This is a genomic window from Campylobacter sp. CFSAN093249, assembly GCF_011067895.1.
Taxonomy (GTDB): domain Bacteria; phylum Campylobacterota; class Campylobacteria; order Campylobacterales; family Campylobacteraceae; genus Campylobacter_D; species Campylobacter_D jejuni.
Genome location: NZ_JAAMWM010000004.1, coordinates 172,336 through 230,006, shown reverse-complemented (window position 1 = coordinate 230,006; position 57,671 = coordinate 172,336). Strand labels below are relative to the sequence as shown.

56 protein-coding genes, 1 other RNA gene and 1 pseudogene (2 of these 58 only partly in view) are annotated in these 57,671 nt (G+C 31.0%); 45 read left to right on the top strand and 13 right to left on the bottom strand.

All coding sequences use genetic code 11. The annotated features are described in order from the left end of the window. From trpC to FBF10_RS03460, 4 genes are all read left to right on the top strand, one after another. Window positions 1-312: the 3' portion of an indole-3-glycerol phosphate synthase TrpC gene (gene trpC / locus FBF10_RS03475; RefSeq protein ID WP_002854779.1), read on the top strand. The gene continues 465 nt to the left of window position 1, outside the view; 312 of the gene's 777 nt are visible here — the last part of the coding sequence; its start codon lies off the left edge, out of view; it ends in the stop codon at window positions 310-312. A 9-nt stretch (window positions 313-321) separates the two neighbouring features. After that, the gene (locus FBF10_RS03470) at window positions 322-807 is read left to right on the top strand and encodes an HIT domain-containing protein (protein ID WP_002854919.1); all 486 of its coding nucleotides are present in this window, start codon (window positions 322-324) and stop codon (window positions 805-807) included. Further along, window positions 797-1,795: a tRNA 2-selenouridine(34) synthase MnmH gene (gene mnmH, locus FBF10_RS03465; protein ID WP_024266087.1), complete on the top strand. Its 999-nt coding sequence runs from the start codon at window positions 797-799 to the stop codon at window positions 1,793-1,795. The genes FBF10_RS03470 and mnmH overlap by 11 nt, the downstream gene beginning before the upstream one ends. 286 nt (window positions 1,796-2,081) lie before the next feature. Then, on the top strand, window positions 2,082-3,317 hold the full coding sequence (locus FBF10_RS03460; RefSeq protein ID WP_002875581.1) for an ammonium transporter: 1,236 nt from the start codon (window positions 2,082-2,084) through the stop codon (window positions 3,315-3,317). A 59-nt stretch (window positions 3,318-3,376) separates the two neighbouring features. Here the strand turns inward: FBF10_RS03460 and hemH are convergent, their stop codons facing one another. Genes hemH through FBF10_RS03445 form a run of 3 tightly spaced genes read right to left on the bottom strand, consistent with a single transcriptional unit; the run spans window position 3,377 to window position 6,229 of the window. Then, window positions 3,377-4,288, bottom strand: a complete 912-nt coding sequence (hemH, locus tag FBF10_RS03455; protein WP_002859048.1) for a ferrochelatase — start codon at window positions 4,286-4,288, stop codon at window positions 3,377-3,379. Beyond that, window positions 4,285-5,151: a Gfo/Idh/MocA family oxidoreductase gene (locus FBF10_RS03450; protein WP_002889199.1), complete on the bottom strand. Its 867-nt coding sequence runs from the start codon at window positions 5,149-5,151 to the stop codon at window positions 4,285-4,287. The genes hemH and FBF10_RS03450 overlap by 4 nt, the downstream gene beginning before the upstream one ends. A gap of 4 nt (window positions 5,152-5,155) precedes the next feature. After that, window positions 5,156-6,229: a DegT/DnrJ/EryC1/StrS aminotransferase family protein gene (locus FBF10_RS03445; RefSeq protein ID WP_002868051.1), complete on the bottom strand. Its 1,074-nt coding sequence runs from the start codon at window positions 6,227-6,229 to the stop codon at window positions 5,156-5,158. 114 nt (window positions 6,230-6,343) lie between these two features. Between FBF10_RS03445 and alaS the strand changes: the two genes are divergently transcribed. From alaS to FBF10_RS03430, 3 genes are read left to right on the top strand one after another with little or no spacing between them, the layout of a single operon-like run. Continuing rightward, window positions 6,344-8,872, top strand: coding sequence for an alanine--tRNA ligase (gene alaS / locus FBF10_RS03440; RefSeq protein ID WP_002889202.1), 2,529 nt, complete (start codon window positions 6,344-6,346; stop codon window positions 8,870-8,872). Then, entirely contained in the window at window positions 8,872-9,423 is a 552-nt protein-coding gene (maf, locus tag FBF10_RS03435; protein WP_002855005.1) for a septum formation inhibitor Maf, read from the top strand. Before alaS ends, maf begins: the two co-directional genes overlap by 1 nt. Then, on the top strand, window positions 9,420-11,351 hold the full coding sequence (locus FBF10_RS03430) for a penicillin-binding protein 1A (protein WP_002867666.1): 1,932 nt from the start codon (window positions 9,420-9,422) through the stop codon (window positions 11,349-11,351). Before maf ends, FBF10_RS03430 begins: the two co-directional genes overlap by 4 nt. A 27-nt stretch (window positions 11,352-11,378) precedes the next feature. Here FBF10_RS03430 and FBF10_RS03425 read toward each other — a convergent pair whose 3' ends face one another. Together FBF10_RS03425 and FBF10_RS03420 are read right to left on the bottom strand one after the other, a co-directional pair. Further along, the gene (locus FBF10_RS03425; RefSeq protein ID WP_020246891.1) at window positions 11,379-13,952 is read right to left on the bottom strand and encodes an AAA family ATPase; all 2,574 of its coding nucleotides are present in this window, start codon (window positions 13,950-13,952) and stop codon (window positions 11,379-11,381) included. Between the two features lie 111 nt (window positions 13,953-14,063). Further along, window positions 14,064-14,354: a metal-sensing transcriptional repressor gene (locus tag FBF10_RS03420; protein WP_002859054.1), complete on the bottom strand. Its 291-nt coding sequence runs from the start codon at window positions 14,352-14,354 to the stop codon at window positions 14,064-14,066. Between the two features lie 126 nt (window positions 14,355-14,480). Between FBF10_RS03420 and FBF10_RS03415 the strand changes: the two genes are divergently transcribed. The 11 genes and pseudogenes from FBF10_RS03415 (at window position 14,481) to FBF10_RS03365 (ending at window position 24,078) form a co-directional block, all read left to right on the top strand. Beyond that, window positions 14,481-15,815: a S41 family peptidase gene (locus tag FBF10_RS03415; protein WP_002856815.1), complete on the top strand. Its 1,335-nt coding sequence runs from the start codon at window positions 14,481-14,483 to the stop codon at window positions 15,813-15,815. A gap of 1 nt (window position 15,816) precedes the next feature. After that, window positions 15,817-16,527, top strand: a complete 711-nt coding sequence (purC, locus tag FBF10_RS03410) for a phosphoribosylaminoimidazolesuccinocarboxamide synthase (protein ID WP_002854922.1) — start codon at window positions 15,817-15,819, stop codon at window positions 16,525-16,527. An 8-nt stretch (window positions 16,528-16,535) separates the two neighbouring features. Then, window positions 16,536-16,781: a phosphoribosylformylglycinamidine synthase subunit PurS gene (purS, locus tag FBF10_RS03405; protein WP_002858611.1), complete on the top strand. Its 246-nt coding sequence runs from the start codon at window positions 16,536-16,538 to the stop codon at window positions 16,779-16,781. Between the two features lies 1 nt (window position 16,782). Then, window positions 16,783-17,455: pseudogene (gene purQ, locus FBF10_RS03400) on the top strand (phosphoribosylformylglycinamidine synthase I). Further along, window positions 17,427-18,623: an SH3 domain-containing protein gene (locus tag FBF10_RS03395; protein ID WP_002884539.1), complete on the top strand. Its 1,197-nt coding sequence runs from the start codon at window positions 17,427-17,429 to the stop codon at window positions 18,621-18,623. Before purQ ends, FBF10_RS03395 begins: the two are co-directional and overlap by 29 nt. Then, window positions 18,604-19,296, top strand: a complete 693-nt coding sequence (locus tag FBF10_RS03390; RefSeq protein ID WP_002867672.1) for a lysophospholipid acyltransferase family protein — start codon at window positions 18,604-18,606, stop codon at window positions 19,294-19,296. Before FBF10_RS03395 ends, FBF10_RS03390 begins: the two co-directional genes overlap by 20 nt. After that, window positions 19,290-19,658 carry a fluoride efflux transporter CrcB gene (gene crcB / locus FBF10_RS03385; protein ID WP_002859058.1) on the top strand — a complete coding sequence of 123 codons (369 nt, stop codon included), beginning with the start codon at window positions 19,290-19,292 and terminating at the stop codon, window positions 19,656-19,658. The genes FBF10_RS03390 and crcB overlap by 7 nt, the downstream gene beginning before the upstream one ends. 72 nt (window positions 19,659-19,730) lie before the next feature. Continuing rightward, window positions 19,731-21,557 carry a molecular chaperone HtpG gene (htpG, locus tag FBF10_RS03380; RefSeq protein WP_002866408.1) on the top strand — a complete coding sequence of 609 codons (1,827 nt, stop codon included), beginning with the start codon at window positions 19,731-19,733 and terminating at the stop codon, window positions 21,555-21,557. Beyond that, entirely contained in the window at window positions 21,554-21,871 is a 318-nt protein-coding gene (locus tag FBF10_RS03375) for a rhodanese-like domain-containing protein (RefSeq protein WP_002859060.1), read from the top strand. The genes htpG and FBF10_RS03375 overlap by 4 nt, the downstream gene beginning before the upstream one ends. After that, the gene (locus tag FBF10_RS03370) at window positions 21,871-22,305 is read left to right on the top strand and encodes a hypothetical protein (RefSeq protein WP_002869868.1); all 435 of its coding nucleotides are present in this window, start codon (window positions 21,871-21,873) and stop codon (window positions 22,303-22,305) included. The genes FBF10_RS03375 and FBF10_RS03370 overlap by 1 nt, the downstream gene beginning before the upstream one ends. A 3-nt stretch (window positions 22,306-22,308) precedes the next feature. Further along, the gene (locus FBF10_RS03365) at window positions 22,309-24,078 is read left to right on the top strand and encodes a Na/Pi cotransporter family protein (RefSeq protein WP_052789860.1); all 1,770 of its coding nucleotides are present in this window, start codon (window positions 22,309-22,311) and stop codon (window positions 24,076-24,078) included. 14 nt (window positions 24,079-24,092) lie between these two features. Here the strand turns inward: FBF10_RS03365 and FBF10_RS03360 are convergent, their stop codons facing one another. The 5 genes from FBF10_RS03360 to mltG all read right to left on the bottom strand — a co-directional run bounded on the left by FBF10_RS03360 (window position 24,093) and on the right by mltG (window position 28,209). Continuing rightward, window positions 24,093-25,883, bottom strand: coding sequence for a penicillin-binding protein 2 (locus FBF10_RS03360; RefSeq protein WP_002867674.1), 1,791 nt, complete (start codon window positions 25,881-25,883; stop codon window positions 24,093-24,095). Window positions 25,884-25,889: 6 nt separating this feature from the next. Next, on the bottom strand, window positions 25,890-26,186 hold the full coding sequence (fliE, locus tag FBF10_RS03355) for a flagellar hook-basal body complex protein FliE (protein WP_002856884.1): 297 nt from the start codon (window positions 26,184-26,186) through the stop codon (window positions 25,890-25,892). 6 nt (window positions 26,187-26,192) lie between these two features. Continuing rightward, complete coding sequence (gene flgC / locus FBF10_RS03350; RefSeq protein WP_002867675.1) at window positions 26,193-26,687, bottom strand: flagellar basal body rod protein FlgC; 495 nt, start codon at window positions 26,685-26,687, stop codon at window positions 26,193-26,195. 9 nt (window positions 26,688-26,696) lie between these two features. Beyond that, window positions 26,697-27,128, bottom strand: coding sequence for a flagellar basal body rod protein FlgB (gene flgB, locus FBF10_RS03345; RefSeq protein ID WP_002859066.1), 432 nt, complete (start codon window positions 27,126-27,128; stop codon window positions 26,697-26,699). A gap of 79 nt (window positions 27,129-27,207) precedes the next feature. Then, window positions 27,208-28,209, bottom strand: coding sequence for an endolytic transglycosylase MltG (gene mltG / locus FBF10_RS03340; RefSeq protein WP_002859925.1), 1,002 nt, complete (start codon window positions 28,207-28,209; stop codon window positions 27,208-27,210). Here mltG and FBF10_RS03335 point away from each other — a divergent pair. The 21 genes from FBF10_RS03335 (at window position 28,124) to FBF10_RS03235 (ending at window position 49,847) form a co-directional block, all read left to right on the top strand. Beyond that, the gene (locus FBF10_RS03335) at window positions 28,124-30,694 is read left to right on the top strand and encodes a DUF3971 domain-containing protein (RefSeq protein ID WP_002887685.1); all 2,571 of its coding nucleotides are present in this window, start codon (window positions 28,124-28,126) and stop codon (window positions 30,692-30,694) included. The two genes, mltG and FBF10_RS03335, sit on opposite strands and share 86 nt — an antisense overlap. A 116-nt stretch (window positions 30,695-30,810) precedes the next feature. Continuing rightward, window positions 30,811-33,015 (top strand): NADP-dependent isocitrate dehydrogenase, encoded by a 2,205-nt coding sequence (locus tag FBF10_RS03330; RefSeq protein ID WP_002867678.1) that lies wholly within the window; start codon window positions 30,811-30,813, stop codon window positions 33,013-33,015. After that, on the top strand, window positions 33,012-33,914 hold the full coding sequence (locus tag FBF10_RS03325) for a malate dehydrogenase (protein WP_002887683.1): 903 nt from the start codon (window positions 33,012-33,014) through the stop codon (window positions 33,912-33,914). The genes FBF10_RS03330 and FBF10_RS03325 overlap by 4 nt, the downstream gene beginning before the upstream one ends. After that, window positions 33,915-35,078, top strand: a complete 1,164-nt coding sequence (gene sucC / locus FBF10_RS03320; RefSeq protein ID WP_002887680.1) for an ADP-forming succinate--CoA ligase subunit beta — start codon at window positions 33,915-33,917, stop codon at window positions 35,076-35,078. Between the two features lie 9 nt (window positions 35,079-35,087). Continuing rightward, window positions 35,088-35,957 carry a succinate--CoA ligase subunit alpha gene (sucD, locus tag FBF10_RS03315; RefSeq protein WP_002855278.1) on the top strand — a complete coding sequence of 290 codons (870 nt, stop codon included), beginning with the start codon at window positions 35,088-35,090 and terminating at the stop codon, window positions 35,955-35,957. A gap of 13 nt (window positions 35,958-35,970) precedes the next feature. Beyond that, on the top strand, window positions 35,971-36,282 hold the full coding sequence (locus tag FBF10_RS03310) for a 4Fe-4S binding protein (RefSeq protein WP_002859071.1): 312 nt from the start codon (window positions 35,971-35,973) through the stop codon (window positions 36,280-36,282). Window positions 36,283-36,290: 8 nt separating this feature from the next. Next, window positions 36,291-37,415: a 2-oxoglutarate synthase subunit alpha gene (locus FBF10_RS03305; protein ID WP_002858560.1), complete on the top strand. Its 1,125-nt coding sequence runs from the start codon at window positions 36,291-36,293 to the stop codon at window positions 37,413-37,415. Beyond that, on the top strand, window positions 37,416-38,261 hold the full coding sequence (locus FBF10_RS03300) for a 2-oxoglutarate ferredoxin oxidoreductase subunit beta (protein ID WP_002854895.1): 846 nt from the start codon (window positions 37,416-37,418) through the stop codon (window positions 38,259-38,261). It begins immediately after the preceding gene. Beyond that, a complete protein-coding gene (locus FBF10_RS03295) occupies window positions 38,258-38,815 on the top strand; it encodes a 2-oxoacid:acceptor oxidoreductase family protein (RefSeq protein ID WP_002812564.1) in 558 nt (185 codons plus the stop codon). The genes FBF10_RS03300 and FBF10_RS03295 overlap by 4 nt, the downstream gene beginning before the upstream one ends. 138 nt (window positions 38,816-38,953) lie before the next feature. Then, on the top strand, window positions 38,954-39,217 hold the full coding sequence (locus tag FBF10_RS03290; RefSeq protein ID WP_002854834.1) for a DUF2018 family protein: 264 nt from the start codon (window positions 38,954-38,956) through the stop codon (window positions 39,215-39,217). Between the two features lie 2 nt (window positions 39,218-39,219). Beyond that, window positions 39,220-39,756, top strand: a complete 537-nt coding sequence (locus FBF10_RS03285) for a hypothetical protein (RefSeq protein WP_002858491.1) — start codon at window positions 39,220-39,222, stop codon at window positions 39,754-39,756. A gap of 13 nt (window positions 39,757-39,769) precedes the next feature. Next, window positions 39,770-40,663, top strand: coding sequence for a hexaprenyl-diphosphate synthase (locus FBF10_RS03280; protein WP_002864642.1), 894 nt, complete (start codon window positions 39,770-39,772; stop codon window positions 40,661-40,663). Beyond that, complete coding sequence (gene hemA, locus FBF10_RS03275; protein ID WP_002854989.1) at window positions 40,663-41,961, top strand: glutamyl-tRNA reductase; 1,299 nt, start codon at window positions 40,663-40,665, stop codon at window positions 41,959-41,961. The genes FBF10_RS03280 and hemA overlap by 1 nt, the downstream gene beginning before the upstream one ends. Then, the gene (locus tag FBF10_RS03270; protein WP_011049735.1) at window positions 41,945-43,654 is read left to right on the top strand and encodes a proline--tRNA ligase; all 1,710 of its coding nucleotides are present in this window, start codon (window positions 41,945-41,947) and stop codon (window positions 43,652-43,654) included. The genes hemA and FBF10_RS03270 overlap by 17 nt, the downstream gene beginning before the upstream one ends. Then, window positions 43,651-44,040: an FxsA family membrane protein gene (fxsA, locus tag FBF10_RS03265; RefSeq protein WP_002854991.1), complete on the top strand. Its 390-nt coding sequence runs from the start codon at window positions 43,651-43,653 to the stop codon at window positions 44,038-44,040. Before FBF10_RS03270 ends, fxsA begins: the two co-directional genes overlap by 4 nt. After that, complete coding sequence (hemC, locus tag FBF10_RS03260) at window positions 44,037-44,960, top strand: hydroxymethylbilane synthase (protein ID WP_002820769.1); 924 nt, start codon at window positions 44,037-44,039, stop codon at window positions 44,958-44,960. The genes fxsA and hemC overlap by 4 nt, the downstream gene beginning before the upstream one ends. Continuing rightward, entirely contained in the window at window positions 44,957-46,759 is a 1,803-nt protein-coding gene (locus FBF10_RS03255) for a menaquinone biosynthesis decarboxylase (RefSeq protein WP_165433892.1), read from the top strand. The genes hemC and FBF10_RS03255 overlap by 4 nt, the downstream gene beginning before the upstream one ends. 155 nt (window positions 46,760-46,914) lie before the next feature. After that, window positions 46,915-47,280, top strand: a complete 366-nt coding sequence (locus tag FBF10_RS03250) for a FlaG family protein (protein WP_002776146.1) — start codon at window positions 46,915-46,917, stop codon at window positions 47,278-47,280. A 2-nt stretch (window positions 47,281-47,282) separates the two neighbouring features. Beyond that, a complete protein-coding gene (gene fliD, locus FBF10_RS03245; protein ID WP_002887676.1) occupies window positions 47,283-49,193 on the top strand; it encodes a flagellar filament capping protein FliD in 1,911 nt (636 codons plus the stop codon). A gap of 11 nt (window positions 49,194-49,204) precedes the next feature. Continuing rightward, a complete protein-coding gene (gene fliS, locus FBF10_RS03240) occupies window positions 49,205-49,591 on the top strand; it encodes a flagellar export chaperone FliS (protein ID WP_002776169.1) in 387 nt (128 codons plus the stop codon). Further along, window positions 49,572-49,847, top strand: a complete 276-nt coding sequence (locus FBF10_RS03235; RefSeq protein ID WP_002868068.1) for a hypothetical protein — start codon at window positions 49,572-49,574, stop codon at window positions 49,845-49,847. Before fliS ends, FBF10_RS03235 begins: the two co-directional genes overlap by 20 nt. On the opposite strand, the gene rnpB is transcribed toward FBF10_RS03235, so the two are convergent. After that, an RNA gene (rnpB, locus tag FBF10_RS03230) (RNase P RNA component class A) lies at window positions 49,845-50,165 on the bottom strand. The two genes, FBF10_RS03235 and rnpB, sit on opposite strands and share 3 nt — an antisense overlap. A 113-nt stretch (window positions 50,166-50,278) precedes the next feature. On the opposite strand from rnpB, the gene efp reads away from it, so the two are divergent. From efp to FBF10_RS03200, 6 genes are all read left to right on the top strand, one after another. Beyond that, entirely contained in the window at window positions 50,279-50,848 is a 570-nt protein-coding gene (gene efp, locus FBF10_RS03225; protein WP_002855210.1) for an elongation factor P, read from the top strand. Window positions 50,849-51,007: 159 nt separating this feature from the next. Continuing rightward, window positions 51,008-51,700 (top strand): DUF969 domain-containing protein, encoded by a 693-nt coding sequence (locus FBF10_RS03220; protein WP_002856730.1) that lies wholly within the window; start codon window positions 51,008-51,010, stop codon window positions 51,698-51,700. Further along, window positions 51,687-52,640, top strand: coding sequence for a DUF979 domain-containing protein (locus FBF10_RS03215; protein WP_002859936.1), 954 nt, complete (start codon window positions 51,687-51,689; stop codon window positions 52,638-52,640). The genes FBF10_RS03220 and FBF10_RS03215 overlap by 14 nt, the downstream gene beginning before the upstream one ends. A 9-nt stretch (window positions 52,641-52,649) precedes the next feature. Then, the gene (locus FBF10_RS03210; protein WP_002858603.1) at window positions 52,650-53,654 is read left to right on the top strand and encodes a DUF2891 domain-containing protein; all 1,005 of its coding nucleotides are present in this window, start codon (window positions 52,650-52,652) and stop codon (window positions 53,652-53,654) included. A 118-nt stretch (window positions 53,655-53,772) separates the two neighbouring features. Next, window positions 53,773-55,065, top strand: a complete 1,293-nt coding sequence (locus tag FBF10_RS03205; protein ID WP_079460007.1) for an SLC13 family permease — start codon at window positions 53,773-53,775, stop codon at window positions 55,063-55,065. A 10-nt stretch (window positions 55,066-55,075) separates the two neighbouring features. After that, window positions 55,076-55,873, top strand: coding sequence for an amidohydrolase (locus tag FBF10_RS03200; RefSeq protein WP_002887670.1), 798 nt, complete (start codon window positions 55,076-55,078; stop codon window positions 55,871-55,873). Here FBF10_RS03200 and FBF10_RS03195 read toward each other — a convergent pair. Next, window positions 55,870-56,955 carry an FUSC family protein gene (locus FBF10_RS03195; RefSeq protein ID WP_002859081.1) on the bottom strand — a complete coding sequence of 362 codons (1,086 nt, stop codon included), beginning with the start codon at window positions 56,953-56,955 and terminating at the stop codon, window positions 55,870-55,872. The two genes, FBF10_RS03200 and FBF10_RS03195, sit on opposite strands and share 4 nt — an antisense overlap. Further along, window positions 56,952-57,671: the 3' portion of a glutamate-5-semialdehyde dehydrogenase gene (locus FBF10_RS03190; RefSeq protein ID WP_002887669.1), read on the bottom strand. Its footprint extends 513 nt past the window's final position; the window shows 720 of its 1,233 coding nt (coding positions 514-1,233); the start codon falls outside the window, past its right edge; its stop codon occupies window positions 56,952-56,954. The genes FBF10_RS03195 and FBF10_RS03190 overlap by 4 nt, the downstream gene beginning before the upstream one ends.

The window sequence follows — 57,671 nt, the reverse complement described above, 5'->3', positions numbered from 1 at the left end:
TTTGCAAGACATTTAGGTCTTGAGGCTTTGGTTGAAATTCATGATAAAGAGGATTTGAGTAAGGCTATTTTTGCTGGAGCGGATATCATTGGTATCAATCATCGTAATTTAGAGGATTTTACTATGGATATGAGTTTGTGCGAAAAACTTATCCCACAAATCCCAAATTCAAAAATCATCATCGCAGAAAGTGGTTTAGAAAATAAAGAATTTTTAGAGCATTTGCAAAATTTAGGCGTTGATGCTTTTTTAATCGGCGAATATTTTATGCGCGAAAAAGATGAAGGAAAGGCTTTAAAAGCTTTGCTTTAAGGAGGGAAAATGCAGTATTTGTATGCACCATGGCGGAGTGAGTATTTTGAAAAAGAAAAAAGCATTTGTCCATTTTGTGATTGTGCTAATAAGATCAAAAGCGATGAAGAATTAGGCGTGATTTTTAGAGCAAAGCATTGTTTTGGAGTGATGAACCGCTATCCTTATTCTGCAGGGCATTTTATGGTGATTCCTTATATACATGAAGAGCATATAGAAAATTTAAGTGATGAAATTTGGCAAGAAATGAGTTATTTTGTGCGTTTGGGGGTAAAAATTTTAAAAGAGCAAATTCATGCAAATGGAGTGAATATCGGTATGAATTTAAGCAAGGATGCAGGAGCTGGCATAGCTTTTCATTGTCATTATCATCTAGTGCCACGCTGGTCAGGAGATACAAATTTTATCACAACCATAGGAGAAACTAGGGTTTGTGGCACTAATATAGAGCAAGTTTATCAAAAACTTGTTTTGGCTTTTAAAAATGCTCAGTGAAGTTGAATTTGTAGAGTTTCAAAAAGAAAATTTCTCTTTTTTAATCGATGCAAGAAGCCCTAGAGAATTTTTGCATTCTCACTTGATAGGAGCTTTAAATTTTTATGCACTCAATGATGAAGAATATCAAGAAATAGGAACAATTTATAAGAAAAATCAAGCTTTAGCTAAGGCTATGGGTGCGAGTTATATTTGTCAAAATACCGCTAAGCATATATTAGAAATCACTCAAAATTTTCGCATAGGAGAAAAGGTGGGGATTTATTGTTCTCGTGGGGGTTTGCGTTCAAAGTCTATCGCAGTGATTTTAAGTGAGCTTGGCTTTAGGGTGGTGCGTTTAAAAGGTGGGTTTAAAGCTTATAGAACTTTTGTAACGCATTATTTCGAAAATGAAATAAATTTTGATTTTTTTGCTCTTTGTGGTAATACAGGTTGTGGAAAAACAGAGCTTTTAGAACAACTCCCACAAGCTATAAATTTAGAAAAAATGGCAAATCATTTAGGCTCGTCTTTTGGTGATATTTTAGGAAAACAACCTACGCAAAAAGCTTTTGAAGCAGAACTTTTTCACAATATTCAAAATTTAGAAAATTTTGCTTTCATAGAAAGCGAAAGTCGCAAAATAGGGGATATTATCTTACCTTTGAAATTTTATGAAAAAATGCAAAAGGCTTTTAAAATTTATTGTTTTTGTTCTTTGGAAAATCGCGTTAGAAGAATACAAAAAATTTATCAAGAAAAAATGACTCCTTTGAAATTTCAACAATGTGTGCAAAAAATCAGTCCTTATATCAGCTTAAATTTACGCCAAGATTTGCTTCAAAGTTATGAGAGAAAAGAATGGCAAAAGCTTATTGTTATGCTTTTGGAGTATTATGATAAAACTTATAAAAAACCAGATAAGATTGATCTTGAGTTAAATACTGATGATATTTTAAAAGCTAAAGAAGAGCTTTTAGGCTATTTTAAAACGCAATTACTTTTTTAATATCAGATAATTTTATTAAATAATCAAATTTTTTCTTCATTATCTTGTAATAATCCTTTTTATCTTTGTTGTTTTTTAACTTGGCTCAAATTTTTATTTTAATGCTAGTAATTTTGAATTATAGAGAAGTAAAATATTTTTTAAAATACCTATTTATAGTAATTTAAGATAAAAAAATAAATTTTGATAAAAAAAATATATAAAATATTTCTTAAATTTATATTTTTTTAAATCATTTTAAATATAATTATCTCGCAATTAAATTTTTGTAAGAAAGGACAGGTAAATGAATGCGATAAATTCAAGTTTTATTGTGTTGTGTACTTTGCTAGTTTTGCTTATGACTCCAGCTTTGGCAATGTTTTATTCAGGTATGGTAAGAAGTAAAAATACTCTTAATACTATAATGAATTGCTTTATTGTTTTTGGTGTTATTACTTTACAATGGGTAGTGCTTGGATTTAGTCTTTCTTTTGGTAAAGATGAAGGACTTGGGCTTGTAGGAAATTTCGAGAATTTCCTCTTAGAGGGTATTAGCGGATACAACGCTTCAGGCGTTCCAAATATTCTTTTTGTGATTTTTCAAATGATGTTTGCACTTATTGCATCTGCCATCATAACAGGCTCTTTGGTGGGAAGAATTAAACTGGGTGTTTTGGTGATATTTCTACTTTTTTGGAGTACTTTAGTTTATGATGTGTTAGCACATATGATTTGGAGCAGTGAGGGATTTTTGCTTAAAAGAGGAAGTCTTGATTTTGCTGGGGGCGGTGTTGTGCATATTAGCTCTGGGGTTGCTGGACTTGTAGGAGCTTTGATGGTAGGCGCTAGAAAAAGTGATGATGAGGATAAAAACGCGCATTCTATTCCTTATGCTTTCTTAGGTGCGATTTTGCTTTTTATAGGATGGTTAGGTTTTAATGCTGGAAGTGCTGGCGAAATGAATGATATTGCTATCAATGCTTTTATAGTAAGTATTATATCAGCAGCTTGCGGCTTTTTATCTTGGGTGGTACTTGAGTGGCTCATCCATAAAAAACCGACTATTTTAGGTGGACTTAGTGGGCTTGTAGCAGGGCTTGTGGGAATTACTCCAGCTTGCGGTTATGTAGATATTTATGCTTCTCTTGTTATAGGGACTTTGTCTTCTGTGTTTTGTTATTTTGGTTTAAGTTTTATTAAATACAAACTCAAATGGGATGATTCTTTAGATGCCTTTTCTTTACATGGAATCGGAGGTATTTGGGGAGGAATTGCCACAGGGTTTTTTGCAAGTGCTAAAGTAAATTCTAATGTGATTGCCCAAAATGCACTCGGCGAGGGATTTTTTATCAGCGGAAGTTTGGAACTTTTAAAAGAGCAAATTTTTGCTATTGTGATTTGTGTGGTTTTGTCAGCTCTTATAAGCTTTGTTATTTTTAAGATTATCTCTTGTTTTACAGACTTAAGAGTAAAAGAAGAAGTAGAGCAAAAAGGCTTAGATGTGAGTTTGCACGGAGAAAAAGCTTATACTTTAGCTTAGTTGGCTAAATTTTTACTAAAAAGTCCTTGTAATCATAAACAAGGACTTCAAAATCATTCTTAATTAAAATCAGACAAATACTTTAAAATAAAGTGGATAAATTCATCACTATCATTTGGGCAAGTGATTAAATCATAATCGCACTTTGCTAAATGTTTATACTCCATACCTAGCTCAAAAATCGTTTCAGAACAATCAATGCAAAAAGAAATAGGGTAAATCAGAGCTTTATCGTTTAAATTTGCCAAAACATCGCTTGTATTTGGTTCAAGCCATTTTACAGGGCCTAGTTTAGACTGATAAGCTAAAATAAATTCATCAAAATGATCTTTTAGCTTTTCTTTTAAAATTTCTACATGATCATTTACATGCTTTTCATATAAATCACCTTTATCAATAATGCTTTGTGGTAAAGAATGCGCTGAAAAAATCAAAATTTTGGCATCAAATTTACTTTTTTTAGCCAAAATGTGCGAAACTATCATCTCGTTATAAAGCTCATTTTTGTAAAAAATATCTATAGTTTTTACTTTTGCTTGAATTTTTTGCTTTGAAATTTCATTTTGCAGAACTTCTAAAGATGAAGTTACTGTGGTGCAAGAATGGTGCGGATAAAGTGGAAAAAGAATGATTTCATCACTTGCATTTAAAGTGTATTTTTGCAAAATTTCTGTGGCAAAAGGAGGAACATAAAGATTTACAAAATCAAATTTAAATTCATCTTGTTTTAAATTAAGCTTGTCACACAGGCTTTGAGTAAGTTCGTTTAAAGGGGATTTTCCGCCCATTTTTTTATAGTTTTCTTGCATGGCTTTAACGCGAGCCTTTGTTATGATCCATGCTACAAATTTTCTTAAAAATCGATTTTTGATTCCTAAAATATAAGGATCATTAAACATATTTTTTAAAAAAACTTCACAATCTTGTAAATTCGTAGCTCCGCCCATATTTAAAAATAAAACTAATTTCACGCAAACCTTTCTAAAATTTCTTGAACTTTGTAAGCATCGCTCGTGCTGGCTAAATGATTGGGTTGATTATCGATAAGTTTTAACAAAGCTTCGTGTTCTGAAAAAAGTGGACTTTGTTGAGTAAGTTCTATAAAATTTCCATCTTTTAATAAAGAAAAGTCATTTAAATTGGCTTCATAAAAATGATTTTTAGTAATAAGATGAATTTTTCTTAGTTTTTGTGTGCTATTCCAACTTTGATGTATGCTAGCAATACATTTTTCAAGCTCACATAGAATAATGCTTTCACTTTCTCTTGTTTGATCTTGGGTGTATTTTTTAAGCAAATTGGTTTTTGTTATTTCTTGTTTGCTTAAAAAACAAAGCAAATCAAGATCATGCACAGCCAAATCTTGCAAAATCCCTACATCGCTGATTCTTTGTGGGTAGGGTGAAAATCTTTGTATGTTAATGCTGATAATTTCTTCATTTTCAAGCTCTTTTTTTAGGGCTAAAACCGCAGGATTAAATCTTTCGCAAAAACCTACACCTACTTTTATGCTGTATTCTTTAGCTAAATTTGAAATTTCGTCTATTTCTTTTAAATTTAGAGCTAAAGGCTTTTCGATTAAAACGCATTTGCATTGTTTAAAAACTTTTTTTGCTATTATTAAATGTGAATTTGTAGGTGTTGCTATGATGATAATATCATTATTTTGATTTAAAAATTTATCCAAATCATCATAAAAAATATCATCAAAAATATTTAGGTTTGGATTTTTGCAAAGATCAAAAAGTGCATTAAGTTTAAAATGAGAATTTTTACTAAGTTCATTTAAGTGGTTTTGCCCCATTTTTCCAAGGCCTATGATACCTATTTTCATGGAATCAATCTTTAAAAATACAAATAACTTGCTCTTGCTCTTCTTCACTTAAAAAAGGTGAAAAAGGCAAAGATAAGATGTGTTCGCTTGCGTATTCTGAATTTTTAAGTTCTAAATTTGAAAACTCACTAAAGCAAGGTTGTTTATGCAAAGGGGTTGGATAGTGTATAGCATAAGGTATATTAGCTTTTTCAAATTTTTGCAATACACTAGCTCTATCTTCAACTAAAACGCTGTATTGTGCATAAGCACTAAAAGCATTTGGATTAATTTGTGGAATTTGGCAGTTTTTTAAATTTGCATTATAAATTTGTGCTAATTTTTGTCTTTTGTCTAATTCTTTTTCTAGGTATTTTAACTTAACATTTAAAATCGCTGCTTGTAAGGTGTCAAGGCGTCCATTTATACCTATAAATTCATGTTTATAACGCTGAGTTTGTCCGTGATTGAGTAAAATTCTTATTTTTTTAGCAATTTCATCATCATGGCAAAAAATAGCCCCGCCATCGCCATAAGCTCCCAAAGGCTTCGAAGGAAAAAAGCTTGTGCATGAAATTTTAGCTATAGAGCAGGATTTTTCTCCTTTGAAACTTGCGCCAAAACTTTGTGCACCATCTTCGATCAAAGTGATATTTTTATCTTTTAAAATTTCTTCTAAAGCCCTTAAATCACTCATTTGTCCAAACATACTCACTGCTATAACAGCTTTAGTTTTTGGAGTTATTGCTTTTTGCACTGCTTTAAAATCAAGATTGTAATTTGATAAATTTATATCTACAAAAACAGGTTTTGCACCTACCAAGGCCACAACTTCAGCTGTTGCTATGAAAGTAAAACTAGGTACTATAACTTCATCATCTTTACCAATATCTAAGACTCTTAAGGCAAGGTATAAAGCACTAGTTCCACTTGAGCAACCTATAGCGTGTTTAACACCTAAGAAATGAGCTAAATTTTGCTCAAATTCGTTAAGCTTTGCACCGCCTATGAAAGAAGAGCTTGATAAAACGCTTTCAATTTCAGCATTGATTTCATCTTTGTATGCGAGATATTGGGCTTGAAGATTGATAAAATTCATAAAAAACCTTAGAGAAATAAAATTAAATAAAAATGTTTATTGTATTTTAGTTTTACTTAATTTAAAGTAATTTTGGTATGATATGTTTTTATAAAAATTTCTTTAGGAAAATTCATGGATATTAGAAAAGCTTATTTGGATTTTTTTGCATCAAAAGGACATGAGATAACCCCGTCAAGTCCTTTAGTTCCTGATGATGCAACTTTACTTTTTGCCAATGCGGGCATGGTGCCTTTTAAAAGTATATTTACAGGAGAAATTCCACGCCCAAACCCTCCACGCAAAACAAGCTGTCAAACTTGTATAAGAGCAGGTGGAAAGCACAATGACTTAGATAATGTTGGCTATACCGCACGCCATCATACTTTTTTTGAAATGCTTGGGAATTTTAGTTTTGGAGATTATTTTAAAGAACAAGCCATAGCTTATGCTTGGGAATTTGTAACTGAAGTTTTAAAACTACCTAAAGATAAACTTTATGTAACCGTGCATGAAAACGATGATGAAGCTTTTAATCTATGGCAAAAACACATTCAAAAAGAAAGAATTTACAAATTTGGCGATAAAGATAACTTCTGGCAAATGGGCGATACTGGTCCTTGTGGTCCTTGTAGTGAGATTTTTTATGACCAAGGACAAGAGCATTTTAACTCAAGCGAAGATTATATGGGCGGAGATGGAGATAGATTTTTAGAAATCTGGAATCTTGTTTTTATGCAATACGAAAGAAGTGCTGATGGAGTGCTTAGCCCACTGCCAAAGCCAAGCATTGATACAGGAATGGGGCTTGAAAGGGTAACAGCGATTAAAGAAGGTAAATTTAGCAATTTTGATAGCTCGCTTTTTATGCCAATCATCAATGAAATTTCAAAACTTTGTAATAAAACTTATGTTTATGAAAGCGGAGCAAGTTTTAGAGTCATAGCTGATCATATAAGATCAAGTGTATTTTTGCTTGCACAAGGGGTAAGTTTTGATAAAGAAGGTAGAGGTTATGTTTTGCGTCGTATTTTGCGTCGTGCTTTAAGACATGGATATTTGCTAGGTTTTAAACAAGCTTTTATGTATAAACTAGTTGATATTGTGTGCGATTTAATGGGCGGACATTATACCTATCTTAATGAGAAAAAAGACTTTGTAAAAGAACAAATTCGCCTTGAAGAAGAAAGATTTTTAAGCACTATAGAAAATGGGATTGAAATTTTTAATAAAGAGCTTAAAAACACTAAAGAAATTTTTAGCGGAGAAGTAGCCTTTAAGCTTTATGATACTTATGGTTTTCCGCTTGATTTAACGGCTGATATGCTAAGAGAAAAAAATCTTAAAGTTGATGAAGAAAAATTTGAACTTTTCATGAATGAGCAAAAAGCACGCGCTAAGGCTTCTTGGAAAGGAAGTGGAGATAAAACTGCAAGCGGAGATTTTAAAAACTTACTTGAAAAATTTGGAGAAAATCATTTCGTAGGTTATGAAAAAGCAGAATGCGAAAGTAAAATTTTAGCCCTTTTAGATGAAGATTTTAAAGAAGTTTCCACCCTTAAAGATGCGGGTTGGGTGATGCTTGAAAACACACCTTTTTATGCAACAAGTGGGGGGCAAAGTGCTGATAGTGGATTTATAGCTAAGCGTGAAGTTTTAGATACGCAAAAGTTTTTTAATCTCAATCTTAGCTTTATAAAAGCAGGCGAAGAACTAAAAGTTAACGATATAGTTCATGCAAGAATCGATACAGAAAAAAGAGAGCAAATCGCACGCCACCACTCAGCCACTCATCTTTTACATCATGCTTTAAGAGAAATTTTAGGTTCTCATGTAAGCCAAGCAGGATCTTTGGTTGAAAGCAATAAACTAAGATTTGATTTTACTCATCATAAAGCTTTAAACAAAGAAGAGCTAGAAAGCATTGAAAAAAGAGTCAATAAAATGATTATAAACTCAAGCGAAGCTATCTTAGAAAATATGCCTTTAGAAGAAGCTAAAAAAAGCGGTGCTATAGCATTGTTTAATGAAAAATACCAAGGCAATGTGCGTGTTTTAACTCTAGGTGAAAGCAAAGAACTTTGCGGGGGAACTCATGTTAAAAATACTGCTCAAATAGGAAGTTTTTACATAGTTAAAGAAAGTGGTGTGAGTGCTGGAGTTAGACGTATTGAAGCTGTGGTTTCTAAAGCGGCTTTAGAATTTGTAAAAAATCAACTCGAAGAACTTTCTAAAGTAAAAGATGAACTTAAAAATAATGATATTTTAAGCGGGATTAAAAAGCTTAAAAATGAAATTTTAAGTTTAAAAAATGAGCTTAAAAATTCAAGTAAAACCGAGCTTGATTCTAAAAATATCCAAGGTGTTGAAATTTGCGTAAAACGTATAGATAATGGTGATATTAAAGCTATGATTGATGATTTTAAAAACAAATTTGCTAAAGCGGTGATTTTACTTATCCAAGTAAAAGATGAAAAAATCACTTTAGCAGCTGGCGTTAAAGATGTGCCTTTAAAAGCAGGAGCTTTGGTTAAAGAAGCGGCGCAAATTTTAGGTGGAAATGGTGGCGGAAGAGATGATTTTGCTACTGCAGGTGGAAAAGATTTAAGCAAAATCAATGAAGCTTTAAAACAAAGCTTAGAAACGATAGAAAAAGCACTTTAATGTTAATTCTTGCTTCAAGTTCCATTTCAAGAGCTAACTTGCTTAAAACCGCAAAGATTGATTTTAGGCAAGTTAGTTTTGATTATGATGAAAATTTAAATAAAAATATTTCACCTTTTTTATATGTTCAAAAAATAGTTCTTGAAAAAGAAAGACAATTTTTAAGTACTTTAGGCAAAGATTTTCAAAACCAAAATTTGCTTTTTGCAGATAGTATAGTTTGTATAGATGAAAAAATTCTTACCAAAGCAAAGGATAAAAAAGAAGCTTATGAAATGCTTGCCTTGCAAAATGGAAAGTATGCAAGTATTTTATCGGCTTTTTTGCTTGTAAAACCTGAAAAAAGAGTTTTTTCTCTTTCAAAAACTACGCTTTATTTTAAAAATTTTGATGAAAATGCTTTAAGAGATTATGTAGAAAATGATCTTTATAAAGGCAAGGCGGGTTGTATTATGTGTGAGGGTTTTCATCAAAATTTCATCACCCAACAAGTAGGAAATCTAAGCACTGCTTTAGGGCTTGATATCCAAACTTTAAAGGCTTATTTATGAAAATATTAAAATATATTTTTTCATTTTTTACTCTTTTGTTTATAGCTGGATTTATTTATGTGGCTTATCTTTTCACAAGTGCTGATACTGAGGGTTATACTTTTAAAGAATACAAACCTCCTCTTACAACACAAATTTACGATAGAAATGGCAAGCTTGTGGCTAATATTTTTGAACAACATCGTTTTTACGCTCCTTATGAAGAGCTTCCTCCACGCCTTATAGAAGCTTTGGTTGCTATAGAAGATACAAGCTTTTTTGAACATAATGGAGTTAATATCGATGCCATTTTTAGAGCTGCTGTAAAAATCATAAAAAGCGGTGGAAAAACCATGGAAGGAGCTTCCACTCTTACCCAGCAATTTATTAAAAACACGGAATTAACCCCTGAAAGAACTATTACGCGTAAAATTCGCGAAGCTTTGCTTGCTTATAAAATGGAAACCATTTTAACTAAAGAGCAAATTTTAGAAAGGTATTTAAATTTTATTTTTTTTGGACATGGGTATTATGGAGTAAAAACCGCAGCTTTGGGGTATTTTCATAAAAATTTAAATGAATTAAGCCTTAAAGAGATTGCTATGTTAGTAGGTATGCCAAAAGCACCTAGCAGTTATGATCCTACAAAGCATTTAGATCTTTCCATTTCAAGAGCAAATAATGTTATTTCAAGAATGTATAATCTAGGTTGGATTTCAAAAGCAGATTATGATACAGCCATTAAAGAAATTCCGCAAGTTTATGATGATACGCTTACTCAAAATGCTGCTCCTTATGTCGTAGATGAAGTGATTAAACAATTAAGCCCTAATATCAAAGACTTAAAAACAGGTGGATATAAAATCATTTTAAATATAGACTTAGATGTTCAAAATATGGCACAGAATGCTTTAAAATTTGGTTATGATGAGATAGTAAAACGCGATAAAGATGCAAATTTAAGCACTTTAAACGGAGCTATGGTCGTGGTAAATCATCAAAGTGGTGATGTTTTAGCTTTGGTAGGTGGAGTTGATTATGAAAAAAGTAATTATAACCGTGCTACTCAAAGTATGCGTCAACCTGGAAGCTCTTTTAAACCTTTTGTGTATCAAGTGGCGATTAATTTAGGATATTCGCCTATGAGTGAAATTGCTGATATTTCTAGAATTTTTGAAGGTGGAGCGGGTAATAATGAGGATTGGAAACCTAAAAATGAAGGGGGTAAATTTTTAGGTTTAATTACCTTAAAAGAAGCTTTAACAAGATCAAGAAATTTAGCTACCATTAATCTCGCACTTGATATGGGGCTTGATGTTCTTTACTCTAAACTAATGGAATTTGGATTTAAAGATATACCGCCTAATTTATCAATCGTATTGGGAAGTTTTGGTATTTCTCCTTTGGAGTATTCGAAATTTTATACCATGTTTGGGAACTATGGTACGATTAAAGATCCTCAAATTATCAGACAAGTTCAGGATAAAACCGGTAAAACCATCATGGAATTTAACTCAAATGAGCGTAAAGTCAGCGATGAAGCGCAAAGTTTTCTGGTTTTAGATATGATGAGAAATGTTGTTGAAAAAGGCACAGGGCGTAATGCAAGAGTAAAAGATATAGAAATAGCAGGAAAAACAGGAACAACGAATAAAAGTGTTGATGCTTGGTTTTGTGGACTTACGCCTGAAATAGAAGCAATCATTTGGTATGGAAATGATAACAACAAGCCTATGCGTTATACAGAAGGTGGGGCTAGAACAGCTGCTCCTGTGTTTAGAGAATTTTTAACTCAATATATAGAAAAATTCCCTGATACAACTAGAAAATTTAGCATTCCTAATGGAGTTTATCGTGGAAATTATAAAGGAGAAAGTGCTTATTATACCACCAAATCACCATTACCAAAAGCAAATATGAAATTTAATGAAAGCGAGATTATATTTTGAAAGTAGAAAGATCTACTTTCAAAATGATTAAGCTTTTTTGATGATTATTTCATCATCTTTTGCATCAATGATAATGCTATCATTTTCATGAAGTTCATCGGCAAGTATCATATCGCTTAATTTATCTTCTATAAGATCATAAATAGCTCTTCTTAAAGGTCTAGCACCAAAATCAGGGTCAAAACCATCTTTAGCGATTAAAAGGGCTGCATTTTCGCTTAAACTTGCTTTTATTCCCTTGTTTTCTAAGCTCATTTGTAAATCTTTAAATAAAAGCTTGACTATTTCATAAGCTTCATCTTTTCCAAGTGGATTAAAGGTGATAATATCATCTAAACGGTTTAAAAACTCAGGTTTAAAGAAATTTTTTAACTCATTTTTTACCGCATCTTCTTGTTCTTTTCCACTTAAATTCATAATGGCACTTGAGGCGATATTAGAAGTTAGAATGATAATGGTATTTTTAAAATCCACTGTTACACCTTTGCTATCGGTTGCTCTACCATCATCTAAAATCCCTAAAAGCACATTAAATACATCTTTATGTGCTTTTTCAACTTCATCAAACAAAAGTACGCTATAAGGTTTTCTTCGTACAGCTTCAGTAAGCTCTCCACCTTCTTCATGTCCTATGTATCCTGGGGGCGCACCTAAGAGTCTTGAAACACTATGTTTTTCCATAAATTCACTCATATCAAAGCGAATCATTGCTTTTTCATCGTCAAATAAAAATTTTGCCAAAGCTTTGGCTGATTGTGTTTTTCCTACCCCTGTTGGTCCTAAAAATAAAAAGCTTCCTATAGGCTTATTGTCCGTATTAAGTCCCGCTTTATTACGTTTAATGGCTCTAGCTAAAGCACTTAAGGCCTTATCTTGTCCTATGACACTTTCTTTTAAATGTTTTTCCACTTCTAAGAATTTTTGTTTTTCAGAAGTTAACATTTTTTGCACGCTAATACCCGTCCATTTGCTTAAAATTCCAGCAACCAAATCCTCATCCACTTGATTTTTAAGTAAAACTCCATTTTCACTCATTTTTTTCCATTTATCTTCTAAGATTTCTACTTCTTTTTCAAGACTTGGAATTTTTCCATACTCTAGCTCGGCTGCTTTTTGAAATTCACCTCTAGCTTTAGCCAAAGAAGCTTCATTTTTAAGCAGATCAATTTCTTTTTTCTTAGTACTTATACCATCAAAAACACTTTTTTCATTTTCAAACTGTGAATTTAAGGCATTTTGTTTTTCTTTTAAATTGGCTAGTTCTTTTGCGATTTCATCAAGTCTTTTTTGATTTTTCTCGTCATTTTCCATTTTTAAAGCTTCATTTTCAACTTCTAAAGTTTCTATATCTTTGCGTACTTTTCTTAAAGAACTTGGTTCGCTTTCAATTTGCATTTTCAGTTCAGCTGCAGCTTCATCGATTAAATCAATGGCCTTATCAGGTAAAAAACGATCCGCTATATAACGCTTTGAAAGTTTAGCTGCAGCTACTAAAGCGCTATCATTTATAGTTACATTATGATGAATTTCAAGCTTTTCTTTTATACCCCTTAACATAGCCAAAGCCTCATTAACACTTGGCTCACCTACATTTACAGGTTGAAAACGGCGTTGCAAGGCTGCATCTTTTTCAAAATATTTACGATATTCTTTTAAAGTAGTTGCGCCTATGGTATGGAGTTCACCTCTTGCAAGAGCGGGTTTTAAAATATTTGCCGCATCCATACTGCCTTCACTCGCTCCAGCTCCTACTATAGTGTGAATTTCATCGATAAAAAGAATGATATTTTCACTTTTTATCACTTCATTAACCACAGCTTTTAATCTATCTTCGAATTCTCCTCTGTATTTTGCACCTGCAATTAAAGCACTCATATCAAGAGCGATAACTTTTTTATTTTGCAAAGATTTTGGAACATCTTTTTTGATAATTCTTTGTGCTAAAGCTTCTACTATAGCTGTTTTTCCTACGCCTGGTTCACCTAAAAGTATAGGGTTATTTTTGGTTTTGCGTATTAAAATTTGCATCAAACGTTCGATTTCTTCTTCTCTGCCTATAACAGGATCAAGTTTACCCTCGCTTGCTTTTAAGGTTAAATCTATACCAAATTTATTTAAGCTGTCTAAGGTTTCATCGCTTGTTTTGCTATCGATTTTGCGTCCCGCTCTTAGACTTTCAAGCTCTTTTTGAAATTCTCTTAAATCTAAAAATTGCGCCAAAATTTCTTTAATAGGACTTTTTTGACTTTCACTTATAAGCCAAGTATCCACACTTAAATAACTATCTCCATTAGCACTCATTAATCCTTTAGCATTTTCTAATGAATTTATAAGTTCATTGGAAAAGCGTATATTTTCACGGTTTACATTTGAACTCGTTGCAAGTTTTGAAATTCTGCTTTTAATTTCAAGCTCTAAGGCTTCTTTAGAAATATTTAATTTATTTAAAATTTGATTTAAAATACTTGCATTATCTACGCTTAAAGCCCATAAAAGATGTAAAGGTACAACTTCATTATTTTTAGAATGTATAGCTAAAGATACTGCACTTTCAAGGTTTGAAAGCATATTATCAGTTAAAAAATCTTGTATATTTGCCATGTTTTATCCTTTATTTAGTTTATATACTTGCTATTATATAACTTTAGTCATATAATGTCAAGTTAATTGAGTAAAATTTTTTAAATAATAGGACAAATGACTAATTTTAGATTATTTCATAAACATATCTATAGCCTTGTTTAATTCTTCTATACTTTGAATATCATTTTCTTCTATAGCATGTACCATACAATGAGCTAAATGTTCTTTTAAAACTACTTTTGCAGTATTGTTAACTTCGGCTTTTACGGCAGCAAGCTGGATTAAAATTTCACTACAGTCTTTGTCATTTTCAACCATTCTTTTAATAGCGCTTAAATGTCCTATGGTTCTACTTAGACGATTACAAACTGCTTTAAGATGTTTTTGAGAATGTGTATGAGTATGTTTTTCTTGGCACATTGTATTAACTTTCTTTTTGAAATTTTTAGTCTATTTTAACATATTTTTAAGAATTTAAATTTATTTACGAATTTTTAAGCAATTTTTATTAAAATTTACTCTTTAAACTAATTAAACTAAAACTCAATGATGGAGCTTATTTTGAAAACAAAACGATTTTTTGCGGGTCTTGCAGGCTTTGCTACTACTTTCATTTTATGTCTATTTTTAACAAGTCATTTACAAGCTAAAGTTGATCAAAAAGAAGAGCAGGTTCAAAAACGCCTAGAAGCTTTAGATAAGCTTACAAAAACTCTTGCTATAGTAGAGCAATACTATGTGGATGATCAAAATATCAGCGATTTGGTGGATAAATCTTTATCAGGGCTTTTAAGCAATCTTGATGCGCATTCTTCTTTTTTAAATGAAAAAGATTTTAATGATATGAAAATTCAAACTAATGGTGAATTTGGCGGCCTTGGTATAACCGTAGGTATGAAAGATGGTGCTTTAACAGTTGTTTCTCCTATAGAAGGAACACCAGCAGATAAAGCAGGGATAAAATCAGGAGATATTATTTTAAAAATTAATGATGAGGCCACTTTAGGAATTAATCTCAATGATGCTGTAGATAAAATGCGTGGTAAGCCAAAAACTCAAATCACTTTAACCATTTTTAGAAAAGGTGCAACAAAACCTTTTGATGTTACACTTACAAGAGAAATTATTAAGATAGAAAGTGTTTATGCAAAAATGATAGAAAATGAAAACATTCTTTATCTTAGGGTTACAAATTTTGATAAAAATGTTGTAGATGTGGCAAGTAAAGAACTTAAAAAATATCCTAATGTTAAAGGAGTTATTTTAGATCTTAGAAATAATCCTGGTGGACTTTTAAATCAAGCCATAGGACTTGTAAATTTATTTGTAGATAAAGGTGTTATTGTTTCTCAAAAAGGACGCATCGCAAGTGAAAATCAAGAATATAAAGCCGATCCTAAAAACAAAATTTCTAATGCTTCTTTGGTTGTGCTTGTAAATGGTGGAAGTGCTAGTGCAAGTGAAATCGTAAGTGGAGCTTTACAAGATCTTAAACGCGGTGTTATTGTGGGTGAAAATACTTTTGGAAAAGGTAGTGTTCAGCAAATCATACCTATTAATAAAACTGAAGCTTTAAGGCTTACTATTGCAAGATATTATCTTCCAAGCGGGCGTACTATTCAAGCAGTGGGTGTAAAACCTGATATTGAAGTTTTTCCAGGTAAAGTAAATACTCAAGAAGATGGTTTTTCTATAAAAGAAAGCGACTTAAAACAACATTTAGAAAGTGAGCTTGAAAAAATAGATAAAAATAAAAAAGAAGATAAACAAGAAAATAAAGACAATAAAAATCTAATCAGTCAAAAACAAATCAATGATGACGCACAGTTAAAATCAGCTATTGATACTATTAAAATTTTAAATATCAAACAAGGACAATAAAATGACAAAAAAAGAAATGCTTTACGAAGGAAAAGGTAAAAAACTTTTCAAAACTGATGATGAAAATTTACTAATTAGCGAGTTTAAAGATGATTTAACTGCTTTTAATGCAGAAAAAAGAGGCAATGAAAGTGGAAAAGGCGCATTAAACTGTAAAATCAGTACTGAAATTTTTCATTTGCTCGAAAAAAATGGGATTAAAACCCATTTGGTAGAAACTATAAGCGATACAGAACAAGTGGTTAAAAAATGTAAAATTGTTCCTATTGAAGTTATAGTACGCAATGTTGCAACAGGTTCTCTTACAAAAAGACTGGGCATTAAAGATGGCACTGTGCTACCTTTTGCTTTGGTGGAATTTTGTCTTAAAGATGATGCCTTAGGCGATCCTTTTATCAATGATGAGCATTGTTTGATTTTAAATTTAGTGCAAAATGAAGCTCAAATTAGTGAAATTAAAAATATGGCTAGAAAGATTAACTCTATTTTAACTCCATTTTTTGACAATAAAAATTTAAGGCTGATTGACTTTAAAATCGAACTGGGTTTAACTAAAGATAATGAACTTGTTTTAGCCGATGAAATAAGCCCTGATAGTTGTAGATTTTGGGATAAATTTAGTAATGAAAAATTAGACAAAGATAGATTTCGTCAAGATCTAGGTAATGTAAAAATGGCTTATGAAGAAGTTTTAAAAAGAATATTAAATTAAGGAAAAATATGGAAGTTATTGTAAATATTTCTTTAAAAAATGGGGTTTTAGATCCACAAGGCAAAGCGGTGGAAAAAGCTTTGCATTCTTTAAATTTTAATAGTGTTAAAGAAGTAAAAATAGCAAAACAAATCAAAATTTCTCTTGATGAGAAAGATGAAAAATTAGCCAAAGAACAAGTAAAAAAAATGTGTGAAGAGTTGTTGGTAAATAGCGTCATTGAAGATTATGAGCTTATAATTGAGAAAGAGTAAAATGAAAGTTGCTATTATTAGATTTCTAGGGACAAATTGTGAATTTGATACAGCTTATGCCTTTGAAAAACTTGGAGTAAAAACGCAGATTATTTGGCATGAAGAAAAAGAATTTGATGCAGATTTAGTTGTTTTGCCAGGCGGATTTTCTTATGGAGATTATCTAAGATGTGCAGCTATTGCAAAACTTGCTCCTGCTATGCAAGGTGTTTTTAATCATGCAAAAAAGGGAGGATATATCTTAGGTATTTGTAATGGTTTTCAAATTTTACTTGAAAGCGGTCTTTTAAAAGGTGCAATGAAGCATAACAACAATCTTAGTTTTATCTCAAAAAACCAAAATTTAAGAGTAGTTTCTAATGGTAATGCCTTTTTGAAAAATTTCAAAAAAGATGAAATTATTAATTTACCAATTGCCCATGGAGAGGGAAATTATTACGCTGATGAGGCTACTTTAAAAGAATTGCAAGATAAAGATCTTATTACTTTAAAATACGAGCCAAATCCAAATGGTTCTGTATTTGATATCGCAGGAATTTGTGATGAAAACAAAAAAATCTTTGGACTCATGCCACATCCTGAGCGTGCTTGTGAAAAAGTCCTAGGTAATGATATAGGTTTGAAAATGCTTAAAGGCTTTTTATTTTGAAAATTTTATTAACTTTAATTTTTAGTGTTGTTGTATTGTTTGGCAGGGGTGAAATTTCTGTATTTAGCGGCCAAGATGAAAATATGCAAAAAGAATTACAAAAATTACCCCAAGAAGAACAAAAAATTTATCAAAATATTCCGCCAAGTGATGAAAACAATGACTTTGAAAGCAATGTAGATGATCCTTTTGTAGCTAAAGGGAGTTTGGTTCTTACAAATAATGAATATCCAAGTAGGGTATATGTTGGAGAAGTTTTTCCTATTACGATCTATGCTCGCACTACGGAAAATACAAAATTTGATTTTAACATAAGCGTAGAAAAAACTAACTTATCTTTTTTAAATCCAGATGCAAAATGGGAATTTATCAATAACGAATATAAAACAACTTTATGGTTTGAAGCCAAAAATTCAAATGCTAGTTTGAGTAAAATTTCTATCAAACTTCTTAGAAATAATGAAGCTTTTCAAGAGGCTGATATCAATCTTAATCCTATCAAATTTGAAAATACTTTATCCAATAAAGATTTTTCACACCTTGTGGCAAGTTCTTTGGAAATTAAAAAAGTTAAAGCGAGTTATTTTGATGATGCTAATATCATTATGATGGTAGAACTAAACGCAACCAATACAAATCTTAAAAGCTTTTTTATAGAAGGAATTCAAAAGCAAGGTATTGAAAATTTAAAAGGGGATTTTAATGCTTCTAGTGCTTTTTATTATGCTATTTTGCCATTAAGTAAAACAAATTTTGAATTTTCGTATTTTAATAAGGACAGTAAAAAGCTTGAAAATATAAATTTAAAACTAAAAATTAGTGACGATGAGATCAGCACTCAGAGTGATTTAAATCCTGTAAATAAAGACTTAAATATTTATAAACAATATACCTTATGGTTTTTAGCGGTTTTATTTGGAGCTTTATTTGTATGGAGAAAAAATTACATTATTCTGGCTTTGGCAGTTGTTTGTTTTGCACTTAGTTTTCTTGTAGATACCAATACTCAAAATGCAATTATCAAGACTGGTTCTAGGGCTAAAATTTTACCTACAGAGCCTTCAACTTATTTTTATACGGCAAATGCAGATGAAAAAGTAGAAGTTTTGGGCAAAAGACAAAATTATATTAAAGTATTGTTTTCTGATGGAAAAATAGGTTGGGTTAATAAAGATGATTTACAAAAAAATTAAAGCTCTTTATTTTTGGATTTTTTTTGTTTTAAGTGTTGCTTTGGTGATTTTTTGTTTTTGCTTTACAAAATCTCAAAACACACTTTGGAAAATCCGCAAAATTTGGGCTAAATTTCAAAGATATACTATCTCTTATAAACAAGAAATCATTGGTACTTTTAATCCGCAAGCTCAGATGATTTTAATGAATCATCAAAGTGCTTTAGATATCATCGCTTTAGAAGAATTATATCCTAAAAATTTGTGCTGGATTGCCAAAAAAGAATTAGGAGAAATTCCTATTTTCAAAGTTGCTATGAAAAAACCAAAACTTCTTTGTATAGATAGAAAAAATCCGCGTGATTTGGTACGAGTTTTAAAAGAAGCAAAAGAAAGAATTAGTGAAGATAGGGTTTTGGCTATTTTTCCAGAAGGAACTAGATCTAAAAATGAAAAAATGCTTAAATTTCAAAGTGGAGCAAAAATTTTAAGTGAAAAATTAAATCTTAAAGTTCAACCCATTTTAATTGTGGATTCTGCAAAAATTTTAGACACAAAAAGTTTTAGTGCAAGCAGCGGAGTGCTTAAAATCATTTGTATGGATTTAGTCGATACAAATGATGACAAATGGCTTGAAAACACTAGAAAAAAAATGCAAGAATTACTCGATCAAGAAAGAGCTAAGCTTTGCTAAATACCCTTTTAGTTGTTGGTTTTGGGGGATTTATAGGAGCAATCTTAAGAATGTTTTCTATTAATTTAGTGAATAAATTTTTTCCTTATTCTATCAGCCTTGGAACTCTTTTTGTTAATGTTTTGGGTTCTTTTATCATAGGACTTTTGTTTTCTTATGCACAAAATAAAGGTTTATCTCCTTTACTTAAAAGCTTTATAAGTACAGGTTTTTTAGGAGCTTTTACAACTTTTTCTACTTTTTCTTATCAAAATTTACTTCTTTTGCAAAGTGGAAATTATCTTCATTTTGCGTTAAATATTATCTTAAATGTCTTTCTTTGCTTATTTGCCGCATGGCTTGGTTTTATAATTTTCAAATAAATCTTTAAATTTACTTTAGAATTTGTATTTTTTGCTAAAATACCACTTTAAAAAATCACAAAGGAAGTTAAAATGCAATTTCAAACCGAAGTCAATCAGCTTTTACAGCTTATGATACATTCTTTATATTCTAATAAGGAAATTTTTTTAAGAGAACTTATTTCAAATGCAAGCGATGCTTTAGATAAGCTTAATTTTTTAAGCGTAAGTGATGATAAATATAAAAGCTTAAAATTTGAACCTAAAATTGAAATCAAAATTGATAAAGATAAAAAAACTTTAAGTATTAGTGATAATGGTATAGGTATGGATAAAGATGATCTTATCAACAACCTTGGAACCATAGCAAAAAGCGGCACTAAAAGCTTTTTAGAAAATTTGAGCGGTGATGCTAAAAAAGATTCTCAACTCATAGGACAATTTGGAGTAGGTTTTTATTCTGCTTTTATGGTGGCTAGTAAAATCGAAGTTTTAAGCAAAAAAGCTTTAGATGATAAAGCTTATCTTTGGAGTTCTGATGCAAATGGTTATGAGATTAATGACGCAAACAAAGAAGAACAAGGAACAAGCATTACTTTATACTTAAAAGATGATGAGTTTGCTAATACTTATAAAATCGAAAGCATTATAGAAAAATATTCTAATCATATTCAATTTCCAATTTTCATGGAAAAAGAAGAATTTACTCCTGCTAAAGAAGGCGAAGAAGAAGGAAAAACTGAACTTAAAATTTCTCAAATCAATAAAGCCAACGCTTTATGGAGAATGCAAAAATCAAGCCTTAAAGTAGAAGATTATGAAAGATTTTATGAGCAAAATTTTCATGATTCAAACAAACCTTTACTTTATCTTCACACCAAAAGCGAAGGAAAATTAGAATACAATTCTTTATTTTTCATACCACAAAATGCACCTTTTGATTTATTCCGTGTGGATTATCAAAGTGGCTTAAAACTTTATGTAAAACGCGTATTTATCAGCGATGACGATAAAGAACTTTTACCAACTTATTTGCGTTTTGTGCGGGGGATTATCGATGTAGAAGATTTACCACTTAATGTAAGTCGTGAAATTTTACAAGAAAATCAAATTTTAAAAGGTGTTAAAGAAGCTAGCGTTAAAAAGATTTTAGGTGAACTTGAAAAACTTAAAAACAATGATAAAGAAAAATACTTATCTTTCTTTAAAACCTTTGGCAAGGTATTAAAAGAAGGACTTTATGGTTTTGGCGGAGAAAAAGACAGTCTTTTAAAACTCATGCTTTATAAAAGCACCAAAGGTGAAAATTTACGCTCTTTAGAAGAGTATAAAAATGACCTTCAAGGCGAACAAAAGGAAATTTTTTATATAGCAGGAAATAATGAAAGTTTATTAAGAACCTCTCCTTTGCTTGAAGAGTATAAACAAAAAAATATAGAAGTTTTACTCATGGATGATGAGATTGATTCTTTGGTAACTCCTATGCTAGAATTTGAAGGTTTGAAATTTGTAGCTATTAATCAAGTAGAAGATAAAAATGAACTAAGCGATGAAGAAAAAAATACTTTTGCTCCACTTGTAGCTAAATTTAAAGAACTTCTAAAAGATCAAGTTGAAGATGTAAGACTAACCAGTCGTTTAAAAGATAGTCCAAGTTGTATAGTTTATGATAAAAATAAACCTGATTTTGCTATGCAACAACTCTTAAAACAAATGGGTCAAGAACAAAATTTCAAACCTATTTTAGAAATCAATCCAAAACATGCTATTTTTACAGGTCTTAAAAACAACGAAAGTTTTAGTGCAGATATAGCAACCCTAGTTTTAAATATGGCAAAACTAAGCGAAGGTATGGGAGTGGATAATCCTGCTGAATTTAATGCAAGCCTTACAAAAATTATCAATAAGGCTTTTTCATGATAGAAAATATCCCTGCAAGTCTTTGGACAAAGCAAGATTTAAACGCATATCAAATTTTTGATGTGCGTACTCCTTTAGAATGGGAAGAGGGTATTTTACCTAATGCGCAATGTGTGGCTTTATATGATAATCAAGGGCTTTTAAATGCTAAATTTTTAGATGAATTTCAAAGCAAAAGAGATGAAAGTAAAAAACTTGCTTTTATTTGTCGTAGTGGCCATAGAAGCATGGTTGCAGCTGAATTTATAGCTGAAAAATTGGGACTTGAAAGCATCAATTTAGATGGCGGAATGCTAGCCCTTAAGGGTTGTTAATGCTAGGAATTTATTTACTCATAGCAGCTTTGTCTTTTTTAGCTCTTTATTTTGCTGTTAAAAAGCTTACTTTAAATATAGACGAGCAAACCCTTTTAGAGCCTATTAAAATGGATGTTTATCCGAAATTTTGCGATTTAATCGATGAAAAAATCAGACAATTTAAAGAAAATGTCCAAAATACTAATTTAGCATTAAAAAATTCTGATCAAAAAGATGAATTTTTAGAAAAACTTGGGGATTTAAGCAGAGAGTTGACTTTCATACAAACCATGAATTTAAGCAATAAAAACGATAGTATCTGGCAAAATGAACTTTTTTCTTTTTTAAAGGAATTAGAAAATTTATTGCTTGAGTATCTAGAAAAAGGCGAAGAAGAAGCCGAAAATTTAAGAGAATTTCTGATGAATGAATTTGAAAAACTAAAAGGTTAGGCATTGCAAGAGGAAAGAAATTCTTTAAAATATTTTAAATTTATTTCATGGAGTATTTTTACTTTAGTTCTGATTTTTATTTTAATTCGTTATGACGAGCTTGCCAATCTTTTAGCAGGAGTGGCAATACTTCTTATTGGAATGACTAATTTAGGTATAGGTTTTAAAGCTTTTAGTGGTGGTTTGCTTGAAAAAATTTTAGCGAAGTCAACCGATACAAAGATAAAAAGTATACTTTTTGGTACTTTAAGTACTTTAATTATGCAATCTTCAACTTTAGTTTCTATTATTACGATTTCTTTTTTGAGTGCAGGGCTTATTTCTTTGGGTGCGGGCATAGGGATTATTTTTGGAGCAAATTTAGGAAATACGGCAAGCTCTTGGCTGATTGTTGGTTTGACAAATATTAAAATTTCAATGCTAGCTATCCCACTTTTGATTATTGGAGTATTATTTTTCTTTCAAAAAGATAGTGTTTTAAAAGGTTTGGGTAATATTTTTATTGGTATAGGATTTTTCTTTTTGGGTGTGGATTATATTAAAAGTGGTTTTGAAAATTTTAAACATATAATTGATCTTTCTCGTTTTGATTTTGCTGGTTTTAAAGGAGTTTTTGTTTTTTTAGGATTAGGTGCTTTGCTTACAGGAGTTATACAATCAAGCACAGCTACAATGGCTATGATTGTTGCTGCTTTACTTGCAGGACAAATCAGTTTGGAAAATTCCTTAGCAGCAACTTTAGGCACTAGTGTTGGAGGAGTTGTAACGGCTGTTTTAGCTTCTTTAAGTACCAATATTGAAGGAAAGAAATTAGCGTTTGCAAATTGTATTTTTAATTTTGGTATAGCTTTTTTAATAGTGCTTATTTTTCCTTATTTTATACATTTTCTTAATTTTTTATCCATTGTATTAAACATAGAAGATATAGCTTTGAAAGTAGCATTATTTCACACTTTGTTTAATTTAATTGGCGTTGTGCTTTTTTCATTCTTTACTCCTCAAATTGTTCTTTTTTTAAATAAGATAGTAAAAGCTCCTAAAGATAAGAATAAAGACAAGCCTTTATATCTTGATGGTAGTTTGGTTAAGTTTAGTGACACAGCCATCGAAGCTTTAAGGAAAGAAAGCGAGCATCTTTATAACAATACCTATGTAATTGTTGCTCATGCTATAGGTTTTAGTCGTAAAGATATACAAAGTGATAAAAGTTTTAAAGAAATTTTAGAAAATAAAAAGTGGTTTAGTAAAAATGTGGATTTAGACTATTTGTATCAAACTAGGATAAAGGTTCTTTTTGAAGCTATTATCGATTTTTCAACTAAAGCACAAGTTTATATTAACGATGAAACAAAGAATCATAAAATTTTTACCTTTAAGATGGCAGCTAAAAATTTAGCCGAAACAACTAAAAATTTAAAAATTATCCAAGCAAATATTAAGAAATATTCTAGTTCTTCTAATGAATTTTTGGCTTTAGAGTACAATAAAATTAGATCGAATTTAGGAGAGCTTTTAAGAAGTATCGAAGAGCTTAGAGTTGTTGAAGATCGTGAAAAGCTTTATTTGATTATTAAAAATCTTCAAAAAGGAAAAGAAATTTTAAAAGAAATCGATACTTTAACCTTGAGCAATGTTGAACATCTTATTTCAGTAAGAAAAATCACAACAGCTGAAGGAATTTCAATACTTAATGATACAACTTTTGCTGCTAAGATTGCTGAAGAACTTATAGGTGCTGTTGAGGTGATATTTTCTAAAGATATATCAAACTAGTTGTTTGTGCTAGTTTAGTTATTGTCTTGTATAGGCGTTAGAAATTCTTCATTGATTAAAATATCAACAACATCTTTAAACATAGGCAAAGCACTTTGTGCAGCATAATAACTATAAGGTTTAGTAGGATGTCTTACGAGAACTCCTATGGTATAGGCGTGATTTAAATCATTTGCAAAACCAAAAAAGGATGCATTGTAGCGATTTGAGGTGTAACCTTGTCTTTCGGCTATTCTTGCCGTTCCTGTTTTACCTCCTGCAATAATACCTTGTGTAATTGCCTTTTTTCCTGTTCCTTTTTCTATAACATTTATAAGAACATTTTGCATCGTTTTAGCGGCTTCGCTAGAAAGAATTTTTTCTTTTTTTACATCATCATCAAGATTTGTAAAGCGTCCATTTTGATAGAATTTTTCAGCTAAACGTGGTGTGATATAAAACCCATCATTGTTGAAAACATTATAAGCTGCAAGGAGTTGTATAAAGGTTGTTTTAAGTCCATAACCATAACTTAAAACAGATTTTTCTATATCTCTTAAGCGCTTAGGATTTGGAATTTCTCCTTTTTGTTCATAGGGTAGATCAATACCACTTTTTTCGCCAAATTTAAATATTTTAAGTCCTGATACGATTTCTATATTGTTAAGCCTTTTAGCAATTTGTATCATGCCTATATTTGAAGAATATCTTATAACTTCCTCCATAGTCATTTTGTCCATTTTGTGATCGTCTTTGATGGTGAAACGTCCTAGCTTGTAAGAACCGCCATAAGTATTAATCACTTCATCCATTTTTATTTTACCAAGTCTTAAGGCTGTTGTAAAGATAAAAGGTTTGATAACAGAACCTGCTTCATAGCCGTATTCTATAGCGCTTGCATTAAGAACTGATAGATCCTTTCCGCGATTTTGTGGGTCATAACGCCTTGAGCTTGCTAGAGCTAAAATTCTTCCTGTTTTACTTTCCATTACCCCAACGATGATTTCATTGGCTTTTAAATCCTCATTTCTTTGATCTATAGCTTTCTCTATACTTTTTTGCAGTTTTAAAGAAAGATTTAAATATAAATCACAACCATTGATCTTTTTTTGTTGTAGTGAATTTAGATTTAAAATAATATTTCCACCTATATCTTTAAGTCCTTGAATTTTTTCATTTTGAACAGGGCTTAGACATGCATCGTAGTATTTTTCTAAACCTTTAACTCCTATATTTTTTAAAATTCCACTTTCTGGATCTAATATCATTTTAGTATAACCGATAATAGGAGTAAAAGAATCTTTTGACATGTAAATTCTATCTTCTTCATGTTCGATGATATTTAATCCTCTTGTTTCAACTCTTCCTGAGTTATTTGTAAAAGCTTTGAAAAAACCTTGTATATAAAGTTTTTTAGCAAGATCTTTAAGGTAGCTTGCTTGCTTGGAGTCTAAGTTTTGTAAAAGAACAAAATTATAAGAGCGTTTTTTTTGATTTTGCATTCTTTTTTTAATATCTGCTACTTGATCGTTACTTATCCCACTATAAATTTGAAAAAGCTTTAAAAATAGATCAAATTTATCTTTGTTAATGCTTCTAAGATCAATTTCAGCACGATAAATTTGTTTAGAACTTGTGATAGTAAAATTATCTTTGGTTATAATCGATCCTCTTAGAGCAAGAGCGTATTGATCTTTTTCAGTGTTAGGTATATGACGTTTTGATGTAAGAAAAAAAGTAGAGCTGATAAAAATAATCATAAACAAAAGTGCCATGCAGTAGGCAAAGGCAACTTTTGAAACCCTATTTTTTTTATATTCTTGCATTAGGGTTTAAATTTGAGTTCTTGTGATTTCTTTATAAGCACTGATCGCTTTATTTCTTACTTCTAGCATAAATTTCATGCTGCTTTCAGCTTTAGTGATAGCTATAGCTGCTTGATGTAAATCTTTTACTTGTCCTGTGGCAATGTCTGTCATTGCAGCTTCTCCACTTTCTTGTGCTTTATTTAAATCATCGATTTCATTTTTAAGCATCTTGGCAAATTCATCACCAATTCCTGTGGAATTTTGACTTTTGTTGGTATTTGAAATATTATTATTTAACCTTAAATCATTAATATTGTTCATTTTTTATTATCCTCTTAATAAATCAATCGCACTTTGAGCTATAGTTTTTGCACTTGTAAAAGCACTTACATTGGCTTGATAAGCTCTTGTAGCTTCAATCAAATCTGCCATTTCAATAACAGGGTTTACATTTGGATACGCTACATAACCTTCAGCATTTGCATCAGGATGACTTGGATCATACTTCATACGAAAATCTTTGTCATCTCTGACCACTTTATCCACTACAACACTTTGAATAGCAGGTTTAGCTTCTTCTGGCGAACTTGGATCATTTAAAGGATTTTCATATTTTAAAAAATTATTATCTTTGTTAATTCGCTCATTTAAAAGCTTATCAAAATCTGTTGCTTTAAAGATCACTTCGCGTCTTCTATAAGGCCCACCTTCAGCTGTTCTTGTAGTGTTTGCATTAGCTATATTAGAGCTAATAACATTCATTCTAAAACGTTGAGCACTTAAACCATAACCACTAATATCAAAATCACTTAAGTATGCCATAATTTACCTTTAACTTAATTTAGAGCTTGCATCAAGTATAGAACTAAAGATATTGCTTTGTCTTCTTAAAACTCCATCAAGAGCTGTTATCATAACTGTATTTTTACTCATTTCTGTAGTTTCTACATCTAGATCAACAGTATTTGCATCATTTCTTGCCAAATGACCATCTCTTAAGTAAATAGTAGATTTACTAGGATCAGGAAATTTCCAAGGTTTTTGATGCCCTTCTTCGGTTACTGCCAATTCTAATTCTTTTTTGTCATTTTTTTTGAAAATTTCATTTGCACGATTTACCAAAGCTGTTTCAAATTCAATATCTCTTGCTTTATAAAAAGGAGTATCAACATTTGCAAGATTGGCATTGATGAGTTGATTTCTTAGATTTCTACCCGCTAAAGCACCAGTGACTAGTTCTTTTGATTTAAATGGGTTAATCATTTTTTATCCTTTTTATAATTTTTAATATTAACAAGCAAATACTGTTCCAATTTAACTATTTTGTATAAAAATATCAAAATTATTTTCCTTTTTGTAAATTTATGGCTTTATTGTGATCATCTATATTTGTGCTAAAAATATGAACTCCAGTATTTTTATCACGCACAAAATATAAATAATCTGTCTTTAAAGGAAAAATAGCTGCACGAATAGCAGCTAAAGAAACATTACAAACCGCTTCTTTAGGCAATCCTGTAAATTTATAGGTATTATAAAAGCTATTATCTTGTCTTATTCTTTGTGGGGTAACTTTTACATGGGAGTAAATTCCATAATTTAAAGTTCCATCCATTTGAAGCTTCATACCTTTTTTAAGTCGATTGTAAATTACGCTTGCAACTATAGGCATTTCATTGTCATTAGCAGCTTCTTTTTGTATTACAGAAGCGATGATGATATATTGGTGCCATTTTTTTGGATTATAATCACCAAAAATTTTCTCAGAAGTTTTTTTATTGGAAATTTCAGCATGGTTTAAAAGCATTTGAATGAGTAGATTTTCTGTAATGCCTTTCGGGATTTTATAAGTTTCTGGTAAAAAAACTCCTTCATCATAAGGAGCTTGAGCTTGAAATTCTTTTAAAAGTATATCTTTATCAAGTCCAAGTTGTTTGGCTGCTTGTTCTAGAAAGATTACGCTTGTTTCTCCTGGGATAAGAGTAATGGTTTGAAGTGCTGCTTTAGCAATAGTGAGTTTATGTAGAAATTCAGCTCTATTTAAATCTTTTGTACCTATGTTGATCCAGCCTGATTGAGGGTGTCCTAAAAAAAATAAAATATATTTATCAATATTACTCATCTGATATTTATTTTGCTTTAAATATGTTATAATTTGAGAAATTGAACCTTGGGGAATAAATACCACAGAATTGCTTTTTAAAGGCTGAGTTAGATAATAAAAAATCCCCAAAATAAATATCAAAAAGAAGTTGCGTATGAAAAAGAAAATTTTATATATTGTTGTATTTTTTGTTGTGCTTATATTAGCTTTGTTTATAGTGCTTAAAAATGGAATTGTCATCTCTAGTATCCAATTTGATTTTTTAAAATTGGAACAATTATATATTAAATTAGATAAAAAATTAATTGTACGAGCAAAAAATATCACTATAAATGAGACTCAAAATTCCGAAATTTCATCACAAACCCACTCTTCTGATAATGCTTCAACAGAGATTTTAAAAATAACAAAAAATTTAAAATATCTATATACTTTTGTTAAAGAGATTGATATACAAAATTTAAATATAAAAGATAATCATGTGCGTATTTTATTTAAAGATAATGAATTTTTTATAGATAATGATTTATTGTTTTTAAAATTAACATTACAGCGTCAAAATAAAGAACTTATAGCTGATATTAAAAAACTTTTATTAAAAGATTATGATTTAAGTATTGATGGAAATTTAAGTATCAATACTAAGAGCGAGTTTTATTATTTTCAAGGTAGAGCAAGTGGAGAATTGCTTGACTTTAACGCAAGCATCTCTTACAAAGATAAAAATTTAGCTTATAAAATAGAAGATTTAAACATTAGAAATATTACGGAAATTTTTAAAAGAGTTAATAAAAGAATAGAACTTCCGCAGAGTTTAAATCTTTGGGTAGCATATAGGGCTAAGGGAGAATTTTATCATTTAGATTATTTGCAGGGCTTTATAGATTTTACTAAAGATAATTATTATTTAGACAATATTAGTGCATCAGGTTATGTTAATAATGTCAAAGTTCGCTTGGATGATAAAATGAATGCTATTGAAATTCCAAAACTCGATTTAAATTTAAACAAACAAAAGCTCGATTTTGTCTTTAATAAAGCTTTCTATAATGGTGCTGATTTAAGTTCTAGTAAGGTTTATCTATATGATTTGTTTGATGAAAAAAAAGTTGGGATTTATTTGCGCATTAAGTCTGATAATCTAAAATTTGACGAAAAACTTGCTAAAGCTTTAGAGGATTATCATTTTTCACTACCTTTTTATCAAAAAAGCGGAAAAATTAAAAGTGATTTGGAGCTTAAAATTGATTTTCATGATAAGGGTGAAATTTCTTATAGTGGTATTTTAGCTTTAGAGAATGCTAGTATTTCTTTGGCTGATTTTAATATTACAAAAGCATTTGTAAAATTAAATCAAAATGATTTAAATATAGAAAATGCCAGTGTTAAAAATGGCTTTTTAGAAGCTGATTTTAATGCTAAATTTGACTTACAAAAACAGCAAGGAAATTTCAATACTCAGATTTCAAGGCTTTATTTTGACAATGGAGAGCTTTTAGATTTAAAAAATCAAAATGTAGAAGTAAAATTAGATTATTCGCAAAATGTTAACATTAGCATTCCTCAGTGGAATTTGATTTTAAATTTTAAAGATGGACTTGAGGCTAATCTTAATAATCCTAAGATTTTATTTTCATTTTCTCCATTACTTAAAAAGCTTGGGTTTATCGATGCTAAAAATGTTTATTATAAAACTTTAAATTTTGAAGATTTTAATGCAAGTGTTAATGATGCTTATTTTAAAAATAATTTACTTATCAACGGTCAAACTCCTTATGAAAATGATAGCTTTGATATTGTAAAAAATAAGGGCATTATGGAAATTCATACTCAAAGTGATACAGCAAGTGCTAAAATAAGTTCTGATAATAAAGAAATTCATTTAAAAAATTTAAGTTATATTTATAGAAAACATTCCAACTCTTCAAATTCAACATTTGATATTGCTACTAATACCCAAAATATTAGTTTTGGTGGAGCAAATGTAGCTTTAATTTTGGCAGATTCTAATAAAACTTTGGCTTTTGATAGAGTAGAAGCTGATTTAAAAGGCAATGCTTTAGATCTTAAAGGTTCTAGAGGAAATGCAAAATTTGATCTTTATTATTCTTCTAATGATTTAAATTTAAACGTTAGCAATATTGATGATAATTATTTAAATGAGTTTTTACAAAAACAAGCTGTTCAAGATGGAGTGTTTAACTTAAGTATAAAAGGAAGTGGATTGGAGTATTTTGATGGACAGATCGATTTTAAAAATACTTATGTGAAGGATTTAAGAGGTATAAATCAGCTTATTTCCTTTATCGATACTGTACCAAGTTTATTGATGTTTAAATCTCCAACTTTTAATCAAAAAGGTTTAAGCTTACATGATGGAAAGATTATTTTTAATAGAAAAAAAGATCTTTTAAGTGTTTTGGCTATTAATTTAAATGGCGATAGTGTAGATATATATGGTTTAGGATCAGCAAATTTAAGATTAAATACAGTGGATTTTAGTTTAGAGCTTAAAACTTTAAAATCAGCTTCAGAAGCTATATCCAAGGTTCCAATTTTAAATTATGTAATTTTAGGTAAAAATCAAGAAATTAGCACAAACTTAAAAATAGATGGAAGTATAGATGACCCTAAATTTCATACCGAAATTTTAACAGATACCCTAAAAACCCCTTTTAATCTTATTAAAAATATCATACAACTTCCTGCTAATTTACTTAATTAAAAATATTTAAAGTTTGTTTGAAAACTAAAACAAACTTTAAACTTACTCTTGCATTTTTTTTTATTTGTAATATACTTAAAAATGAAAATAAAAATAAGTATTTTAAAGGACTAAAAATGCAAATTACTTATACCTTAACAGATGAGTCTCCAGCTCTTGCGACTTATTCGTTTTTGCCTATAGTGAAAGCTTTTTTAAGTAGGGCACATATAGGAGTAAAAACCTCGGATATTTCTTTGTCTGGAAGGATTTTAGCTACTTTTAGTGAGTATTTAAAAGAGGAACAAAGATGTGAAGATGCTTTAGAACTTTTAGGTGAGCTTGTCAAAAGATCGGATGCAAATCTTATTAAAACCCCAAATATTTCAGCTTCTATTCCTCAGCTTAAGGCGGCGATTAAAGAATTGCAAGATAAGGGTTACATGTTACCAAATTACCCAGATGAGCCAAAAAATGATGAAGAATTGCAAATTAAAACAAAATATCAAAAAGTTTTAGGTTCAGCGGTTAATCCTGTATTAAGACAAGGAAATTCAGATCGTCGTTCAACAAAAGCGGTAAAAGATTATGCAAAAAACAATCCTTATCGTGTGGTTGAGTTTAATCCAAACTCAAAAACTCGTGTTTCTTACATGAAAGAAGGGGATTTTTTCTCTAATGAAAAAGCGGTTTTAATCGATCAAGATTGTGTGGCTAATATAGAATTTACAAGCGTTGATGGTAAAAAAGAAATTTTAAAAGAGGGCTTAAAACTTGAAAAAAATGAAATTTTAGACGCTACTTTTATGGATGTGCAAAAACTTCAGGAATTTTATGCAAAAGAAATTAAAGCAAGCAAAGATGATGATGTGCTTTTTTCTTTGCATTTAAAAGCTACAATGATGAAAGTAAGTGATCCTATACTTTTTGGTTATGCGGTAAAAGTATTTTTTAAAGAATTATTTATCGAATTTCAAGATGAATTTGAAAAATTAGGCATTAATCCAAATAATGGTTTAAGTGAGCTTTTAAGTAAGATCGAAAATTCAAGCAAAAAAGATGAAATTTTAAAAAAATACAATGAAATTTTAGCTAAATCTGCAGATATTTCTATGGTAAATTCAGATAAAGGCATTACAAATCTTCATGTTCCAAGCGATGTTATCGTTGATGCTTCTATGCCTGCAATGCTTAAAAATGGCGCAAGATTGTGGGATAAGGAAGGTAAGGAAAAGGACACAAATGCCGTAATTCCTGATCAAACTTACGCAACTATTTATGAGGCGGTTATTGAAGATTTGCATAAAAATGGTACTTTAAATCCTTCAAAACTTGGCAGTGTATCTAATGTAGGTTTAATGGCTAAAAAAGCTCAAGAATATGGATCGCACGATAAAACCTTTGTGGCTAAAGAAGAAGGAACTTTTAAAATAGTTTCTAACGGTAAAGTTTTATTAGAACATAAGGTTAGAAAAGGTGATATTTATAGAGCTAATCAGGCTAAATTTGATGCAGTGTTAAATTGGATTGATTTAGGTATAGAAAGATCAGAACTTAGTGGAGCCGAAGCTATTTTTTGGTTAGATAGCAAAAGAGCTAGTAATAAAATCATGATAACTTTGGTACAAAATCGTTTAAAAGAAAAGGGTAAAAATGTAGCCATTTTAACTCCAAAAGAAGCTTGTTTAAGAAGTTTAGAGTTAATCCGAGAAGGTAAAGATGTTATTTCTATCACGGGTAATGTTTTAAGGGATTATTTAACCGATCTTTTTCCTATTTTAGAGCTTGGAACAAGTGCAAAAATGCTTTCTGTTGTGCCTATGTTAAATGGTGGAGCTATGTTTGAAACAGGAGCAGGGGGTTCAGCACCTAAACAAGTAGAACAATTAGTCGAAGAAAATCATCTGCGTTGGGATAGTTTGGGTGAATTTTTGGCTTTGCAAGCAAGTTTGGAATTTTATGCAAATAAGTGTGGCAATCATAAAGCTAAGGTTTTAGCAGAATGTCTTGATGAGGCTATAGGCGAATGGCTTGAAAATAATAAAGCTCCATCAAGAAAAGTCAAAGAAGATGATAATAGAACAAGTCATTTTTATTTAGCAATGTATTTTGCAAATCATTTAGCAAGACAGGCAAGTGATATGGAGCTTCAAAGCTTTTTTAAAGATATTGCCCTAGAGCTTTCTTCTAATGAAGAAAAAATCAGAGCCGAATTTAACGATGCACAAGGTGTGAAAGTGGATTTGGGTGGGTATTATAAATTTGATGATGAAAAAGCAAATAAAATCATGCGTCCAAGTGCAACTTTTAACGCTATTTTAGAAAAAATAGGACAAAGATGAAAATCACTGTTATAGGGGCTGGCAATGTAGGTTCAAGCATAGCTTATGCTTTGATTTTAAGAGAAATAGCAAATGAAATTGTTTTAGTAGATATTAACGAGGATTTGCTTTACGCAAAAGAACTAGAGCTTACTCAAAGCATAGCTGCTTTAAATTTAAATATAGATTTACTTTGCACTAAAGATTATACTCATACCAAAAATTCAGATATAGTGCTTTTTAGTGCAGGTTTTGCTAGAAAAGATGGGCAAAGTAGAGAAGAATTGCTTCAGTTAAATACAAGCATTATGCTTGATTGTGCTAAAAAAATTAAAGATTTTACAGAAGATCCGCTTTTTATTATTTTAACTAATCCTGTGGATTTTCTACTTAATACTCTTTATGAAAGCGGGATTTTTTCATCAAAGAAAATTATAGCCATGGCGGGTGTTTTAGACAATGCAAGATTTAAGTATGAACTTGCCAAAAAACTTAATGTCAAAATGTCAAGAGTGGATACAAGACTTATTGGTTTTCATAATGATGATATGGTTTTGGTAAAATCTTACGCAAGTGTTAAAAATAAAAATATAAGCGAATTTTTAAATGAAGAAGAATTTGAGGATTTAGAAAATGAAGTTAAAACAGGTGGAGCTAAAGTAATCAAACATCTTAAAACTTCAGCTTATTTAGCCCCTGCTAGTGCTTGTATAAGAATGCTTGAGTCTATAAGAAGTGGCGAGTTTTTACCTATGAGTGTAATTTTACATGGAGAATTTGGAGTGCAAAACAAAGCCTTGGGAGTTATGGCAAGATTAGGACTTGAAGGTGTGATTGAAATCATGAAAATGGATCTTAGTTTGCAAGAAAAAGACAAATTAGAAAAATCTTTAATCAAATATCAATATAAAGGAGAATAAATGAACATACATGAGTATCAAGCAAAAGCAATTTTTGCAGACAATGGCATCCCTACCTTAAAGGGAAAAGTTGCATTTAGCGTAGATGAAGCTGTGGCTAATGCTAAAGAATTAGGCGGTAGTGTTTGGGCAGTTAAAGCTCAAATTCACGCAGGAGGCCGTGGTCTTGGTGGTGGTGTTAAAATCGCTAAGAATTTAGATGAGGTAAAAGATTACGCAAGTAAAATTTTAGGAATGAATTTAGTAACTCATCAAACAGGACCTGAAGGCAAACTTGTGCAAAAACTTTATATAGAAAGTGGCGCTAATATAGTAAAAGAGTATTATTTGGCTATTTTATTTAATAGAATGGCAGAGCAAATTACCATTATCGCTTCAAGTGAAGGAGGGATGGATATAGAAAAAGTAGCCAAAGAAAGTCCTGAAAAAATTGCAAAAGTAGGTATTGATCCACAAATTGGATTTAAAATGTTTCATGGACTTGAAGTAGCGAGAGTTTTAGGACTTGATAAAGATGAAGGCAAAAAACTCATTTCTATGTTAGCTAAACTTTATAAGCTTTACATGGATAAAGATATGAATATGCTTGAAATCAATCCTTTAATTAAAACTGCAGAAGGGGATTTTTATGCCCTTGATGCAAAATGCAGTTTTGATGATAGTGCGCTTTATCGTCATCCTGAAATTGCTGAGCTTAGAGATATTACTGAAGAAAATCCTGCTGAAAGAGAAGCGGCTGAATTTGGCTTAAGCTATGTGAAACTAGATGGAGATGTAGCTTGTATGGTAAATGGTGCGGGTCTAGCAATGGCAACTATGGATATTATTAATTATAGTGGTGCAAAACCTGCAAATTTCTTAGATGTAGGTGGGGGAGCTTCTCCTGAAACTGTTGCAAAGGCTTTTGAAATTATTTTAAGAGATAAGAATGTAAAAGTTATATTTATCAATATCTTTGGTGGTATTGTTCGTTGTGATAGGATAGCAAATGGAATTTTAGAAGCTACTAAGAATGTTGAGGTAAATATTCCAATTGTAGTGCGTCTTGATGGCACTAACGCAGCAGAAGCAAAGACAATTTTAGATAATTCAAATCTTAAAAATATCAAAGCAGCAACCAATCTTAAAAACGGTGCAGAGCTTGTAAAAAGTTTAGTAGGATAAGGATGGAAAATGAGTATATTGGTTAATAAAAATACAAAAGTAATAGTTCAAGGTTTTACAGGTAAAGAAGCAACTTTTCACGCTGAGCAATGCATGGCTTATGGTACAAATATAGTTGGAGGTGTCACCCCTCATAAAGGCGGACAAACTCATTTAGGTAAACCAGTTTTTGATACTGTTGCAGATGCGGTTAAAGCAACAAAGGCTGATGTAAGCTTGATCTTTGTCCCTGCTTTTGCTGTGGGTGATAGCGTGATTGAAGCAGCTGATGCGGGTATTAAGCTTGCAGTTGTAATCACAGAACATACGCCTGTAAAAGATATGATGTTTGCTAAGCAATATGCCAATAAAAAGGGTATGAAAATCATTGGACCAAATTGTCCAGGTATTATCACTTCTGAAGAATGCAAATTAGGAATTATGCCAGGTTTTATTTTTAAAAAAGGTTGCGTGGGGCTTATTTCAAAAAGTGGAACTTTAACTTATGAAGCTGCTAATCAGGTAGTTCAAGGTGGTTATGGAATTTCTACTGCAGTAGGAATTGGCGGTGATCCTATCATAGGTCTTGCTTATAAAGAACTTTTAAGTGAATTTCAAAAAGATGATGAAACTAAAGCTATTGTAATGATAGGTGAAATTGGTGGTAGTTTGGAAGTGGAAGCGGCTAAATTTATTAAAGAAAATATTAGCAAACCTGTGGTAGCATTCATTGCAGGCGCAACTGCTCCTAAAGGCAAAAGAATGGGGCATGCAGGTGCCATAGTGGGAAGTGCTGATGAAAGCGCTGCAGCTAAAAAAGAAGCTTTAAAAAGCTATGGAATTCATGTGGTGGATTCTCCGGCTTTAATTGGTGAAGAAATTCAAAAAATATTAGGTTAATAAAGGAAAAAACATGAGTATGATAGCTCCAAAAGATACCCCTGTTTGGGTAGATGAGCATAGATGTAAAGCATGCAATATTTGTGTTAGCTATTGCCCCGCTGGGGTTTTAGCTATGCGCGATGATGTGCATGCGGTTTTAGGACAAATGATAGAGGTAGTACACCCTGAATCCTGTATAGGCTGTACCGAGTGTGAGACACATTGCCCTGATTTTGCTATTATGGTGGCAAAAAGAGATGAATTTAAATTTGCCAAACTTACTGCTGAGGCTAAAGATAGAGCTGTAGCCGTAAAAAATAACAAATACAAAAAATTAGCATAGGAAAAATAATGAGAGAAGTTATAGCAACAGGTAATGTTTTAATCGCCAAAGCTGCGATTGATTGTGGATGTAAATTTTTTGGAGGTTATCCTATTACTCCTAGTAGTGAGATAGCTCATGAATTAAGCCATATGCTTCCTGCAAATGATGGAACTTTTATACAAATGGAAGATGAAATTTCAGGTATTAGCGTGGCTATTGGTGCGGCAATGAGTGGAGTAAAATCCATGACTGCAAGTAGCGGTCCTGGAATTTCTTTAAAAGCAGAGCAAATAGGACTTGCATTTATTGCTGAAATTCCACTTGTGATTGTAAATGTTATGAGAGGTGGTCCTTCAACAGGTCTTCCAACTCGTGTAGCACAAGGAGATTTGTTTCAAGCTAAAGCACCAACTCATGGGGATTTTGCAAGTATTGCTATTGCTCCTGCAAGTCTTGAAGAAGCTTATACAGAAACCATTAGAGCGTTTAATTTAGCTGAAAAATATATGACTCCGGTATTTTTACTTATGGATGAAACTGTAGGGCACATGAATGGTAAAGCGGTTTTACCTGATTTAAAAGATATTAAAGTATATAACCGTAAAAAATTTGAAGGCGATAAAAAGGATTATAAACCTTATGCAGCAGGAGAAAATGAGCCTGCAACTTTAAATCCTTTCTTTACAGGTTATCGTTATCATGTTACAGGACTTCATCATGGAGATATAGGTTTTCCAACTGAAGATGGAGTTATAGTGAAAAAAAATATGGAAAGACTCATAGGTAAAATAAAAAACAATCAAGAAGATATTTGTACTTATGAAGAGTATATGCTTGATGATGCTGAGTTTTTAATCATTGCTTATGGAAGCGTGAGTCGTTCAGCAAAAGAAGCTATACAAAGATTAAGAGAGCAAGGGATTAAAGTGGGGCTTTTCCGTCCGATTACTCTTTATCCAGTGGCTGAGAAAAAAATCGCTGAAGTTGTAAGCAAATTTAAAAAAGTAATGGTAAGCGAGCTTAATATGGGACAATATCTTGAAGAGATTGAAAGAGTAACTTCGCGTCGCGATTTTATTAGTTTGCACCGTGCAAATGGTCGTCCTATCACTCCAAGTGAAATTATTGCTAAGGTAAAGGAGAATATATAAATGGCTTTTAATTATGATGAATATCTAAGAGTAGATAAAATGCCTACTCAATGGTGTTGGGGATGTGGCGATGGTGTTGTTTTAAAATGTATTATCCGCGCGATAGAAAAACTTGGTTGGAATATGGATGATGTTTGTCTTGTTTCGGGTATAGGTTGTAGTGGCAGAATGAGTTCTTATGTAAATTGCAATACAGTTCATACTACTCATGGTAGAGCAATAGCTTATGCAACAGGCATTAAACTAGCCAATCCTAGTAAACATGTTATTGTAGTAAGTGGAGATGGGGATACTTTGGCAATTGGTGGAAATCATACCATACATGGTTGTCGCAGAAATATTGATTTAACACATATTGTAATCAATAATTTCATCTATGGACTTACAAATTCTCAAACAAGTCCAACTACTCCAAAAGGTTTTTATACAGTAACAGCTCAATTTGGAAATATTGATCCCAATTTTGATGCGTGTGAATTAACTAAAGCTGCAGGAGCTTCTTTTGTGGCAAGGGGTAATGTGATAGAAGCTAATAAGCTTGAAAATTTAATTTATAAGGCTTTAGCGCATAAGGGTTATAGTTTTGTAGATGTTTTTTCAAATTGTCATATCAATCTAGGCAGAAAAAACAAAATGGGCGAAGCTGTAGCTATGCTTGATTGGATTAAAAATCGTGTTGTGGATAAAGCTAAATTTGAAAGCATGGATTTTGAAGAAAGAAAAGATAAATTTCCAACAGGAATTTTACATGAAGATAATTCTCAGCCAGAATACTGCCACGCTTATGAAGAAGTACGTCGTGCAGCCAAAGAAAAAAGAATGGTGGATTTAGGAGCTTTAAAATGAAATATCAATTAAGATTTGGCGGTGAAGGCGGACAAGGTGTTATCACCGCAGGAGAAATTTTAGCAGAAGCAGCCATTAAAGAAGGTCGTCAAGCTTTTAAGGCTTCTACTTATACTTCACAAGTGCGTGGCGGTCCTACTAAGGTGGATATTATCATTGATGATAAAGAAATTTTATTTCCTTATGCTGTAGAAGGGGAAGTAGATTTTATGCTTTCGACTGCAGATAAGGGTTATAAAGGTTTTCGTGGGGGTGTAAAAGAAGGAGGTATTATAGTTGTAGAGCCAAATTTAGTACATCCTGAAAGTGAAGATTATAAAAAATGGCAAATTTTTGAAATCCCTATTATTACCATAGCTAAAGATGAGGTAGGAAATGTGGCTACTCAATCAGTTGTTGCACTTGCAATTGCTGCTTATATGAGCAAATGTATAGATTTAGATGTTTTAAAAGAAACTATGCTTCATATGGTTCCTGCAAAAACTCGTGATGCAAATGCTAAAGCTTTTGATCTGGGTGTAAAATACGCCACTCAAGCAAAACCATATTCATAATAAATTCCGCATCATGCGGAATTTAACTTCTAAAATTTTACACATTGCAAATAAAATTTAAATTTTAATTATTTTAATTTAGCTACTTTTAACGATTAAAATTTTATAATCAAAAACTTATATTTTCAAGGAAAATTAATGGATTTTTTTGATGAAATGTTTAATAAAACTCCAAAAGAAAAATTTATAGAAATTATACAAAATGGAAATTTAGGAGCCTTAGAAAAAGTTTTTGAGGAATTTTTTGCTGATCATATTGCCATGGTGGAACTTTTGGAAAAACAAGGTTTAACAGAAATGGATGTAAAAAATTTCATATTAGAAAATGGTGATTTTATAGAAGAAAGGCAAAATGATATTTATATAGAATTGGGCGCAAAAATTTTAGGACACGAAGGCTAAAATTGTTTAAAATAAGCCCTTGTTTAATTTGTATTTTTTTTATTTTTAGTAATGTTTTAGCATCTGAACCAACTTTTGATTATACTTATAAATTTATACTTAAAAAAGATGAGAGAGCTAGTGTGCAGATTAAAGAAATAGGCTATGAAGATAAGGTGCAAAATTTTGATTTTTATTGGACTTTGTTTGATAATACTAATATCATCGTACATTCGAAATTTCGCAAATATCCGCGTCAATTTGTGATGAGTTTAAGAAGAAATTTAGATTGGGTAACTCAAACTTTAATACCTGATTATACTAATCCACATATTGATAGAGCAAGACTTATTTTAGAATTTAGTGGTTATAATAAAGGTTTGGCAACTTTTACGGTTTATATAGAAGATAAGGAATCTCGCTTAATGGTAGAATTTTTAGATCCGAGAAAAAAAGCTTTACAAAATCCACCGCAAAATAATCAGGTTGTTCCTATGATTAATTTTAACGAACCTCAGGTAAAACCATTAACAAGCAAAGAAAATAATAATAGCAATTAACAAGGAAAAGATAGTGCAAAAAATAGATGAATTAATAAAACAGTTTTTACAAGAGCTTGGCTATGAACCTATTTTAAATATGCTTTCAAATGTAAAATCAGGAAAGAAATTACGCTCTAAATTATTATTGGCTATCGCAGATGAGAGTGAGATTGCTTTTAAAATTTGTGCGGCTATAGAATTGATACATCTTGCTAGTTTATTACATGATGATATTATCGATGAGAGTGAATTAAGGCGTGGAGCAAGATCTGTTAATGCTGAATTTGGTACAAAAAATGCTCTTATGTTGGGTGATATTTTGTATTCAAAAGCCTTTTATGAATTAAGCAAAATGGATGCTAGATTTGCAAGTATTATTTCAGATGCTGTTGTAAAGCTTGCTATAGGCGAACTTATGGATGTTGATTTGGGAGAGAAATTTAATATCAATAAAGAAGCTTATTTGAAAATGATCTATAATAAAACAGCTGTTTTGATTGAAGCAAGTGCTAGATGCGGAGCTATTTTGGCTGGATTATATGAAAAAGATTTTGCAGAATATGGTAAAAATTTAGGACTTGCTTTTCAGATGATTGATGATATTTTAGATATTAAGAGTGATGAAAAAATTCTTGGAAAACCTGCTATGAATGATTTTAAAGAGGGTAAAACTACCTTGCCTTATATTTATCTTTATGAAAATTTACAAGAACAAGATAGGATATATTTGCAGACTTTATTTAAAAAAGATTTAAATGAAAATGAAAAAGAATGGCTAAAAACTAAATTTGAAGAACAAAAAGCTTTAGAAAAAGCTATTTTAGAAGCTAAAACTTATGCAAAAAAGGCTAGAAAAGCAATTGAAAAATATGATAATAATAAGCTTAATGATATTATTAAAGCTATGATAGATAGGGAATTTTAATGTATTATTGTATATCTTTTACTCATAAAAATACAGATATTGCCTTAAGGGAAAAGTTAAGCTTTTCCAATGAAGCTAAAAAAAGTGAGTTTTTAAAAATCATTAGCACTCATGAAAATATTGAAGAATGTTTGGTTATAAGTACTTGCAATCGTGTTGAAATTGTTGCTTTTGTAAAAATGGCCTGTGCAGAGTTTATTGTTAAATCTTTGGCTTTACTTTGTGATGTTGATAAAGATATTTTACTTGAAAAAGCTGATATTTTTGAAGATAGTGGAGCAATCCACCATCTTTTTTCTGTAGCAAGTTCTTTGGATAGTTTGGTGGTTGGAGAAACTCAAATAGCAGGACAATTAAAAGATGCCTTTGCTTTTGCTGTAAAAAATAATTTTTGTGGAGTACACCTTTCAAGAGCAGTACATAGTGCTTTTAAATGTGCTGCTAAGGTACGCAATGAAACTCAAATTTCTAAAAATTCTATTTCTGTAGCTAGCGTTGCCGTGGCAAAAGCAAAAGAACTTGCAGATTTAACGCAAAAAAAAGCTGTTGTTATTGGAGCTGGAGAGATGGGAGAACTTGCGGCAAAACATTTAATTGCTGCGGGTGCTAAGGTGATTATTTTAAATCGTGATTTACAAAAAGCTAAAGATTTGTGTGAGAGACTTGGTGTTTTAAGCGAATATGATAGTTTAGAAAATTTAAAAAAATATTTAAATCAATACGAGTTTTTTTTCTCAGCTACCAATGCACCAAATGCTATTATTACAAATTCTTTAATAGAAGAACTTTCTTATAAAAGGTATTTTTTTGATATTGCAGTTCCAAGGGATATTGATATCAATGAAAATGAAAATATATCTGTTTTTGCTGTAGATGATCTTGAAATTGTGGTTCAAAAAAATTTAGCACTAAGAGAACAAGAAGCTCGTATGGCTTATGGGATAATAGGTCGTGAAACAAGTGAATTTTTTAGGTATTTAAACGATTTGGCTTTGATGCCTATTATCAAAGCTATACGCTTGCAAGCTAAAGAATATGCAGATAAACAACTTGAAATTGCGTTAAAAAAAGGATATTTGAAAAAATCTGATAAAGAAGAGGCTAGAAAGTTGATTCATCAAGTTTTTAAGGCTTTTTTACACACGCCTACTGTAAATTTGAAACATTTACAAGGTAAAATGCAAAGCGATACAGTGATTAATGCTATGCGTTATGTTTTTGATTTGCAAAATAATCTTGAAGGTTTAAATCAATATAAATGTGAATTTGATATGGAGAATAATGATGAGATTTACTAAATTTTATGCACCAAGTTTAAAAGAAGCGCCAAAAGATGCGAGTTTACCTAGTCATATTTTTTTAACGCGTGCGGGTTTTGTAGAACAAATTGGTAGCGGACTTTATAATTTCTTGCCTTTGGGAAAAAGAGTTTTAGACAAGATTAAAAATATAGTTAAAGAAGAAATGGATAAGGCTGGAGCACAAGAAGTAAATCTTAGTTTTATCACTCCTGCAAGTTTGTGGCAAGAAAGTGGGCGTTATAATGTTTTTGGAAAAGAACTTTTGCGTTTTAAAGACAGAAAAGAAAATGAATTTGTTTTAGGTCCAACACATGAAGAAGCTATGCTTTCTTTGGTAAAAAACAAAATCACAAGCTATAAACAACTTCCTTTGCACTTATATCAAATTGGACTTAAATTTCGTGATGAAGCAAGGCCTAGATTTGGGCTTTTAAGATGTCGTGAATTTCTAATGAAAGATGGATATAGTTTTCATGCTAATGAAGAAGATTTAGGGCGTGAGTTTGAGCTTATGTATAAAACTTATTCTCAAATTTTACAAAGAATGGGGCTTGATTTTAGAGCAGTTGAAGCTGATAGTGGGGCTATTGGTGGAAGTGGTTCTAAGGAATTTATGGTTTTGGCAAAAAATGGGGAAGATGATATTTTAATCTGTGAAAATTGTGATTATGCGGCTAATGTTGAAGCTGCAAAAAGAGCTAAAAAAACTTGTCAAGATGAGCGTCCTGAAGCAAATTATGCAAGTAAATTTCACACTCCAAATATTAAAACTATAGATTCTTTAGCACAATTTTTTAAAATCAATGCTTTTTATACGATTAAAGCAGTGGTAAAAAAAGCTATTTATGAAAATGAAAGCAAATTAGTTGTGTTTTTTATAAGAGGAAGTGATGATTTGCAAGAGGTTAAGGCTCAAAATGCTTGCAGTGCCCTTGAACTAGTCGATGCGAGCGAAGAAGAATTGGAAAAAGCTGGCTTAGTAGCTGGTTTTATAGGTTTTGTGGGATTAAAAGATATAGATTTTTATATAGATTTTGAGCTTGAAAACGAAAAGCAAATGATTATGGGTGCGAATGAAAAAGATTATCATTTAATCGGTATTGATGTTGTAAATTTAAATAAAGATCGTTTTAAAGATTTGATTGAAGTTAAAGAAGGGGATTGCTGTGTTAAATGTGGAGCAAAATTAAAACAAAGTAAAGGTATAGAAGTAGGGCATATTTTTAAGCTAGGACAAAAATATTCCAAAGCGATGAATGCAAATTTCTTAGATGAAAATGGCAAAAGTCAGCCTTTTTACATGGGATGTTATGGCATAGGTGTTTCACGCTTGTTGGCTGTAGCTACTGAAGCAAGTCATGATGAAAAAGGATGTATTTGGAATAAAACTTTAGCTCCTTTTGTGCTTGAAATTATTGTTTCAAATCTCAAAGATGAAAAGGCTTTAGAATTTGCTAATAAGCTTTATGAGGATTTAACTAATCTTGGATTAGAGGTATTGCTTGATGATAGAAATGAGCGTTTTGGGGTTAAAATGAATGATTTTGAACTTATGGGCTTTCCTTATGCGTTAGTTGTTGGTAAAGGATTAGAAAAGAATGAAATAGAGCTTATCCAAAGAGAAGGTTTGATAAAAGAACTTATAAAAACTGATGAACTTATGGAAATTCTTAAAAAGAAAGTGTTATGAATTATAAATTAAGTTTAAGCCCTTTATTTGTACTTGAAATTATTGCAAGTATACTTTTTATAGTGTTTTTTGGTTTTGGTAATTTTTTATTTTTCATACTTTTGAGTATGATTTTTGGTGCGGTTTTATTGGGAATTTTTTGGAAAAATATGCTTGAATTTCAAATGGGTGGCTTAAAGGATATGTTAACACAATTTTCTTTTGTTATCGCAGGGTTTTTACTTGTTTTTCCAGGGATTATTACAAGTGTTTTTGGAATTTTTGTATTTTTCTTTGGTATTGCTTTGAAATTAATAACTAAATCAAAATATCAATACACCAAGCAAGAGTATCAAAATTCTAATGAAGAAATTATTGATGTTGAAATTATAGAGGATAGAAAATGAAGCTTATTATTGCAACAAGAAAAAGTCAATTAGCTCTTTGGCAAAGTGAACATGTAGCCCAAATTTTAAAAAATACACATCAAATTGAAGTGCTTTTAGAAGGTTTTAAAACAAAAGGCGATGTTTTGCTTGATTCTCCTTTGGCAAAAATTGGTGGTAAAGGACTTTTTACAAAAGAACTTGAAGAAAGTATGTTAAGAAAAGAAGCACACTTAGCGGTGCATAGTTTAAAAGATGTGCCTAGTTTTTTTCCTCAAGGTTTAGTTTTGGCAGCGGTAAGTAAAAGAGAGCAAAGCAATGATGCTATGCTAAGTCAAAATTATAAAGATTTTCTTTCTTTGCCAAAAGGTGCAAAAATAGGCACTACTAGTCTTAGACGCAAGATGCAGCTTTTATTATTAAGACCTGATTTAGATATTATTTCTTTGCGTGGTAATGTCAATTCTCGTATAGAGAAATTAAAAAATAATGATTTTGATGCGATTATTTTGGCAATGGCGGGAATTAAACGCTTAAACTTAGATAAGCAAGTGAATTTTGTTTATGAATTTAGCAAAGATGAGCTTATTCCTGCGGCTTCTCAAGGAGCTTTAGGTATAGAAAGCATAAATGATGAAAAAATTTTAGAACTTTTAAAATGTTTAAATGATGAAAATGCTTTGATTGAAACAAGCATTGAAAGAGAATTTATTGCTACTTTAGAAGGAGGTTGTCAAGTTCCTATAGGTATTAACGCAGAGCTCTTGGGAGATGAAATTTGTGTGCGTGCGGTACTTGGACTACCCGATGGAAGTGAAATTTTAAAAGATAAGAGAATGATTAAAAAGAATGATTTTAAAGGTTTTGGAGAGAGTTTGGCTAAGGAGTTTATTGCTAAAGGTGCTAAAGAACTTTTAAAAAAAGCTGAGAGTATGATATGAAAGAATTTATTCAAATTTTAAAAGAAAATGATCTTTTAAGGGTAATTGAAGAACCTGTAGATGTAGATCTTGAAATCGCTCATTTAGCCTATATAGAAGCTAAAAAAGGAGAAAAAGGGAAGGCTTTATTATTTAAAAATCCTATAGATAAAAAATTAAATAAACAATATAAATTTCCTGTTTTGATGAATACTTTTTGCAATGAAAAGGCTTTAAATTTAGCTTTTGGACATGATTATGAAGAGGTGGCTGAAGAAATTTCAAAACTCACCAAGCTTCATATTCCTACGAGTTTTAAAGCAAAAATGGATTTTTTTATGAATTTGTTAAGTTTTAAAAATATTCCTCCTAAAAGACTGAAAAAAAATAAAGCCTTGTATGATTATGAAATTTTAAACTCACTTGAAGAGCTTCCCATACTAAAAACTTGGGAAGATGATGCGGGTAAATTTATTACCATGGGGCAAGTTTATACACAAAATTTAGATAAAACTCAAAATAATCTTGGAATGTATCGTTTGCAAATGAGTGATAAAAATGAACTTTTAATGCATTGGCAAATTCATAAAGATGGGGCAAATTTTTATCACGAATACAAAAATGCTGGTTTTAAAAAAATGCCTGTAAGTATAGCCATAGGTGGAGATCCGCTTTATATTTGGTGTTCTCAAGCACCTTTACCTAAGGGAATTTTTGAACTTTTACTTTATGGTTTTATTAAAAAAACTCCTGCAAAAATTACTCCTTGTGAAAATGGTATTTTTATACCTTATGATAGTGATGTGGTTATTGAAGGTTATGTGGATTTAGAAGAGTTTAAAATCGAAGGTCCTTTTGGAGATCATACGGGTTTTTATACTCCTGCTGAACTTTTTCCTGTGATGAAAGTAGAAAAAATTTATGCTAAAAAAGATGCGATCTATCAAGCAACGGTTGTAGGAAAGCCTCCTTTAGAAGATAAGATCATGGGGCTTGGTACCGAAAGAATTTTTTTACCCTTGCTTCAAACTTCAGTACCTGATTTAATTGATTATAATATGCCTGAAAATGGGGTCTTTCATAATCTTATCTTAGCAAAAATCGATGCAAAATATCCCGCTCATGCGCAACAAATTATGCATGCATTTTGGGGAGTAGGGCAAATGAGTTTTGTTAAGCATGCAATTTTTGTGGATAAAAATGCACCTTCTTTGAAAGATTATGATGCTTTAATTCCTTATATGTTAGATCGTTTTAATACAAAGAAAATTTTAATTTCAGAAGGAATTTGTGATCAATTAGATCATGCTTCACCTAATTCTTGTTTTGGGGGTAAAGCAGGACTTGATGCTTGCGAAGAAATACAAGTTGAAGAGCTTGAAATTTTAGAAGATGAAAAATTACTAGAACTTTTTAAAACTAAGGTAGAACTTTTAAATTTAAAGCAATTTTATAAAGAAAGTAAAAGTCCTATAGTTTGTATTTTGCTTGATAAAAAAGAAAAAATCGAACAAAGTTTTGACAAACTTTTAGAATTTAAAAAACATTTTAGGATTTTAGTATTTTTAGATGCTGAAAATAAGCTTGAAAATTCTTATATGCTTGTTTGGCGTGTGGTAAATAATATAGATGCTAAAAGAGATATTTTTATCAAAGAAGAAAGACTTGGAGTAGATGCAAGTGCTAAAGGTGAAGCTGAGGGTTATTTAAGAGCTTGGCCTAAGCAAACAGATTGCACTAAAAGCGTGATAGAAGATTTGATCTTGCGTAATATTTTAGAAAATAATCCAGATCTTTTTAATAAATTTGAAATTTTTTAAGATAATTGAGATTTATTTTAAAATTTTGGCACAGTTTTTGCTTATTATTTTTTATTATTGAAAAATAAAATTTTCTTTATAGGTGTTCATAAATTTATAAATTTGTCGATATAAGCTTTTAACTAGCAATAGGAAATTTTAAAAAGGATTTTAAAATGGAAATATCGAAGGCAAATGGGCAAATGGATACAGCTTTGGCAAACATTAGCCAAAGAACAAGTGAGACACAGGCTAGTTTAAACATTCAAACCGATAGAAGTCAAGGCCAAGAAGGCGATGATGGACAGCAACGAGGTGTGAGTGAAAAGTTGGCTGATATTACAAAAAAGTTAAATGAGCAAATGGATTCTCTAGATACCAATGTTCGTTTTGGTTATAGTGATAAAATCGGTTCTATGTATATTAGCGTGACTGAAAAAAGTACTGGAAGGGAAATCCGTCAAATTCCTAGTGAAGAAGCTATGAGATTAGCTGAGTATTTTAGGGATGTGATAGGAATGATATTTGATAAGGAGAGTTAAAAATGGCATTTGGTAGTCTATCTAGTTTAGGATTTGGTTCTGGGGTTTTAACTCAAGATACTATAGATAAATTAAAAGAAGCAGAGCAAAAAGCTCGTATTGATCCTTATACTAAAAAAATTGAAGAAAATACAACCAAACAAAAAGATTTAACAGAAATCAAAACTAAATTACTAAGTTTTCAGACGGCTGTTTCATCATTAGCCGATGCTACGGTTTTTGCGAAAAGAAAAGTTGTAGGAAGTATTAGCGATAATCCTCCAGCAAGTCTTACAGTTAATTCGGGTGTTGCTTTACAAAGCATGAATATCAATGTTACTCAACTTGCACAAAAAGATGTGTATCAAAGCAAAGGATTAGCAAATGACAGTGGTTTTATTAATGCAAATTTAACTGGAACCACCGATCTTACTTTTTTTTCAAATGGCAAAGAATATACTGTTACGGTAGATAAAAACACAACCTATAGAGATTTAGCTGATAAAATTAATGAAGCTAGTGGAGGAGAGATTGTTGCTAAGATTGTAAACACAGGAGAGAAAGGCACTCCTTACCGCTTAACTTTAACCAGCAAAGAAACAGGCGAAGACAGTGCGATAAGTTTCTATGCAGGAAAAAAAGATGCGCAGGGTCAGTATAAAAGTGATTCAGAGGCAGAAGAAATATTCAAAAGTCTTGGATGGGAATTAGATACAGCGAGTTCTATTGATCCAGCTAAGGATAAAAAAGGTTATGGTATTAAGGATCCTTCTTTGCATATCCAAACTGCGCAAAATGCAGAATTTACACTTGATGGTATTAAGATGTTTAGATCAAGTAATACTGTTACCGATCTTGGTGTAGGAATGACTTTAACTTTAAATAAAACAGGTGAAATTAATTTTGATGTACAGCAAGATTTTGAAGGTGTGACAAAAGCCATGCAAGATTTGGTGGATGCTTATAATGATTTAGTAACCAATCTTAATGCTGCAACTGACTATAATAGTGAAACTGGAACAAAAGGAACTTTACAAGGCATCAGTGAAGTAAATTCAATACGCTCAAGTATTCTTGCTGATTTGTTTGATTCTCAAGTTGTTGATGGAACTACTGAAGATGCAAATGGTAATAAAGTAAACACTAAGGTTATGCTTTCTATGCAGGATTTTGGCCTAAGTTTAAATGATGCAGGCACTTTGAGTTTTGATTCTTCTAAATTTGAACAAAAAGTTAAAGAAGATCCAGACTCTACTGAAAGTTTTTTTTCAAATATTACTAAATACGAAGACATTAATCACACAGGAGAGGTAATTAAGACAGGAAGTTTAAGTAAATATCTTACCAATGGTTTAGAATTTAAACCAGGAGATTTTACTATAGTTTTTAATAATCAAACATATGATTTATCTAAAAATTCTGATGGTACTAATTTTAAATTAATAGGGAAAACAGAGGAAGAATTGCTTCAAAATTTAGCTAATCATATAAACAGTAAAGGTATTGAAGGCTTAAAAGTTAAGGTTGAATCCTATAATCAAAACAATGTTACAGGGTTTAGGTTGAATTTTAGTGGAGATGGTAGTTCGGATTTTTCAATCAAAGGAAATGCTAGCATTCTCAAGGAATTAGGTTTGTCTGATGTAAATATAACCTCTAAGCCTATAGAAGGTAAAGGTATTTTTTCAAAATTAAAAGCCACGTTGCAAGAGATGACTGGAAAAGATGGTTCAATTACAAAATATGATGAGAGTTTGACAAATGATATTAAATCATTAAATACCTCTAAAGACTCGACTCAGGCTATGATTGATACAAGATATGATACAATGGCGAATCAATGGTTGCAATATGAGAGTATTTTAAATAAACTCAATCAACAGCTAAATACTGTAACTAATATGATTAATGCGGCAAACAATTCTAATAATTAAGGATAAAAAAGATGCAAAATAATTTAGCCTATAATGCTTATTCTCAAAATCAAGTGGGGATAGAGTCTCCGCAAAAACTTATTGAAATGCTTTATGAGGGAATTTTGCGTTTTTGTGCAAGAGCTAAAGTAGCCATAAGAAATGAAGATATAGAACAAAGAGTGTATTTTGTAAAAAGAACCACGGCTATTTTTATAGAGCTTATTAATACTTTAAACTATGAAAAAGGCGGAGAAGTGGCACATTATTTAAGCGGGCTTTATACAAGAGAAATTCAACTTTTATCTTTGGCAAATTTAGAAAATAACGAAGATAGAATCAATGAAGTTATAAATGTAACCAAAGGTTTGCTAGAAGCTTGGAGAGAAGTGCATAACAATGAAACAGTGGCTCAGTGATTTTAAACTTGCATTAATCCAAGAAGATGTTAATAAACTTGAAAATTTACTTAATGAACTTGATATGAAAGCTTTTATTAAAAATTTAGCCAAAGAATCGCCTTCAGAAGATTTTTTAAAAGAAAATGCAAATGATGTATTCTATCAAGTTCAAGCTCTTTTGCAAGAAGCTGTTATACTGATTGAACAAAAGAAAAAAACAAAAGCTGTTGAAATTCAAAAATTTCAAAAAGCGTTGACATATTTTAAATCTTAAAAAAGCATAGCGATAAGCCGAGTTCTGTCTTGAATGCTCATTTATCTAGTTTTGTTTTTGCAAACAAAATCAAGCGAAGGGTTAAAACAAAGACGCTAACCATCCCTTCTTGCTGCACATTGGGTTTACATAGCCGAAATTGTTACCAAAATCGCTGGTGGGCTTTTACCCCGCCGTTTCACCTTTTCCACTTGCGTGGTAGTTTTCTTTCTGTTGCACTATCCCTTAGGTTACCCTAGCCATCTGTTAGATGGAATGTTTGTCTTTAGCAGCTCGGACTTTCCTCTCCTAAAAAGAAGCGAGCATTTACTATGCTTTAAATTTGGATTTTAGCGTAATTTTACTTATTTTTTCATCAAATAAAATAATTTTATTGTGATATCAATCAAAATTTGATAAAATTGTTTTTTATTTTTTAACAAAGGAAATTTATGGCATCTTATTCAATGGGTGATTTAAAAAAGGGACTTAAAATAGAAATCGATGGAATTCCTTTTAAAATAGTCGAGTATCAGCATGTAAAACCAGGCAAAGGTCCTGCTTTTGTGCGTATTAAAATCAAATCTTTTATTGATGGTAAAGTACTTGAAAAAACTTTCCATGCAGGTGATAAATGTGAAGCTCCAAATTTAGAAGATAAAACTATGCAGTATCTTTATGATGATGGTGAAAATTGCCAATTTATGGATACGCAAACATATGAACAAGTAGCTATTAGTGATGATGATGTAGGTGAGGCGAAAAAATGGATGCTTGATGGTATGATGGTAGATGTGCTTTTCCATAATGGTAAAGCTATCGGCGTAGAAGTTCCACAAGTTGTTGAACTCAAAATCATCGAAACAGCTCCAAATTTTAAGGGTGATACTCAAGGATCAAATAAAAAACCGGCTACATTGGAAACAGGCGCAGTAGTGCAAATTCCTTTTCATGTGTTAGAAGGTGAAGTTATACGCGTTGATACTGTGCGTGGTGAGTATATAGAAAGAGCGAACAAATAATACAAAAAAAGCTTTTGGACTATTCCAAGGCTTTTTTAAATTTATATAAAATTTATTTTGTTACTTAATTTCTCATTCCATTCTTAAAAATATTTTTTTAAACTTTTCTTCAATTTAAAATTTCTATAATATTTCTAATTCATATTATGGAGATGGTTGATGGAATGGTTACTTCTTGCTTCTATACCTTTGATTGTTTTAGGTTTTGCTTTAAAGATTAACCCCTTTTTAGTGGTAACTTCAGTTGGAATTTATGCTGGACTTGTTTCAGGTTTTGATTTTGTTAAGGTTGTTAGTGATATAGGAAAATCTTTTGTAGATAATCGCTATGTTGCTATAATTTGGCTTATTTTACCTTTACTTGCTGTTTTGGAACGCAAAGGCTTAAGAGAGCAGGCTAAAAATTTAATATCCAAAATAAAAGTTGCCAGTACAGGACGAATTTTAATGTGTTATTTTGTTTTTAGACAAGTTACTGCAGCTTTAGGGCTTTTATCTTTAGGCGGACATGCGCAGATGATAAGACCTTTAATAGCCCCTATGGCAGAAGCTGCAGCTAAGCTTAAATTTAAAAACTTAACACATAAAGATAGTCAAAAAATCAAAGCTTTTTCTGCGGGAACGGATAATGTTGCTGTATTTTTTGGAGAGGATATTTTTATAGCCGTGCATTCTATTTTATTTATTAAAGCTTTTTATGAGAGCAATGGTATTATTGTTGAGCCATTGCATTTATCAGTTTGGGCTATACCAACTGGAATTTTGGCTTTAATTATCCATTGCTCTAGACTTTATTTATTTGATAAAAGATTGGAAAAAACTTATAAAGGGTTGAGTGATGATAAGTCTTGATTTACTTTATTATATTGTAGGAATTTTATTTTTAGTTTTTGGAATTTTAAGTTTTTCTAATCAAGCTAAAGATATAAAATCAAGAATAAGCGGCGGGGTATTTTGGATAAGTTATAGTTTTACTTTTTTACTAGCAGGAGTTTTGCCTCATTTTGTGATGGGTTGTATAGTGATTTTACTAGCACTTATAGCAGGGTTTAATTTATTAAAACCAGCAAAGATCGAAGTTAGCAAAGAAGAAAAAGAATACGAGATAAAACATGCAAATATTTATAAAAATAAACTTTTTATTCCTGCTTTAATGGTTCCTTTGATTACACTTATTGGGACTTTTTTATTTCCCCATTTGAGTTTTTTTGAAAATAAAAATGCTACATTGATGGCTTTGATTATAGGTATAATTATTTCTTCAATAGTTGCTTGTTTTATGTTTAAAGCTTCTCCTAAAAGAGCTGTTAAAGATGCAGCACATACTATGGATCACATTAGTTGGGCGGCGCTTTTACCGCAAATTTTGGCTACACTTGGGGTAGTTTTTGTTTCTACAGGAATGGGCGATCAAGTATCTAAACTTTTATCTAGTTATATTAGTTTGGATAATGCTTTTATTGCAGTAGCTGTGTATTGTATCGCTATGGCGCTTTTTACTATAGTAATGGGCAATGCTTTTGCAGCTTTTCCTGTGATTACTGCTGCTATTGCTTTGCCGATTTTAATCATACAAATGCATGCAAATCCTGCTATTATAGGTGCGATTGGAATGCTTAGTGGATTTTGCGGAACTTTAATGACGCCTATGGCTGCAAATTTTAATATAGTTCCTGCGGCACTTTTAAATTTGGATGATAAAAATGGCGTAATTAAAGCCCAGTTTATGTCAGGACTTGTTTTGCTTGTAGCTAATATCTTTTTAATGTATTTTTTAGCTTTTAGATTTTAAGGAGAAACAATGGAAAAATTTATAAAACAATTTAGCTTTATTGCACTAGAAAATATTTTTAGAGAATTGCCAAATAAAATCACACATTCTTTTAATGATATCAATGATATTAAACCGCCAAAACTTATGTATCCTATATTTTATGGTTCTTATGATTGGCATTCTAGCGTGCATTCTCACTGGCTTTTGGTGAAAATTTTAAAAGATTTTTCTCATTTTGCTCCAAAGGATGAAATCATCAAAGCTCTAGATTCTCAATTTAGCAAAGAAAAAGCAGAAGGAGAGCTTAAATATCTTCAAAACCCTGCACACAAAGGTTTTGAAAGACCTTATGGATGGGGATGGTTTTTAAAACTGACTTTGGAGATAAATTTACTTGCTAAAGAAAATGACAAAGCTGAAATTTGGGCTAAAAATTTAGAAGGCATAGCTGATTTCTTTGTTAAAGAATTTAAGGAGTTTTTACCTAAGATGGATTATCCTATACGAGTTGGAACCCATTTTAATAGCTCTTTTGCTTTGTATTTTGCTTTAGAATATGCAAGATTTAAAAAAGATCAAGAATTGGAGTATTGCATCATCCAAAGTGCTAAAAAGTGGTTTTTAAATGATAAAAATATGCAAGCTTTAGAGCCTTGTGGAGACGAGTTTTTATCTCCTGTTTTGATGGAAGCGGTGCTTTTAAGTGCTGTTTTACATAAAAATGATTTTGTAAAATTTTTTAAAGCATATTTGCCAAATTTAGAAGCAAAAGAGCCTGCAACTTTATTTACCCCTGTGAGTGTGAGTGATAGGAGCGATGGTAAAATAGCACATCTAGATGGGCTAAATTTAAGTCGCGCTTGGTGTTTTAAAATACTTTCAAATTTTTGCGATGAAAATTTAAAAATTCTTTTAAGAAACAATGCTACAGAGCATTTTGATAAAGCTATAGCTCATATAGAAGATGATTATCTTGGGTCGCATTGGCTAGGAAGCTTTGCTTTGCTTGCTCTGGATGTGGATATTTTATAAAAAATTTCATAAGATGAGTAAATTTGTTGCTAAATAGATATTTTTTAAATTTAGATTTTGTTTTTATGCTTTGAAAAATATATTTTTTGATATTATAAGCCCTATAATATTTTAAAGGATGATAATGGTTTTTTTAATCATCTCTAGTATTATAGTGGCTATTATTTTGGGCTATATTACTAGACATAATGTTGGAATTTTTGCTATGATTTTTGCTTATATTATAGGAGCTTTTTTTATGGATTTAGCTCCTAAAAAAATCATAGCTTTTTGGCCTATTTCTATATTTTTTGTTATTTTTGCTGTCTCATTGTTTTATAATTTTGCAACCGTAAATAGAACTCTTGAAAAATTAGCTGGACATTTGATGTATCGTTTTGCTAATCATCCTTATTTGCTTCCTTTTGTTATTTTTGTGGTTAGTGCTATTATAGCTGCTTTAGGAGCAGGTTTTTATACAGTTTTAGCTTTTATGGCACCACTTACTTTTTTACTTTGCGATAAAATCGGTTTAAGCAAAATTGCTGGAGCTATGGCTATAAATTATGGTGCTTTGGGAGGAGCAAATTTTATGACTTCTCAAAGCGGGATTATTTTTCGAGGATTGATGGAAAATTCAGGCATTGAAGCAAATGAAGCTTTTGTAAATTCTAGTATTATTTTTGCTTTTACTATAATCTTGCCTATTGTGGTATTATCTTTTTTTGTGTTTAATGCTTTTAAAAATAATATAAAAATTAGTGTTATTTTAAAACCTGATCCATTTGATTATAAACAAAAAACTACTTTAATTCTCATGTTTATGATGATTGTTGTTGTTTTAATCTTTCCTGTGCTAAATATTATTTTTCCACATAATGAGACAATTAGTTATTTTAATAAAAAAATAGATATAGCCATGATAGCCATGATTTTTGTTGCCATTGCTTTATTTTTAAAATTAGCCGATGAGAAACAAGTTGTTGCTTTAATTCCTTGGGGAACCTTGATAATGATTTGTGGAGTAGGGATGTTAATTAGCATAGCAGTTGAAGCAGGGGTTATAAAATTATTTTCAGATCTTGTAGAAAATGAGATCAATGTGATTTTTATTCCGTTAATAATGTGTGCTATTGCAGCTTTTATGTCGCTTTTTTCAAGTACTTTGGGTGTGGTTACTCCAGCGCTTTTTCCTATAGTTTCAAGCATTGCTGCAAGCAGTGGATTAAGCGAGGCATTGCTTTTTTCTTGTATTGTTGTAGGGGCTCAAGCTTCTGCTATTTCTCCTTTTTCTTCTGGAGGAAGTCTAATTTTAGGATCTTGTCCTGACAAATATAAGGAAAAATTATTTAAAGATTTACTTATTAAAGCTGTGCCTATAGGATTTATAGCGGCGATTTTAGCCACTATTATAATGAGTTTTATTTTATAAGGATAATTTAATGAAGATTGATACTCATGCACATATATTTTTGAAAAAGTTAAATACGGTTGCAAATGCAAGATATAAACCTGATTATGACGCTAGTTTTAAAGATTATAAGGCAAATTTAGATCATTATGATTTTGATAAAGGGATTTTAGTTCAGCCAAGTTTTTTAGGTGTTGATAATGAATTTTTACTTCAGAGTATCGAAAAAGATGAAAATATAAAAGCTATAGTTGTGGTTGATGAAAATATTAAATTTGATGAGCTTAAAAAACTAAAAGAAAGAAAAGCTTGTGGAGTTAGATTAAATTTAATTGGCAAAGAATTGCCAAATTTTAAAAGTATGGTTTGGACTCAATTTTTTGAAAATTTAAGTAAGCTTAAAATGCAAATAGAAATTCAAAGAGATTTAGATAATAATCTTGTTGATATTGTTGAAAATTTAATTCCTTATGGTTGTAATATTGTTATCGATCATTTAGCAAGAGCTAATGCAAACTTAACAAATTTAGAGGATTTAATTTGCTTAAAAAACTCTAGAATATTTTTTAAAATTAGCGGTTTTTATAGAGCAAAAATAGATTATGCTAATAATGAACAAGCTGTAAAATTTGCAAAGAAAATATATGAAATTTTAAAAGAACATTTTCCACTTAGCAATTTTGTTTTTGGAAGCGATTGGCCACATACAAATTTTGAATCAAATGTTAATTTTTCATCGGCTCTAGTAGCTTTTAATGAAGTTGTCGTATCTAAAAAAGAACAAGAGCAAATTTTAGGGGATAATGCTTGTGCTTTATTTGGCTTTTAAGCTTTTTGTTTTATCCTAAAGATGTATTTTGCAATGCGTTCAAAATGCACTCTTAGATAAGGTTTGTAAATCACAAAACCACCTAAAAGCCCTAAAATGCTTCCTATTACAACATCAATTAAACGAGCGAGTATTAATTTATCTGCATTTTCACTCATAAAATTAGCTGCTTCCGAAAGATAAGTAGCATAAGGAGTAAAGAAAATCATAGCTAAAGCATAGTTTCGATTGACTAAAAATTGTCCTATAAAAAACAAAGACATCATAAGTAAAATAAGCTCTATATCGTGAAATTGTTTAGATAAAAGCCACCATGCAAAACATACTCCTAAGGCCGTTCCTATGATGCGTTGAATTTGTTTAATCCATATAGAATTTAAAGTTACACCTTGCATAATAGCTGTACAAGAAATGGCTATCCAATAACTTCTTTCAAGTTCTAAAAAAGTTCCTATAAATATAGAAAAAGCCACAAAAGAACCCATGATCAAAGAATCCACAAAAACTGCATCAAAACCTATGTATTCTCTAGGTGGAATTTCGCTAGGTAAAGCATTTTTAAATCCATAAATCACAACGATAGAATATAACAAAGCCATTAAATTAGCTACCATTGCTCCAAGAAAAACAAGACCTACTAAAAAGATAAAATCCTTAGCTTCAAAAGGAGAATAGGCTCCTAAAACACAAGAAAATACAAAGAAAAAATATCCAGGTGCACCAATGTTATAGTATCTAATTAAAATAGAACTTCCCATGGCCATAATTCCTATAGGGATGAAGGCAAAAATTGCAGGCAAAAAATGAGTTAAAATTCCTAAGAAAAAACTAGAAACTATGCCAAAAGAACAGCACATCACAACAGCCATTCTATGATATAAAGGAGTGTTTGGAACATATAAAAAAGACAAAGCTCCTATCATGGCAATGAGTCCATAGTTTAATTTTCCAAAAAATACACTAAGCCCTAAAACTATACCTACGCCTAAAGCCGCAAAAAAAGGCATTTGCCAAACTTGTTCGCTTGAATTTAATTTAGCAATTTCTTTAAAGTGTTGCTTTAGTATTTCTATTTTATTCACTCTCGAATTTGTCCTTCCCCATTGATTATATATTTATAAGTGCAAATATCTTCAATCCCCATAGGACCTCTTGCATGCAATTTGCTGGTTGAAATTCCAACTTCTCCACCAAAGCCAAATTCTCCTCCATCGCTAAAACGCGTTGAAGCATTAGCATAAATACAAGATGAGTTTATAAGGCGTTGAAATTTAGCGATATTTGAAGCATCATTTGAGATAATGGTTTCAGAATGCAAGGAGCTGTGTTTATTGATATGCTCTATAGCTTCATCGCAATCTTTTACTAATTTTACACTTAAAGCAAAATCAAGCCATTCTGTATCAAAGGTATTTTCATTTGCTTTAAAAATTTCTAAATTTGAGTTGTTAAAATAAGCCAAAGCATTTTCATGGGCGTGAATTTTTACCTTAAATTTTTCAAATTCAGGTATTAAAAGACTTATAAAATTTTTAGCAATTTTTTCATGGATTAAAAGTGTTTCTAAAGCGTTACAAACACTTACTCTTTGACACTTTGCATTAAGGATTATTTTTAAAGCCATATCTAAGTTAGCACTTTGATCTACAAAAGCATGACACAAGCCTTTATTTTGCTTAATGAGAGGAATTTTGGTATTGTTTGCAATTTCTTGTATCATATTTGAACTTCCGCGAGGTATGATCACATCGATTAAATCATCAAAGGCTAGAATTTGCAAGATTTCATCTCTTTGGGT

Coding starts and splice junctions, on each gene's coding strand:
- FBF10_RS03470 (WP_002854919.1), top strand. CDS start 322: ATGCAGTATTTGTATGCACCATGGCGGAGTGAGTATTTTGAAAAAGAA.
- mnmH (WP_024266087.1), top strand. CDS start 797: ATGCTCAGTGAAGTTGAATTTGTAGAGTTTCAAAAAGAAAATTTCTCT.
- FBF10_RS03460 (WP_002875581.1), top strand. CDS start 2,082: ATGAATGCGATAAATTCAAGTTTTATTGTGTTGTGTACTTTGCTAGTT.
- FBF10_RS03450 (WP_002889199.1), bottom strand. CDS start 5,151: ATGAAAATAGGTATCATAGGCCTTGGAAAAATGGGGCAAAACCACTTA.
- FBF10_RS03445 (WP_002868051.1), bottom strand. CDS start 6,229: ATGAATTTTATCAATCTTCAAGCCCAATATCTCGCATACAAAGATGAA.
- alaS (WP_002889202.1), top strand. CDS start 6,344: ATGGATATTAGAAAAGCTTATTTGGATTTTTTTGCATCAAAAGGACAT.
- maf (WP_002855005.1), top strand. CDS start 8,872: ATGTTAATTCTTGCTTCAAGTTCCATTTCAAGAGCTAACTTGCTTAAA.
- FBF10_RS03430 (WP_002867666.1), top strand. CDS start 9,420: ATGAAAATATTAAAATATATTTTTTCATTTTTTACTCTTTTGTTTATA.
- FBF10_RS03425 (WP_020246891.1), bottom strand. CDS start 13,952: ATGGCAAATATACAAGATTTTTTAACTGATAATATGCTTTCAAACCTT.
- FBF10_RS03420 (WP_002859054.1), bottom strand. CDS start 14,354: ATGTGCCAAGAAAAACATACTCATACACATTCTCAAAAACATCTTAAA.
- FBF10_RS03415 (WP_002856815.1), top strand. CDS start 14,481: ATGATGGAGCTTATTTTGAAAACAAAACGATTTTTTGCGGGTCTTGCA.
- purC (WP_002854922.1), top strand. CDS start 15,817: ATGACAAAAAAAGAAATGCTTTACGAAGGAAAAGGTAAAAAACTTTTC.
- purS (WP_002858611.1), top strand. CDS start 16,536: ATGGAAGTTATTGTAAATATTTCTTTAAAAAATGGGGTTTTAGATCCA.
- FBF10_RS03390 (WP_002867672.1), top strand. CDS start 18,604: ATGATTTACAAAAAAATTAAAGCTCTTTATTTTTGGATTTTTTTTGTT.
- htpG (WP_002866408.1), top strand. CDS start 19,731: ATGCAATTTCAAACCGAAGTCAATCAGCTTTTACAGCTTATGATACAT.
- FBF10_RS03375 (WP_002859060.1), top strand. CDS start 21,554: ATGATAGAAAATATCCCTGCAAGTCTTTGGACAAAGCAAGATTTAAAC.
- FBF10_RS03370 (WP_002869868.1), top strand. CDS start 21,871: ATGCTAGGAATTTATTTACTCATAGCAGCTTTGTCTTTTTTAGCTCTT.
- FBF10_RS03360 (WP_002867674.1), bottom strand. CDS start 25,883: ATGCAAGAATATAAAAAAAATAGGGTTTCAAAAGTTGCCTTTGCCTAC.
- fliE (WP_002856884.1), bottom strand. CDS start 26,186: ATGAACAATATTAATGATTTAAGGTTAAATAATAATATTTCAAATACC.
- flgC (WP_002867675.1), bottom strand. CDS start 26,687: ATGGCATACTTAAGTGATTTTGATATTAGTGGTTATGGTTTAAGTGCT.
- flgB (WP_002859066.1), bottom strand. CDS start 27,128: ATGATTAACCCATTTAAATCAAAAGAACTAGTCACTGGTGCTTTAGCG.
- FBF10_RS03335 (WP_002887685.1), top strand. CDS start 28,124: ATGAAAAAGAAAATTTTATATATTGTTGTATTTTTTGTTGTGCTTATA.
- mltG (WP_002859925.1), bottom strand. CDS start 28,209: ATGACAATTCCATTTTTAAGCACTATAAACAAAGCTAATATAAGCACA.
- FBF10_RS03330 (WP_002867678.1), top strand. CDS start 30,811: ATGCAAATTACTTATACCTTAACAGATGAGTCTCCAGCTCTTGCGACT.
- FBF10_RS03325 (WP_002887683.1), top strand. CDS start 33,012: ATGAAAATCACTGTTATAGGGGCTGGCAATGTAGGTTCAAGCATAGCT.
- sucC (WP_002887680.1), top strand. CDS start 33,915: ATGAACATACATGAGTATCAAGCAAAAGCAATTTTTGCAGACAATGGC.
- sucD (WP_002855278.1), top strand. CDS start 35,088: ATGAGTATATTGGTTAATAAAAATACAAAAGTAATAGTTCAAGGTTTT.
- FBF10_RS03310 (WP_002859071.1), top strand. CDS start 35,971: ATGAGTATGATAGCTCCAAAAGATACCCCTGTTTGGGTAGATGAGCAT.
- FBF10_RS03305 (WP_002858560.1), top strand. CDS start 36,291: ATGAGAGAAGTTATAGCAACAGGTAATGTTTTAATCGCCAAAGCTGCG.
- FBF10_RS03300 (WP_002854895.1), top strand. CDS start 37,416: ATGGCTTTTAATTATGATGAATATCTAAGAGTAGATAAAATGCCTACT.
- FBF10_RS03295 (WP_002812564.1), top strand. CDS start 38,258: ATGAAATATCAATTAAGATTTGGCGGTGAAGGCGGACAAGGTGTTATC.
- FBF10_RS03290 (WP_002854834.1), top strand. CDS start 38,954: ATGGATTTTTTTGATGAAATGTTTAATAAAACTCCAAAAGAAAAATTT.
- hemA (WP_002854989.1), top strand. CDS start 40,663: ATGTATTATTGTATATCTTTTACTCATAAAAATACAGATATTGCCTTA.
- FBF10_RS03270 (WP_011049735.1), top strand. CDS start 41,945: ATGATGAGATTTACTAAATTTTATGCACCAAGTTTAAAAGAAGCGCCA.
- fxsA (WP_002854991.1), top strand. CDS start 43,651: ATGAATTATAAATTAAGTTTAAGCCCTTTATTTGTACTTGAAATTATT.
- hemC (WP_002820769.1), top strand. CDS start 44,037: ATGAAGCTTATTATTGCAACAAGAAAAAGTCAATTAGCTCTTTGGCAA.
- FBF10_RS03255 (WP_165433892.1), top strand. CDS start 44,957: ATGAAAGAATTTATTCAAATTTTAAAAGAAAATGATCTTTTAAGGGTA.
- FBF10_RS03250 (WP_002776146.1), top strand. CDS start 46,915: ATGGAAATATCGAAGGCAAATGGGCAAATGGATACAGCTTTGGCAAAC.
- fliD (WP_002887676.1), top strand. CDS start 47,283: ATGGCATTTGGTAGTCTATCTAGTTTAGGATTTGGTTCTGGGGTTTTA.
- fliS (WP_002776169.1), top strand. CDS start 49,205: ATGCAAAATAATTTAGCCTATAATGCTTATTCTCAAAATCAAGTGGGG.
- FBF10_RS03235 (WP_002868068.1), top strand. CDS start 49,572: ATGAAACAGTGGCTCAGTGATTTTAAACTTGCATTAATCCAAGAAGAT.
- efp (WP_002855210.1), top strand. CDS start 50,279: ATGGCATCTTATTCAATGGGTGATTTAAAAAAGGGACTTAAAATAGAA.
- FBF10_RS03220 (WP_002856730.1), top strand. CDS start 51,008: ATGGAATGGTTACTTCTTGCTTCTATACCTTTGATTGTTTTAGGTTTT.
- FBF10_RS03215 (WP_002859936.1), top strand. CDS start 51,687: ATGATAAGTCTTGATTTACTTTATTATATTGTAGGAATTTTATTTTTA.
- FBF10_RS03210 (WP_002858603.1), top strand. CDS start 52,650: ATGGAAAAATTTATAAAACAATTTAGCTTTATTGCACTAGAAAATATT.
- FBF10_RS03205 (WP_079460007.1), top strand. CDS start 53,773: ATGATAATGGTTTTTTTAATCATCTCTAGTATTATAGTGGCTATTATT.
- FBF10_RS03200 (WP_002887670.1), top strand. CDS start 55,076: ATGAAGATTGATACTCATGCACATATATTTTTGAAAAAGTTAAATACG.